This is a genomic window from Pararobbsia silviterrae (assembly GCF_003628125.1).
Taxonomy (GTDB): Bacteria; Pseudomonadota; Gammaproteobacteria; order Burkholderiales; family Burkholderiaceae; genus Pararobbsia; species Pararobbsia silviterrae.
Genome location: NZ_RBZU01000011.1, coordinates 1 through 57,671, shown reverse-complemented (window position 1 = coordinate 57,671; position 57,671 = coordinate 1). Strand labels below are relative to the sequence as shown.

At 64.8% G+C, this 57,671-nt stretch carries 47 protein-coding genes, 1 tRNA gene and 1 pseudogene (1 of these 49 running past the window's edge); 15 read left to right on the top strand and 34 right to left on the bottom strand.

What is annotated here, in order from left to right; genetic code table 11:
* The 3 genes in view from ampD to D7S86_RS21210 are tightly spaced (at most 9 nt apart) and all read right to left on the bottom strand, a layout consistent with a single transcriptional unit that may run on beyond the window.
* A protein-coding gene (ampD, locus tag D7S86_RS21220) for a 1,6-anhydro-N-acetylmuramyl-L-alanine amidase AmpD (protein WP_121089061.1) crosses the window boundary here: on the bottom strand, positions 1-148 show its 5' end (the start). It extends 446 nt beyond the left edge of the window; 148 of the gene's 594 nt are visible here — the first part of the coding sequence; it begins with the start codon at positions 146-148; its stop codon lies off the left edge, out of view.
* Entirely contained in the window at positions 145-483 is a 339-nt protein-coding gene (locus D7S86_RS21215; protein ID WP_121089059.1) for a PP0621 family protein, read from the bottom strand. Before D7S86_RS21215 ends, ampD begins: the two co-directional genes overlap by 4 nt.
* Before the next feature lie 9 nt (positions 484-492).
* Positions 493-1,419 (bottom strand): cytochrome C assembly family protein, encoded by a 927-nt coding sequence (locus tag D7S86_RS21210; protein WP_121089057.1) that lies wholly within the window; start codon positions 1,417-1,419, stop codon positions 493-495.
* A 137-nt stretch (positions 1,420-1,556) separates the two neighbouring features.
* Between D7S86_RS21210 and ffh the strand changes: the two genes are divergently transcribed.
* Both ffh and D7S86_RS21200 read left to right on the top strand, forming a co-directional pair.
* Positions 1,557-2,924, top strand: coding sequence for a signal recognition particle protein (ffh, locus tag D7S86_RS21205; RefSeq protein WP_121089055.1), 1,368 nt, complete (start codon positions 1,557-1,559; stop codon positions 2,922-2,924).
* Positions 2,925-3,077: 153 nt separating this feature from the next.
* Positions 3,078-3,626 (top strand): hypoxanthine-guanine phosphoribosyltransferase, encoded by a 549-nt coding sequence (locus D7S86_RS21200; protein ID WP_121089053.1) that lies wholly within the window; start codon positions 3,078-3,080, stop codon positions 3,624-3,626.
* Between the two features lie 22 nt (positions 3,627-3,648).
* Here the strand turns inward: D7S86_RS21200 and D7S86_RS21195 are convergent, their stop codons facing one another.
* Together D7S86_RS21195 and D7S86_RS21190 are read right to left on the bottom strand one after the other, a co-directional pair.
* A complete protein-coding gene (locus D7S86_RS21195) occupies positions 3,649-4,263 on the bottom strand; it encodes a MarC family protein (protein ID WP_121089051.1) in 615 nt (204 codons plus the stop codon).
* A gap of 74 nt (positions 4,264-4,337) precedes the next feature.
* Positions 4,338-6,077: a proline--tRNA ligase gene (locus D7S86_RS21190; RefSeq protein ID WP_121089049.1), complete on the bottom strand. Its 1,740-nt coding sequence runs from the start codon at positions 6,075-6,077 to the stop codon at positions 4,338-4,340.
* A 150-nt stretch (positions 6,078-6,227) separates the two neighbouring features.
* Here D7S86_RS21190 and D7S86_RS21185 point away from each other — a divergent pair, with 150 nt between their 5' ends.
* Positions 6,228-6,881, top strand: coding sequence for an RNA pyrophosphohydrolase (locus D7S86_RS21185; RefSeq protein WP_420813294.1), 654 nt, complete (start codon positions 6,228-6,230; stop codon positions 6,879-6,881).
* A 191-nt stretch (positions 6,882-7,072) separates the two neighbouring features.
* Positions 7,073-7,711, top strand: coding sequence for a CNP1-like family protein (locus D7S86_RS21180; RefSeq protein WP_240648327.1), 639 nt, complete (start codon positions 7,073-7,075; stop codon positions 7,709-7,711).
* Positions 7,712-7,771: 60 nt separating this feature from the next.
* On the opposite strand, the gene proB is transcribed toward D7S86_RS21180, so the two are convergent.
* From proB to rplU, 4 genes are all read right to left on the bottom strand, one after another.
* Complete coding sequence (gene proB / locus D7S86_RS21175) at positions 7,772-8,890, bottom strand: glutamate 5-kinase (RefSeq protein ID WP_121089047.1); 1,119 nt, start codon at positions 8,888-8,890, stop codon at positions 7,772-7,774.
* Between the two features lie 106 nt (positions 8,891-8,996).
* Positions 8,997-10,127 carry an Obg family GTPase CgtA gene (cgtA, locus tag D7S86_RS21170; RefSeq protein WP_121089045.1) on the bottom strand — a complete coding sequence of 377 codons (1,131 nt, stop codon included), beginning with the start codon at positions 10,125-10,127 and terminating at the stop codon, positions 8,997-8,999.
* A 258-nt stretch (positions 10,128-10,385) separates the two neighbouring features.
* Positions 10,386-10,652 (bottom strand): 50S ribosomal protein L27, encoded by a 267-nt coding sequence (gene rpmA, locus D7S86_RS21165; RefSeq protein ID WP_121089043.1) that lies wholly within the window; start codon positions 10,650-10,652, stop codon positions 10,386-10,388.
* A 21-nt stretch (positions 10,653-10,673) separates the two neighbouring features.
* Complete coding sequence (gene rplU / locus D7S86_RS21160; RefSeq protein WP_121089041.1) at positions 10,674-10,985, bottom strand: 50S ribosomal protein L21; 312 nt, start codon at positions 10,983-10,985, stop codon at positions 10,674-10,676.
* A gap of 216 nt (positions 10,986-11,201) precedes the next feature.
* Between rplU and D7S86_RS21155 the strand changes: the two genes are divergently transcribed.
* The 3 genes from D7S86_RS21155 to D7S86_RS21145 all read left to right on the top strand — a co-directional run bounded on the left by D7S86_RS21155 (position 11,202) and on the right by D7S86_RS21145 (position 13,469).
* Positions 11,202-12,131 (top strand): polyprenyl synthetase family protein, encoded by a 930-nt coding sequence (locus D7S86_RS21155; RefSeq protein WP_121089039.1) that lies wholly within the window; start codon positions 11,202-11,204, stop codon positions 12,129-12,131.
* Between the two features lie 34 nt (positions 12,132-12,165).
* Positions 12,166-12,242, top strand: a tRNA-Pro gene (locus tag D7S86_RS21150).
* A 594-nt stretch (positions 12,243-12,836) separates the two neighbouring features.
* The gene (locus tag D7S86_RS21145) at positions 12,837-13,469 is read left to right on the top strand and encodes a class I SAM-dependent methyltransferase (protein WP_158602046.1); all 633 of its coding nucleotides are present in this window, start codon (positions 12,837-12,839) and stop codon (positions 13,467-13,469) included.
* 158 nt (positions 13,470-13,627) lie between these two features.
* Here the strand turns inward: D7S86_RS21145 and D7S86_RS21140 are convergent, their stop codons facing one another.
* Together D7S86_RS21140 and D7S86_RS21135 are read right to left on the bottom strand one after the other, a co-directional pair.
* On the bottom strand, positions 13,628-15,046 hold the full coding sequence (locus D7S86_RS21140) for a cytochrome-c peroxidase (protein ID WP_240648326.1): 1,419 nt from the start codon (positions 15,044-15,046) through the stop codon (positions 13,628-13,630).
* 162 nt (positions 15,047-15,208) lie between these two features.
* Positions 15,209-16,972, bottom strand: coding sequence for a phospholipase C (locus D7S86_RS21135; protein WP_121089033.1), 1,764 nt, complete (start codon positions 16,970-16,972; stop codon positions 15,209-15,211).
* 595 nt (positions 16,973-17,567) lie between these two features.
* Here D7S86_RS21135 and D7S86_RS21130 point away from each other — a divergent pair.
* From D7S86_RS21130 to D7S86_RS21100, 7 genes are all read left to right on the top strand, one after another.
* Positions 17,568-18,857: an HlyC/CorC family transporter gene (locus tag D7S86_RS21130; RefSeq protein WP_121089031.1), complete on the top strand. Its 1,290-nt coding sequence runs from the start codon at positions 17,568-17,570 to the stop codon at positions 18,855-18,857.
* Between the two features lie 109 nt (positions 18,858-18,966).
* Positions 18,967-20,226 (top strand): GspE/PulE family protein, encoded by a 1,260-nt coding sequence (locus tag D7S86_RS21125; protein ID WP_121089029.1) that lies wholly within the window; start codon positions 18,967-18,969, stop codon positions 20,224-20,226.
* The gene (locus D7S86_RS21120; RefSeq protein ID WP_121089027.1) at positions 20,223-21,374 is read left to right on the top strand and encodes a type II secretion system F family protein; all 1,152 of its coding nucleotides are present in this window, start codon (positions 20,223-20,225) and stop codon (positions 21,372-21,374) included. The genes D7S86_RS21125 and D7S86_RS21120 overlap by 4 nt, the downstream gene beginning before the upstream one ends.
* A gap of 195 nt (positions 21,375-21,569) precedes the next feature.
* A complete protein-coding gene (locus D7S86_RS21115) occupies positions 21,570-22,508 on the top strand; it encodes a prepilin peptidase (RefSeq protein WP_121089025.1) in 939 nt (312 codons plus the stop codon).
* The gene (coaE, locus tag D7S86_RS21110; RefSeq protein WP_121089023.1) at positions 22,505-23,146 is read left to right on the top strand and encodes a dephospho-CoA kinase; all 642 of its coding nucleotides are present in this window, start codon (positions 22,505-22,507) and stop codon (positions 23,144-23,146) included. Before D7S86_RS21115 ends, coaE begins: the two co-directional genes overlap by 4 nt.
* Positions 23,147-23,261: 115 nt before the next feature.
* Positions 23,262-24,017 carry a cell division protein ZapD gene (gene zapD / locus D7S86_RS21105; protein ID WP_121089021.1) on the top strand — a complete coding sequence of 252 codons (756 nt, stop codon included), beginning with the start codon at positions 23,262-23,264 and terminating at the stop codon, positions 24,015-24,017.
* A gap of 61 nt (positions 24,018-24,078) precedes the next feature.
* On the top strand, positions 24,079-24,270 hold the full coding sequence (locus tag D7S86_RS21100; protein WP_121089019.1) for a DNA gyrase inhibitor YacG: 192 nt from the start codon (positions 24,079-24,081) through the stop codon (positions 24,268-24,270).
* 205 nt (positions 24,271-24,475) lie between these two features.
* Here D7S86_RS21100 and D7S86_RS21095 read toward each other — a convergent pair whose 3' ends face one another.
* The 4 genes from D7S86_RS21095 to secA form a co-directional block, all read right to left on the bottom strand.
* Complete coding sequence (locus D7S86_RS21095) at positions 24,476-24,919, bottom strand: NUDIX domain-containing protein (RefSeq protein WP_121089017.1); 444 nt, start codon at positions 24,917-24,919, stop codon at positions 24,476-24,478.
* A gap of 3 nt (positions 24,920-24,922) precedes the next feature.
* Complete coding sequence (locus D7S86_RS21090; protein ID WP_121089015.1) at positions 24,923-25,789, bottom strand: ATP-binding protein; 867 nt, start codon at positions 25,787-25,789, stop codon at positions 24,923-24,925.
* 49 nt (positions 25,790-25,838) lie between these two features.
* Positions 25,839-27,077, bottom strand: coding sequence for a bifunctional glutamate N-acetyltransferase/amino-acid acetyltransferase ArgJ (gene argJ, locus D7S86_RS21085; RefSeq protein WP_121089376.1), 1,239 nt, complete (start codon positions 27,075-27,077; stop codon positions 25,839-25,841).
* A gap of 189 nt (positions 27,078-27,266) precedes the next feature.
* Positions 27,267-30,083, bottom strand: coding sequence for a preprotein translocase subunit SecA (secA, locus tag D7S86_RS21080; protein ID WP_121089013.1), 2,817 nt, complete (start codon positions 30,081-30,083; stop codon positions 27,267-27,269).
* Between the two features lie 236 nt (positions 30,084-30,319).
* Between secA and D7S86_RS21075 the strand changes: the two genes are divergently transcribed.
* Positions 30,320-30,778, top strand: coding sequence for a DciA family protein (locus D7S86_RS21075; RefSeq protein WP_121089011.1), 459 nt, complete (start codon positions 30,320-30,322; stop codon positions 30,776-30,778).
* 115 nt (positions 30,779-30,893) lie between these two features.
* Here the strand turns inward: D7S86_RS21075 and lpxC are convergent, their stop codons facing one another.
* From lpxC to D7S86_RS20970, 19 genes and pseudogenes are all read right to left on the bottom strand, one after another.
* Positions 30,894-31,811, bottom strand: a complete 918-nt coding sequence (lpxC, locus tag D7S86_RS21070; RefSeq protein WP_121089009.1) for a UDP-3-O-acyl-N-acetylglucosamine deacetylase — start codon at positions 31,809-31,811, stop codon at positions 30,894-30,896.
* Positions 31,812-32,354: 543 nt separating this feature from the next.
* A complete protein-coding gene (gene ftsZ, locus D7S86_RS21065) occupies positions 32,355-33,542 on the bottom strand; it encodes a cell division protein FtsZ (RefSeq protein ID WP_121089007.1) in 1,188 nt (395 codons plus the stop codon).
* Positions 33,543-33,943: 401 nt separating this feature from the next.
* Positions 33,944-35,176 carry a cell division protein FtsA gene (gene ftsA, locus D7S86_RS21060; protein ID WP_121089005.1) on the bottom strand — a complete coding sequence of 411 codons (1,233 nt, stop codon included), beginning with the start codon at positions 35,174-35,176 and terminating at the stop codon, positions 33,944-33,946.
* Positions 35,177-35,234: 58 nt separating this feature from the next.
* Entirely contained in the window at positions 35,235-36,110 is an 876-nt protein-coding gene (locus D7S86_RS21055) for a cell division protein FtsQ/DivIB (protein ID WP_121089002.1), read from the bottom strand.
* 187 nt (positions 36,111-36,297) lie between these two features.
* A complete protein-coding gene (locus D7S86_RS21050) occupies positions 36,298-37,245 on the bottom strand; it encodes a D-alanine--D-alanine ligase (protein WP_121089000.1) in 948 nt (315 codons plus the stop codon).
* 136 nt (positions 37,246-37,381) lie between these two features.
* Positions 37,382-38,770: a UDP-N-acetylmuramate--L-alanine ligase gene (gene murC, locus D7S86_RS21045; protein ID WP_121088997.1), complete on the bottom strand. Its 1,389-nt coding sequence runs from the start codon at positions 38,768-38,770 to the stop codon at positions 37,382-37,384.
* Positions 38,767-39,861 (bottom strand): undecaprenyldiphospho-muramoylpentapeptide beta-N-acetylglucosaminyltransferase, encoded by a 1,095-nt coding sequence (murG, locus tag D7S86_RS21040; protein WP_121088995.1) that lies wholly within the window; start codon positions 39,859-39,861, stop codon positions 38,767-38,769. Before murG ends, murC begins: the two co-directional genes overlap by 4 nt.
* On the bottom strand, positions 39,858-41,069 hold the full coding sequence (gene ftsW, locus D7S86_RS21035) for a putative lipid II flippase FtsW (RefSeq protein ID WP_240648339.1): 1,212 nt from the start codon (positions 41,067-41,069) through the stop codon (positions 39,858-39,860). Before ftsW ends, murG begins: the two co-directional genes overlap by 4 nt.
* A 77-nt stretch (positions 41,070-41,146) precedes the next feature.
* The gene (gene murD, locus D7S86_RS21030; protein WP_121089372.1) at positions 41,147-42,673 is read right to left on the bottom strand and encodes a UDP-N-acetylmuramoyl-L-alanine--D-glutamate ligase; all 1,527 of its coding nucleotides are present in this window, start codon (positions 42,671-42,673) and stop codon (positions 41,147-41,149) included.
* 70 nt (positions 42,674-42,743) lie between these two features.
* Entirely contained in the window at positions 42,744-43,913 is a 1,170-nt protein-coding gene (gene mraY / locus D7S86_RS21025; protein ID WP_121088993.1) for a phospho-N-acetylmuramoyl-pentapeptide-transferase, read from the bottom strand.
* Between the two features lie 10 nt (positions 43,914-43,923).
* A complete protein-coding gene (locus D7S86_RS21020; RefSeq protein ID WP_121088991.1) occupies positions 43,924-45,333 on the bottom strand; it encodes a UDP-N-acetylmuramoyl-tripeptide--D-alanyl-D-alanine ligase in 1,410 nt (469 codons plus the stop codon).
* The gene (locus D7S86_RS21015) at positions 45,330-46,919 is read right to left on the bottom strand and encodes a UDP-N-acetylmuramoyl-L-alanyl-D-glutamate--2,6-diaminopimelate ligase (RefSeq protein WP_121088989.1); all 1,590 of its coding nucleotides are present in this window, start codon (positions 46,917-46,919) and stop codon (positions 45,330-45,332) included. Before D7S86_RS21015 ends, D7S86_RS21020 begins: the two co-directional genes overlap by 4 nt.
* Before the next feature lie 82 nt (positions 46,920-47,001).
* Positions 47,002-48,870, bottom strand: coding sequence for a peptidoglycan D,D-transpeptidase FtsI family protein (locus tag D7S86_RS21010; RefSeq protein WP_121088987.1), 1,869 nt, complete (start codon positions 48,868-48,870; stop codon positions 47,002-47,004).
* 242 nt (positions 48,871-49,112) lie between these two features.
* Positions 49,113-49,448: pseudogene (gene ftsL, locus D7S86_RS30295) on the bottom strand (cell division protein FtsL); the annotation flags it as partial.
* Positions 49,445-50,398 carry a 16S rRNA (cytosine(1402)-N(4))-methyltransferase RsmH gene (rsmH, locus tag D7S86_RS21000; protein WP_121088983.1) on the bottom strand — a complete coding sequence of 318 codons (954 nt, stop codon included), beginning with the start codon at positions 50,396-50,398 and terminating at the stop codon, positions 49,445-49,447. The gene rsmH and the pseudogene ftsL, both read right to left, overlap by 4 nt.
* 9 nt (positions 50,399-50,407) lie before the next feature.
* Positions 50,408-50,836 (bottom strand): division/cell wall cluster transcriptional repressor MraZ, encoded by a 429-nt coding sequence (gene mraZ, locus D7S86_RS20995; RefSeq protein ID WP_121088981.1) that lies wholly within the window; start codon positions 50,834-50,836, stop codon positions 50,408-50,410.
* 907 nt (positions 50,837-51,743) lie between these two features.
* A complete protein-coding gene (coq7, locus tag D7S86_RS20985) occupies positions 51,744-52,448 on the bottom strand; it encodes a 2-polyprenyl-3-methyl-6-methoxy-1,4-benzoquinone monooxygenase (protein ID WP_121088977.1) in 705 nt (234 codons plus the stop codon).
* 64 nt (positions 52,449-52,512) lie between these two features.
* Complete coding sequence (locus D7S86_RS20980; protein WP_121088974.1) at positions 52,513-54,186, bottom strand: long-chain fatty acid--CoA ligase; 1,674 nt, start codon at positions 54,184-54,186, stop codon at positions 52,513-52,515.
* Positions 54,187-54,927: 741 nt separating this feature from the next.
* Positions 54,928-57,030: a molybdopterin-containing oxidoreductase family protein gene (locus tag D7S86_RS20970; RefSeq protein WP_121088969.1), complete on the bottom strand. Its 2,103-nt coding sequence runs from the start codon at positions 57,028-57,030 to the stop codon at positions 54,928-54,930.
* Positions 57,031-57,671 lie beyond the last annotated feature (641 nt).

Sequence of the window (57,671 nt, the reverse complement as noted above, 5' to 3'; positions counted from 1 at the left end):
CCTGCCCGCTGAAGTGTCCGGGCGGCAGGCTGATGTTATGGAGCACGAGGACGCTCGGCGCCACGCCGCTCGGACGCGCATCGAAGTTCGGCGACGGCTCGCGGATCGCATGCGCGTACCAACCCGCGTCGTCGATCGACGACGTCACCGCGCGTCACTCGCGCGCGCGGCGCGCGACGCATCGTCGTGCGCGTGCCGCGGACTGCAGAAATACTTGCCCGCGGAAGCGACCGCTTCCGACTGGGGCACATGCGTATCGCAATAGGCGCACCGCACCATCGGCTCGGGCAAGGCGGCCTGCGTCGCGCGCGACGTGAACGGCGAGCGCGCTTGCGCACGGGCGCCCTCGGTACGCGATGCGCCGTCGGCTCGCGACGCATCGCCGGACGGCGCGCGCGACCCTGGCATACGTTGTCGTTGAAGGTTGCGCCACCACCAGTTGGCGAGGACGCCGATCAGAATCAGCAGAATGAATCTCGACATGCGGGGTCCCTAGACAACGGCACGATGTAACAGCACTTCGAGCACGAAGCGGCTGCCGACATAGGCGAGCAACAGCGAGACGAACGACGCGAGCACCCAGCGCAGCGCCGTGCGGCCGCGCCATCCATAGAAGGTTCGTCCCGCGAGCACGCCGCCGAACATGACCCACGACATCACGGCGAAGATCGTCTTGTGATCGAAGCGCAGCGGCTTATGGAACAGTTGTTCGCTGAACAGGATCCCCGAGCCGAGCGCGAGCGTCAGCACGATGAACCCGGCCCAGATCAGACGGAACAGCAGCTTCTCGAGCGTGAGCAGCGGCGGCAACGCATCGAGCCAGTTGCTGGCCCAATGATCGTCGGACGGATCGCGTGTGGCCGCGCGCAAGGCGGCGCGACTGTCGGGGCGCGCAAGGCTCACGCGCGCGCTGCGCGCGGCATGCAGCCGGCGCTCGACGAGCAGCATGAGCGCCGCGTGCGCGGCCGCGAGCGCGAGCAGGCCGTACGCCACGTTGGCGACCAGGAAATGCAGCTTGAACAACAAGTCGGCCGAGTACGGCAGGACTTTGACGCCGCCGAACATCAAGGGCAGCAGACTCGCGACGAACGCGACGGGCAGCGCGAGCATGCGCAGCCCGTCGAGCGGAAAGAACAGACTCTCGATCCAATAGATCAGCACACCGAGCCAAAGCATCGCCGAGAGCGCGAACGCGAACCCGTAAACCATTTCGCCTTCGGGGAAGATCGTGAGTTCGAGCAGGAGACCATGCGACACGAGGGCGGCGCCGAGCAAGGCGCGATCGCGCGGAGACAGGCTTTGCGGCGCGATGCCGAGCACGTCGCCCGGCACCTCGGCGAAGCGCAACCGCGAACGCCACGCCGACGCGGCGAGCGTGCCGTAAAGGAGCGCGGTCAGGGCATACAGTACAATGATCATGTTTGGAGTTTACACCAAGGTCCCGCCGCCCCGAGGGGTCCGTCCGGCAGCCATGCCGCACCCTCGCCGCATCGCGCTCGCTTGTCGGGCGCCTCGCGGACCCGGCGGTCCGACCGACCTCTACCCCTGCGCGGACTATGCTCGACAATCTGACCCAACGCATGGCGCGCGTCGTCAAGACGCTGCGCGGCGAAGCTCGCCTGACCGAGGCGAACACCCAGGACATGCTGCGCGAAGTGCGCCTCGCACTGCTCGAGGCCGACGTCGCGTTGCCCGTCGTGCGCGAGTTCATCGCGAAGGTCAAGGACAAGGCGCTCGGTGACGAAGTCATCACGAGCCTCACGCCGGGCCAGGCGCTCGTCGGCGTCGTCCAGCGCGAACTGACCGCCGTCATCGGCGGCGACTACGAAGGCAAGGCGGCCGAACTCAACTTCGCGGTCACGCCGCCCGCGATCATCCTCATGGCGGGCCTGCAGGGCGCGGGGAAAACCACGACCGTCGGCAAGCTCGCGAAACTGCTGCGTGAGAAGCAGAAGAAGAAAGTGCTGACCGTCTCGTGCGACGTCTATCGCCCCGCGGCGATCGCGCAGCTCAAGACCGTGACCGAACAGGTCGGCGCCGACTTCTTCCCGTCGCAGCCCGACCAGAAGCCCGTCGATATCGCGCTGGCCGCGCTCGACTGGGCCAAGAAGCACTATCACGACGTGCTGATCGTCGACACGGCCGGCCGCCTCGGCATCGACGAAGCGATGATGCAGGAGATCGCCGCGCTGCACGCGACGATCAAGCCGGCCGAAACGCTGTTCGTCGTCGACGCGATGCTCGGGCAGGACGCGGTCAACACGGCCAAGGCGTTCAACGATGCATTGCCGCTGACCGGCGTGGTCCTCACCAAGCTCGACGGCGACTCGCGCGGCGGCGCAGCGCTGTCGGTGCGCCACGTGACCGGCAAGCCGATCAAGTTCGTCGGTGTCGGCGAAAAGCTCGACGGACTCGAAGTCTTCTATCCGGATCGCATGGCGAACCGGATCCTCGGCATGGGCGACATCCTCGCGCTCGTCGAGGAAGCGCAACGCGGCGTCGATGTCGAAGCCGCGCAAAAGCTCGCGACGAAGGTCAAGAAAGGCGGCGATTTCGATCTCAACGATTTCCGCGCGCAACTCTCGCAGATGAAGAAGATGGGCGGCCTCGGCTCGCTGCTCGACAAACTGCCCGCGCAGTTTCAGCAGGCCGCGGGCAACGCCGACATGAATCAGGCCGAGAAACAGATGCGCCGCATGGAAGGCATCATCAACTCGATGACGCCCGCCGAGCGCGCGAAGCCCGAACTCATCAAGGCGAGCCGCAAGCGGCGTATCGCGACGGGCGCGGGCGTTCAGGTCCAGGAAGTCAATCGCATGCTCGCGCAGTTCGATCAGATGCGCGGCATGATGAAGAAGCTCAAGGGCGGCAATCTCGCGAAGATGATGCGCGGCATGAAGGGCATGATGCCGGGCATGCGCTGAGCGCGGCGGATCGGTCCCGGATCGCGCGATGCATGCCGTCGCGCGGACGGGGGGCCACGATGCATGTGCCCGGGCGAGCCGATCCATCATTCGAGCCACGCGTTTTCCGATCCCTACTAATATAGACACACCTTCGACCGACCACGAACGCAGATGAACCGCGAAGAAGCCCTCGAACTATTCAAGAACTCGGAAGAGATCGTTTCCGCCACCGACGTCGAGGCGTCGATTCGCACGATGGCGGCCGACATTCGCAATGAACTCGGCGATGCCTTCCCGCTGCTCCTCTCTGTCATGGGCGGCGCCGCGGTCTTCACGGGCATGCTGCTGCCGCACCTCGATTTCCCGCTCGAGTTCGACTACGTCCATCTCACGCGATATCACAACACGACGCGCGGCGGCGACATGCACTGGCGCGTCGCACCGGGCGAGTCGGTCAAGGACCGCACGGTCCTCGTGATCGACGACATTCTCGATGAAGGCCAGACGATGGCCGCGATTCGCGACCGGATCCTCGCGATGGGCGCGAAGACGTTCAAGTCGGCCGTGCTCTGCGAGAAGATGATCGCGCAGTCGAAACCGCTGCGCCCCGATTTCTGCGGCTTCACGGTGCCCGACCGTTACGTGTTCGGTTGCGGCATGGACGTCAAGGGCTACTGGCGCAATCTGCCGGCGATCCGTGCGCTGACCGTGCCGCGCTGACGCCTTCACGCATCGGGTGAATTCACGCGCCGGCCGAGAGCTGGTGCGCGAAAATCCGCACGCCTTCGAGCAGCATATCGACGGCGATCGCGACGAGCACGAGCCCCATGAGCCGTTCGAGCGCCGCCACGGCGCGCTCGCCGAGCCAGTGCTGAATCCGGTCCGACGCAAGCAGCACGATCGCGCAGATCAGCATCGTGACGGTCAGCGCCGCGAGCCATTCGACGCGCCGTTCAGGCGCCTGCGACGCGAGCAGCATCACGGTCGCGATCGCCGACGGCCCCGCGATCGCGGGAATCGCAAGCGGCACGATCAGCGGCTCGCCGAGCGCCGCGTCACCGCCTCCGAGCGCGCCGTCCGGGTGCGGAAACACCATGCGCAGCGCGATCAGGAACAGCACGATGCCGCCGCCGATACGCATCGACAGATCGCTGAGGTGCATGACCTCGAGAAACTGCCGGCCGCCGAGCATGAACGCGACGAGAATGCCGAACGCGATCGATACTTCACGCACGATGACCGTCGGGCGCCGTTTGACCGGCACCCGCTTGAGCGCGTTGATGAAAATCGGAATATTGCCGATCGGGTCCGTGATCAGGACCAGCAGGATGGTTGCGGACAGAAAGTTATATTCCACGACGCAAGCTCCGCGAAGACGAGCGCGACCTCACACGTGAGCGTGTCGACCGCGCTCGCATCGCGGCGCGCGCGTCAGCGGCCGAGCGCCGCGTTGACGCGACTCGCCACGTGCGCGACGGCCTCGCCGACCGGCAACAGCGTCGCTTCGGTATCGCGGCGGCCCTGATACTCGACCTTGCTTTCCTTAAGACCGCGATCGCCGATGACGAGCCGGTGCGGCACGCCGATGAGTTCCCAGTCGGCGAACATGACGCCCGGCCGTTCACCGCGGTCGTCGAGAATCACGTCGATGCCGGCCGCGACGAGTTCGCCGTAGATGCGGTCCGCTTCGGCGCGCACCGATTCGCTACGGTCATAGCCCATCGGGCAGACGACGACTTCGAACGGCGCGATGGCCTCGGGCCAGATGATCCCGCGCGCGTCGTAGTTCTGTTCGATCGCCGCGCCGAGCACGCGCGTGACGCCGATCCCGTAGCAGCCCATGACCATCGGTTGCGGCTTGCCCGATTCATCGAGGTAGGTCGCGTTCATCGCCTCGGAGTACTTCGTGCCGAGCTGGAACACCTGGCCGACTTCGATACCGCGGCAGATCTCGAGCACCCCCTTGCCGTCGGGCGACGCATCGCCCGCGACGACTTCGCGGATATCGGCGACCTGATCGGGTTCGGGCAGATCGCGGCCCCAGTTCACGCCCGTGATGTGATGGCCGGCCTCGTTCGCGCCGACCACGAAATCGGCCATATTGGCGACGGTCAGATCGGCGATGACGGTCACCGGCTGCTTCGTGCCGATCGGACCGAGATAGCCCGGCGGCGTGCCGAACGTCGCGATGATTTCGTGCTCCGTGGCCATACGCGCATCGCCGAGACCCGCCAGCTTCGTGACCTTGACTTCGTTGATCGAGTGATCGCCGCGCACCAGCAGCAGCACGATCTTCGTCGGACCTTCGGCGGCGTCGACGGCCATGACGACCGACTTGATCGTCGTTTCGAGCGGAATGCCGAGCAGTTCGGCGACGTCTTCGCACTTGGCCTTGCCCGGCGTCGGCGTCTTCGTCAGCGCTTGCGTCGCGGCGCCGCGCGTCGCGATCAACGCGGGCGCTTCGGCCGCTTCGATATTCGCCGCATAGTCCGATGTCGGGCAGTAGACGATCTCGTCCTCGCCCGTGTCGGCGATGACCTGGAACTCATGCGAACCCGTACCACCGATCGAACCGTTGTCGGCCGCGACCGCGCGGAACGTGAGCCCCATCCGATTGAAGACCGCGCTGTATGCGTCGTACATCTTCTGATAGGTGATCTTGAGTCCGTCGACGTCCTTATCGAACGAGTACGCGTCCTTCATGATGAATTCGCGGCCGCGCATGACGCCGAAGCGCGGACGAATCTCGTCGCGGAACTTCGTCTGGATTTGATAGAAGTTGATCGGCATCTGGCGATAGCTCTTGATCTCGCGCCGCGCGATGTCCGTGATGACTTCTTCATGCGTCGGCCCGATCACGAAATCGCGATCGTGACGGTCCTTGAGGCGCAGCAATTCGGGACCGTATTTGGCCCAGCGTCCCGACTCCTGCCAGAACTCGGCCGGCTGCACCGCCGGCATCAGCAATTCGATCGCCCCCGCGCGCTCCATCTCCTCGCGCACGATCTTCTCGACCTTGCGAATCGAACGCAGCCCCATGGGCATGTAGTCGTAAATCCCGCCCGCGACGCGACGGATCATGCCCGCGCGCACCATCAATTGATGACTGACGATTTCGGCGTCGGCAGGCGCTTCCTTGAGCGTGCCGATAAAAAAACGCGATGCTTTCATTCAGGGGGGTTTCCAAAAAGACGAGAGCGCCGCGCACCGCCGGTCGGCTGCGGTTCGCGCAGCTCGGCGGGGGGTCGTCCCTCAAACGGTGCGCGGCGCGCGGTATCTGTTTATAATCAAAGCAATTTTAAAGGATTCGAAGGTGGTTGTATGCTGGATCGTGAAGGCTTTCGCCCGAACGTCGGCATCATCCTCTTGAACGCGCGCAACGAAGTGTTTTGGGGCAAACGGCTACGCGAGCATTCGTGGCAGTTTCCGCAAGGGGGCATCAAATTCGGCGAGAACCCGATGCAGGCCATGTACCGGGAGTTGCACGAAGAAACCGGCTTGATGCCCCATCACGTCAAAGTGCTCGGTCGCACGCGCGACTGGCTGCGTTATGAGGTGCCCGACAAGTTTATCAAGCGCGAAGTCCGCGGCCATTACCGAGGGCAGAAACAGATCTGGTTTTTGCTTCGGATGATGGGCCGCGATTGCGATATCTGCCTGCGCGCGACGGACCATCCCGAGTTCGATGCATGGCGCTGGAACGAGTATTGGGTGCCGCTCGATGCGGTCATCGAGTTCAAGCGCGATGTGTATCAGCTGGCGCTCTCGGAGCTTTCGCGCTTCCTGAGGCGTCCGAACGGACCCGGTTGCGACGGACCACCGTCGCGGCGTCGCGATGGCGCGGCGTCGCAACGTGCCGCGCAGCGCGCGCAAGCCGAGTTTGCGGTGTCCGGCGAGACGCGCGGCAACGATACGCCGCGCGAGATCGAAGACGCGAACACGGGTCCCGGCGTCTCGGCGCCCCCTCGCGGCTGACGCGAGGCTTTCATCGGGTTCGGGCGTTCGCGACCGAACCCGTCGTCCACCCGCGTGTCAGAGCAACGTCGCGCATGATCGAGTCACAATGCATCGTCATGCGCGGTCGCGAAGCTTCCCTGCCATGCCCTTCCCGGTAATGAACGACTGACGGCACGCGCAACGTGCCGCCCGCCCTGGATTCGACGATCTTGAACTTCTCTTTCCTGCCTTATCAAGCGCGACGTGCGCTCCGCGCGAGCGTCATTGCATCGTGCGTGGCCGCCGTGGTCGCGCCCGCCGTCGTGTTCGCCGGCCCCAACGACGGAACGACGCCCGGCATGAACGGCCCCGCGAGCAACGCGAGCGGCGATCAAAGCACGTTCCAATACCTGTTCGATCGCAAATCGGTCTTCGTCGAACAAAAGGACGTGATGCCGCCGCCGCTGCCGAATTACGACGCGTTACTGCCGTTCGAAGTCTCGAAGAACACGTCGCTAACGTTCGCGATCGACCCGAAATCGGTGTCGATCGGCACGGACGATGTGATTCGCTATACGGTCGTCATCACGAGTCCGTCGGGTGTCCGTAACGTTCGCTACGAAGGGATGCGTTGCGGCGACGGCCAGATGTGGAAGATGTATGCCGCGATCGACGAAGACGGCACCGCTTGGGACACCGACACGTCGACGGATTGGGAAAAGGTCGTCTACAACTCGCTGAACGCGTACCACACGGCGCTCGCGCACGATTACTTCTGCAACTTCCAGACGCTCGCGGGCGACGCGAAGCAGATCGTCGAGAACATCCGCTACAAGCGCGCGCTCGACGATCAACGTCCGCGTAACTAAGCCGGGCGCGCGTCCTGCATGCGGGTCCCGCTCGGGGCTCGCATGCGCGGCCGCCGACGACTATACGACGACGAGATTGTCGCGGTGGATCAACTCGGGCTCGAGCATATAGCCGAGCACCGATTCGATCTCGGCGCTCGGGCGGCGCTGAATCATGCGCGCCTCGGTACTGCCGTAGTTCGTGAGTCCGCGCGCGATCTCGCGGCCCTGCGCATTGACGCACGCGATGACCTCGCCGCGCGCGAACACGCCCTGCACATCGACGACGCCGATCGGCAGCAGACTCTTGCCCTCCGACGTGACCTTCGCGGACGCGCCGTCGTCGACGACGACGCGGCCCCGCACCTGCAGATGATCGGCCATCCACTGCTTGCGCGCCGCGAGTCGCGCCATACGCGCGATAAGCTGCGTACCGATGCCCTCGCCCGACGCGAGACGCACGAGCACATCGGGCTCGCGCCCGCTCGCGATCACCGTATTCGCGCCGCTGTGCGCCGCGCGCTTGGCCGCGATGATCTTCGTGAGCATGCCGCCGCGGCCGAGACTCGACCCCGCGCCGCCTGCCATCGCTTCGAGCTCGGGATCGCCGGCGACGGCTTCGCTGACGAACGTCGCGGTCGGATCCTTGCGCGGGTCCGCCGTGTATAAGCCGCTCTGATCGGTCAGGATGATCAGCGCATCGCCTTCGATCAAGTTCGCAACGAGCGCGCCGAGCGTGTCGTTGTCGCCGAACTTGATTTCGTCGGTGATGACCGTGTCGTTCTCGTTGATGATCGGCACGACCGACAGACGCAGCAGCGTGAGCAAGGTCGAACGCGCATTCAGATAGCGTTCGCGATCGGCGAGGTCCGCATGCGTGAGCAGGATCTGCGCGGTCCGGATGCCGCGCTGCGCAAACTGCGTCTCATAGACCTGCGCGAGCCCCATCTGACCGACGGCCGCGGCGGCCTGAAGCTCGTCGATTTCACGCGGACGCTTGACCCAACCGAGCCGCTGCATGCCTTCCGCGATGGCCCCCGAACTCACGAGCACGACTTCCTTGCCGCGCGCGCGAAGTTCCGCGATTTGCTGCGCCCATCTGCCGATGGCTTCATGGTCGAGACCGCGACCGTCGTTGGTCACGAGACTCGATCCGACTTTGACGACGAGCCGTTTGGCATCGGCGATGACCGACCGCATGTGTGCCCCACTCCATGGCGAATGTTCTGAGATGCCCGGCCTAAGCGGCTGGCGCGCGCCGGCCGGGTGTCGCACGCGAAACGAAACCCGGCAAGGCGGTCGGATTTTACTGCGCTTCGCCGTCCGGAGCCGCCGACGGCAACGGCTGCGCAGGCGCGCCGGACGCACCTTCGCGGAAGCGCGGATCCGCCGCGAGCTCTTCGGCTTCGGCGGCTTGCCCCGCGGCGCCGTGCTTCGCGAGATAGTCGTAGATCGCGTAGGTCAGCGCTTCGCAGCCTTGCCCCGTGAGCGCCGAGATCTCGAAGATCGGGCCCTTCCACTTGAATCGCTTGACGAAGTCCGCGACGCGCTGCTTGCGCGCCGCGTCGTCGAGCATGTCGAGCTTGTTCAACACGAGCCAGCGCGGCTTGTCGTGGAGCGCCTCGTCATACTTCGCGAGTTCGTTGACGATGGCCTTCGCTTCGGCGACCGGGTCGGTCGACTCGTCAAACGGTGCGAGGTCGACAAGATGCAGCAGCAAACCCGTGCGCTGCAGATGACGCAGGAACTGATGGCCGAGCCCCGCGCCTTCGGCCGCGCCCTCGATGAGCCCCGGAATGTCGGCGATCACGAAACTCTGGCTCGGTCCGACGCGGACCACGCCGAGATTCGGCGCGAGCGTCGTGAACGGATAGTCGGCGATCTTCGGCTTCGCGTTCGAGACCGATGCGATGAACGTGGACTTGCCCGCGTTCGGCATGCCGAGCAGACCGACGTCCGCGAGCACCTTGAGTTCGAGCTTGACCATGCGGCGCTGGCCCGGTTTGCCGTCCGTCTTCTGGCGCGGCGCGCGGTTCGTGCTCGACTTGAAATGCAAATTGCCGAGGCCGCCTTGGCCACCTTCCGCCAGCGTCACGAGTTGGCCGTGCTCGGTCAGGTCGGCGATCAGTTCGCCCGTATCCATGTCCGTGACGATCGTGCCGACCGGCATGCGCAACGTGACGTCGTCGCCGCCCTTGCCGTAGCAGTCCGAACCGCGGCCGTTTTCGCCGTTTCGCGCGAGGTGTTTCTTCGCGTAGCGATAGTCGATCAACGTGTTGATATTGCGATCGGCGATCGCGAACACGCTGCCGCCGCGGCCGCCGTCGCCGCCGTCGGGGCCGCCGAACGGCACGAACTTCTCGCGGCGCATCGACGCGCTGCCGTTGCCGCCGTCGCCGGCGATCACTTCGATGCGGGCTTCGTCTATGAATTTCATGCTGCTTCTCTCAAAGCGCCTGGTGGAGCTGCCCACGACAAAAGGGACTCAGCTCTACCAGACGCTCAACATGGGGGGCGCGCGATACGACCGCACCCGGTGAACCGGACATCGAAACAAAAAGGCCCCGCTGGAAGGCGGGGCCTGCGTGGCCTGAGCGACGAAATCGCCGCACGGCCCGGGCGGCTAGGGGGTTGGCGAATCACGCATCACGCTGGCGCGCGCCGATGACTCGCTGCACCCTGTCCAGGACCCGTTTTACTCCGCAGCGACCGGAACGACGTTGACGAATTGCTTCTTCGCCGCGCCCTTGATCGTGAACTGCACGTGGCCGTCAGCCGTTGCGTACAACGTGTGATCCTTGCCGAGGCCGACATTGTTGCCCGCGTGCATGCGCGTGCCGCGTTGGCGAACGATGATGCCGCCAGCCAGGATCGCCTGACCGCCGTACACCTTCACGCCAAGGCGTTTGGACTCGGAGTCGCGGCCGTTACGGGACGAGCCGCCTGCTTTTTTGTGTGCCATGGATGTGCTCCTTCGCGGCCGTTAAGCGTTGATCGCTTCGATACGCACTTCAGTGTAGTTCTGGCGATGGCCAGCACGCTTCTGATAGTGCTTACGACGACGCATCTTGAAGATCTTCACTTTGTCGTGACGACCTTGGGAGATCACGGTAGCCTTGACCGAAGCCCCGCTGACCAGGGGTGCGCCGAACTTGATCGACTCACCTTCGCCGACTGCCAGCACCTGGTCGAGCGTGATTTCTGCGCCAATGTCTGCCGGTATCTGTTCTATTTTCAGTTTTTCGCCAGCTGCAACTTTGTATTGCTTGCCGCCGGTTTTTATGACCGCGTACATTGTTGAACCTCACTCGAATTCAATCTTTCCCCCGCACCACGCGGAGAAACGATTGATTATACAGAAGTTTTGCTCGCCGTCAAAGATTGTGAGCCGGGCCAGGCGGGAGGATCCGTCTTCAGTCTATAATCGCCCGGTTATTCAACAAGACTTTCGGTACCTGCGTTGACCGCCACGACCTCCGCCACAAGCCTCCTCGCACCCATCGCCGAAGATATGGAACAGGTCAACCGGGTGATCCGGAAGCGCCTGGCGTCCGAGGTCGTGCTGATCAATCAGATCTCCGAGTACATCATCGGCGCGGGCGGCAAGCGCCTGCGTCCGGCGTTGCTGCTCATGATCGCGCGCGCGCTCGGCGATACGGGGCCACATCGCCACGAACTCGCGGCCGTCATCGAATTCATCCACACCGCGACCTTGCTGCACGACGACGTCGTCGACGAGTCGGCGCTGCGGCGCGGCAAGCAGACGGCCAACGCGCTGTTCGGCAATGCGGCCAGCGTGCTCGTTGGCGATTTTCTGTATTCGCGCTCGTTCCAGATGATGGTCAGCGCCGACTCGATGCGCGTCATGCAGATCCTGTCCGACGCGACGAACGTGATCTCCGAAGGCGAAGTGCTGCAGTTGCTGAACATGCACGATCCCGACGTCGACGAAGCGCGCTATATGCAGGTGATCCGGTACAAGACGGCAAAGCTGTTCGAGGCCGCGGCCGAACTCGGCGCCGTGCTGGCCGGCGCGACGCCGGCCCAGGAAGCCGCGGCGGCCGAATACGGCCGTCATATCGGCGCGGCGTTCCAGATCATGGACGACTGGCTCGACTACACGGGCACGCCCGAGTCGATGGGCAAGAACGCGGGCGACGACCTGCGCGAAGGCAAGCCGACGCTGCCACTGATTTGGCTCATGCAACATGGCGACGCCGAAGAGCGCGCATTGGCGCGCGAAGCCATCGAACAAGGCGGCACTGATCGATTCGACACGATCTTCTCGGCGATCACGCGTTCAGGCGCGCTCGACTACACGCTTCGATGCGCCGAACACGAGGCGCAGATCGCCTTGAATGCGATTCTTCAATTTCCCGATTCCATTTATAAAGAAAGCCTGCTAGACTTATGTTCTTACTCGACGTCACGTCTCTCCTAGCAGTTCGGAAGACACAAGACGGCGATGTGAAATTCGGGGTGTAGCTTAGCCTGGTAGAGCGCTACGTTCGGGACGTAGAGGCCGGAGGTTCGAATCCTCTCACCCCGACCAGGAATTCCTTCGAAAAGCCGCGGATTAGTGAATGCTAATCCGCGGCTTTTCGTTAACGGTCCAAAACAATGGTCCGACATCGCGGTCCGAATTCGCAATCCGAGTAAGCGGTGAGCGGCTCGACATTTCGATCGCACGCCACACGCGAGCGCCCCGCGCGATCGACGTCATGTTCCGGACAACGTCTCGCACAGATAGCGCATCGATTCTCCCGCTCCATCGAAAGCCGTTCCGGCCGCCGCCGCAACCGACGCGTCAATCATCGAGCAGGCGCCTCGACAGACTTACGTTCGTGGCCAGAGCAGCAGATCACGCCGCACGGTCGCGACACCTCAGGACACTTACTCTCTCGCGGTATTTTTTGTCATAAAGCATTCCGCGCCCCCTGCCGATAACGACTCGTATCACGCGTTTCCATGTTGAGAGACATGGAAATTTCTCAAAACTCGATATCCGGCGGCGAATACCATGGGGACATTGACCGACATGCTCAGACCCTGCGTCTCGAGCGTTTCGCACTGCAAAGTATGCAGCGCTAAGGCCCCGCTTTACGGCGTGACGGACTTTAACAAGAATTGCGAAGAAGCCAAGGGCGTGTACCTACCGCTCACCGGCGTTCCGGTTCACTACTATCAATGCTCGCGCTGCGGACTCGTCTTCACGATCGCGTTCGATCACTGGAGCACGAGCGACTTTCGCGAACACATCTACAACGAGCGCTACGTCACCGTCGATCCCGATTACGTCGAGGCCCGACCCGCCGCGAATGCGGACATGATCGCGGACTTCATCAAGAAAAGTCAGAGCCTCGCCTGCCTCGACTACGGTGGGGGCAACGGCACGCTGACGACGCTCCTGCGCCATCGCGGCATCGATGCGCACAGTTGGGATCCGGTCGCGAACCACGAGGACGCATGCCCCACCGGTTCGTTTGATTTCGTCAGCGCCTTCGAGGTACTCGAACACACGCCCGAGCCCCTCGCGACCGTTGAGCAAGCCCTCGGCTTTCTCCGCGAGGGCGGCGTGATGCTCTTTTCGACAAACGTCTTCGATCATGTCCCGACGCGTTCGATGGACCACTGGTACATCGCGCCGCGCAACGGACACATCACGATCCATACGAAACCGTCGTTACAAGCCCTCTTCGCGCGATTCGGCTATCGGGTGCATCACTTCAACGACAACTTCCATCTCGCATTGAAAAGCGTACCCGCGTGGCTGTCGTAGCCCGCGATCCGTGAATCGATCGCGGGCGACCATACTTCGCGCGTCCCGCACACGTCGCGCCGCGTTCGCGAAGACCGCGCGCGAGCTCCGTGATGTCTCGTCACGCCACGTTTGCGCGCGGCACGCGCGACACACGCCACAAGGCGTTCAAAGCGCGCTCAAGGCTTGTAACCGTCGTTGAGCGTTTGAACGAACGCGATGATGTCCTTGACCTCGTCGTCGGTCATCGCGGGCGCGTCGCCGGCCTTGCGATCGAACGGCGCGTCGGCGACGTCGACGTTCGCGTGATACTTCGCGGGCAGATCGTCGTATTTCATGACCTTGCCCGACGCGTCCTTCGGATAGATCTTGTCAGGATTCGTATTCCGGAAGTTATAGAAGTCCATGACCTGCTGGAGGTCGTGATACACGCCGTTGTGGAAGAACGCATGGCGCGTGGCCGTGTTGCGCAGCGTCGGCGTCAGGAACATGCCGCAGTACTGCGTCTGCTCGGTCATATCGGTACGGAACGGACCGCACACGCCCATATCGTAGAACTTCGGATCCTTGTTGACGGCAAGGTGAGGATTGCGCGGCACGCCGAGCGCTTCATATTGCGTGTCGGTAAACAACGGCGGCAGACCGTCGGGCGACGGCTTGCTCAAGTGGCACCCCGCACAGTTGGCCTTATCGGGATCGTTGAACAGCCGCAGTCCGTGCAACTCCGCACGCGTCAGACGTGCCTTGCCCTGGAGCCACGCATCGTACTTGCTCGTGAACGGATGGAACGAGGGTTCCTCCAGTTCGAAACGCGTGACGGCGAACATGGCTTCGTCGAGCACGAGTTCTTCGTTCTGCATCACCGTCGGGCCGAACAGCTGCTTGATGCGATTGATATAGCTGGCCTTCTGCAGCTTCATAAACACGGCGTGCGTATTCGGATTCGCCATTTCCACGGGGTTCGTCAGCGGCGCGATCGCCTGCTCCTGCAAGCGCATCGCTCGGCCGTCCCAGAAGAAGCCGCCTTGCGGCACCATCGCGGGTGCGGCCGGTGCGACGCCCGCGGTCTTCTGCGCGCGTTGCACGGTAGATGCGGACGCGGCGAGCGCGGCGAGTGTCGGCGCCGGTGTGTCCATATCGCCCTGGTCCGGTCCGATACTGAACGACGCCTGACGATACAGATACGCCAGCGACTGCGGCGGACGATAGCCCTCGAGATTCATATGCTCGCCGCCGAGCTGCACCGCCAAGTCATTGGGTGGGCCGTATGCGTGGTCGGGACTGTGGCACGTCGCGCACGACTGCTTGCCCGACGCGGACAGCGACGCATCGAAAAAGATATCGCGACCCAACTGAGCCACCGCCGAGAGCGGCCGATTCTGAGGAAGCCGAAGCACGACCGGATGGGCATTGACGCCCGTCAGATCTTCGACCCAGTCGCCGATCGGCGCCGGCAGGCGCTCGGGATGCCAGACCGCAAAGCCCCCCAAAAGAATGCATGCGGCGAGCACGCCCGCCACCACTCGTAACACGAGCTTCGACGACACCCGCGATGCGGAGCGTGGCGTGGGATCTCCCCCGGGAATCGGAGAGGGCATAGCTGCATTCGTTTGGAGAGTCATGACGATAAAAGGGCAATCGAATAACGGAAAAAGCGCCGAGGCGCACGGAAGCGTCTCGACGCATGACTACACAGACCGGATCGAGCGCCGCGCGGGAGACGAGCGTATTGCCTCGGTCCCGCGCGTTCGTCAAACCGATCAGGAATCAGCCGGGTTCGGCGCGTCGCTGCCGGCCGGCGGCGACGACAGGACCGTGCCCGCATTCGGGTCGAGGTAGACGCGCGGCGTCGAACCGCCCGACGACGTGAAGTCGAACAAGTTCATCAGCGAGCCCGTCGTGGCGTCATGCGAACCGCCGCCGAGACGCGTCTTCTTGAGCCAGTTGTCTTCGATGAACTGGACCACCGACGCTTGCGTGATCAGCGTGCTGTCGATGTAGTTCTTCTTCGCGTACGGCGAGATCACGAGCAGCGGAATACGCGTGCCGGGACCGCAACGGCCGTTGACAACCGCAGCCGTCACGCCCACGCCCGGCACCGCACCGGTCGCGTTACACGTCGCCGTGCCGTTCAGCACGTCTTCGGTCGAGGACGACGAGGTCGTCGGTGCCGTGTACTGATGGTCGTACCAGCCGTCCGAGTCGTCATACGTGATGATGACCGCAGTGTTCTTCCAGTCAGGTTGCTGCTGGAGGAAGTTCAAGACCTTCGCAATGAACGCCTGCTCGTCGAGCGGATCCGAATTGCCCGGGTGCGCGTCTTGCACGTACGGCGCCTTCAGGTAGCTGACCGACGGGAAGTTGCCATGTTCGACTGCCGTGAAGAAGTCGTTGACGTCGTACTGGTGATGCACGGGCGTCGCCGTGCTGTCCAACGGATCCGTCTGGCCGATATAGGCCGTCGACGTCGGACGCGTATGCGCGAGGTTCTGCGTCGTTGCGTAGTACTGGAACCACGCATGGTGCGGCACGTAGTCGTTGCGCGTTGCGTTCTGGACCGACGAATACGTCGAACGCGTGCAACCCGTCGAGCCGTTGGCGTTGACAGCGGTCGTATCGAAGCCGCCCATGAAGCCGCCCCACGTGATATTCGCCGCGTTGAGCAGGTCGCCGATGTTCTGGTTGCTCGAGCTCAGCAACGCTTGACCCGTCGAGGTACTCGTGTCGCAGATGTCGCCCGTCGGATCCGAATCGCCGTTCATCGTGTAACCGCCGGCACCGTCGGCGATGACGTTGTCACCCTGCGCCGCGCCGTTCGCCGGCACCGCGCCGTTCGTCTGGCCCGAGACCACTTCGATCGCGCCCGGCGTCGACGGACCGTACGTGTCCGTGTACATGTTGTCGCTCATCGCGAAGCCTTGAGCGAGGTTCCACAGGCCGGTCACCGTGTTGCCGTCGTAATAGCCCATGACGAGGCCCGGCGTGCCGTATTCGAGGCCCGACGTCACGTTGACGTTACCCGTGGCGTACGGGAACTCGTCGGCCAAGCCGTTATCGTAGGCGGCTTCTTCGTTGTGGTAGTCGTGCGACTGGCTATACGTGAACGCTTGCGTACGATCGAGACGGAACGGATACACGTTGCTGTTCGCCTGCATCGCGACACCCGAGATATTGTCCGGGCCTTCGTTCAGCACGTTGGTGACGTTTCCGTTGGCCGACGACAGCAGCGTCGGTGTCTTCGTGTAGTTATTCGGAATCGTCGTGCCCGCTGCGGCGACGAATGCCGTTTCGCCGGCCGGGTTCGCTGCGTTCGGATACGTACCGAAGTAATGGTCGAACGACTCGTTCTCGCCGAAGATCACGACCAAGTGCTTGATCGGCGTTGCCGTGGCCAACGCGTCCTGCGCCGAGACCGAGGTCGAGGGCGAAGTCGACGCGCTCGGCGAGTTGCTGCTGCTCCCGCACGCGGCAAGTGCTAGCAGCACCGCGGCGCACGGAATGGGCAAAAAGGCTTTACGGAACATGTAACGGGCTCCAGATTCGCTGTTCAGCGCTTCCAACAAGTTGCGTGTGGAGGGTGCTGGGGAATGTTGTTAGAGATACGGCTACGGCCAGTGACCGCGTTTTGAAACCGGGCAAATTGGACCACCCGCCTGTTACTGCGCCGAGTACATAAAATTACTAAAATCTTTCAACTCACCTTTCATCGCGAAAATACAGGGCCTTGATCGATGAAACGATCTCAATGTGCGCGTTGTGGTTACACATCGACGATCCGATGCACATCGAATCGTCTTGATTACACCGTGTTAATTAAATGATTCGGACTAGAAAACAATCTGCACAAACGCCGCCATCTCGGCGATGGCCGACATCAATCAGATCGGCGAGCCATACGCGATCGAGTCGCGCATCGCTGCGGGGAGAGCGGTCGACGATGGACATCGACACGGTCTATGGTTTGCTTGAAGCGCGTTCGATCCAAACACAAACTGACGCGCGCACACATCGTAATCGCGCTATGTGACAGCCGTGCGATGGCGCGAAACGGTATCGGCGGATCGCCGAAATACCGTCTGCTATAGTGTTCCCAACTCCCTTTTTCGTAGACCCCGACGCGTGGAATCGCTTCCCTTATGGGCTCAGGCAGGGCTCGTCGCCGTCCTGCTCCTGCTCTCCGGTTTCTTTTCGATTTCCGAAACCGCGATGATGGCGCTCAACCGTCATCGCCTCAAACACCTCGCGCAAAAAGGGGTCGTCGGGGCGAAGAACACGCAAGGGCTGCTCGCGCGCACCGAAGACCTGCTCGGCGCCGTGCTGATCGGCAACAACCTGATCAACACGCTGATCCCGGTCCTCACGACCTCGCTCGCGGTGCACACGTTCGGCAGCAAGAACGTCGTGCTGACGGTCACGACGGGCATCGTCGCGTTTCTGATCATCGTCTTCGCGGAGATCACGCCGAAGATCGTCGGCGCGACCTACCCCGAGAAAATCGCGCTGCCCGCGAGCTTCATCCTCGCGCCGCTCATGCGCGTCATGCGCCCGATCATCTGGTTCGTCAACCTGTTCGCGACGACGATCCTGCGCGTGCTGCGCATCAATCTGCGCAACGCGAACAACGCGCGGCTCTCGACCGAGGAACTGCGCAGCATCGTGCTCGAATCGTCGGGCAGTTTTTTGCCGACCAAGCATCGAAGCATCCTGCTGAACCTGTTCGAACTCGAGAACATCACGGTCGACGACGTGATGGTGCCCCGCCCCCGGATCGAGGCGATCGACCTCACGGCGTCGCTCGACCAGATCCTGCGCCAGCTCGAGACCTGTTATCACAACAAGATCGTCGTCTACGAGCACGACATCGACCGCGTGCTCGGCGTGCTTCATGTCCGCAAAACGCTCGCGGCGCTTCACCATCACGAAGAACTCGATCGCGAAACCCTGCGCGAACTGCTCGCGGAACCGTACTTCGTGCCGTCCGGCACGCCCGTGTTCCAGCAGCTTCAGTTCTTCCAGGAGAACCGTCAGCGCATCGGGCTGATCGTCAACGAGTACGGTGAAGTTCAAGGACTCGTGACGCCCGAGGACATCATCGAGGAACTCATCGGCGAGTTCACGACGTCGATCCCGCGCTCGGCCGATGCGCGCGCGGGATGGAACGCCGACGGCGAATGCATCGTCGCGGGCGCGATGCCGCTGCGCGAGCTCAATCGCTGGCTCAATATCACGCTGCCCGTCGACGGGCCGAAGACGCTGAACGGGCTGATTCTCGAACGGCTCGAAGAAATCCCCGAAGGCGACGTCGCGATGCAGATCGGCGACTGCCGGCTCGAAGTCATGCAGATCGACAATCAGGCGATCAAGACAGTCAAACTGTTCAAGCCGCTCGCGCCGAAGGTGCGCGGCTAGAGGACCGCACGCGCCGAACGGCCCGGCATAGGCCTTCCGGCCGACTGTGCACGCGCGCGTCGCCGAGCGACGATGGGGTTCCGATCGCTTCCGAGCAAGGAGCCCCTTCATGGACTACGACCCATCCGGCGGCACACACGCGGAAATCGTGGACGGCCCTCGATCGGGCGCCGCGATCGCCCATGAAGACGTCGCCGACTCGCCGGCCGCGCGGCTGCTCGGCGAGATCCTGCGCATGGCGGCCGAACGCCGGGCGTCCGATATCCATGTCGAACCCGAAGCGCACGGCTGGCGCGTGCGCCTGCGCGTCGACGGCGTGCTGCACGCGATTCCGCGTCCGGCTCCCACCCTGCTCGACGCCGTCGCCACGCGGATCAAGGTCCTCTCGCGTATCGACATCGCCGAACGACGTATTCCACAGGACGGCCGCCTGCGCATCCGCACACGCGCGGACGCCGTCGACGAATTCCGCGTCAGCACACTGCCCACGCTGTACGGCGAGAAGATCGTCCTGCGCCGGCTCGATACGCTGCCCGACGATCTGAGCCTGCGCGCGCTCGGTTTCGACGCGGATCAGGCGCGGGTCGTCGTCAGGACACTCGACGCGCCGCACGGGCTCGTGCTCGTCACGGGGCCGACGGGAAGCGGCAAGACGATCTCGCTCTATGCGTTCATGCACACGCTCGATCGCGACGCCGCGAATATCTGCACGGTCGAAGATCCCGCCGAGCTCGAACTCAGCGGGATCAGTCAGGTGCCGATCCGCGAGAAAGCGGGCCTGACGTTCGCGGTCGCGTTGCGCGCGCTCCTCCGGCAGGATCCCGACGTGATCATGATCGGCGAGATCCGCGACCGCGATACGGCGGACGTCGCCGTCAAGGCCGCGCAAACCGGTCATCTCGTGCTCTCGACGCTCCATACGAACGACGCGCCGTCGACGCTCGCCAGGCTCGTCGACATCGGTATCGAGCCGCATCATCTCGCCGCGGCGATCCGGCTCGTGACCGCGCAGCGTCTGGTCCGACGCCTGTGCGACACGTGCAAGACGCCCTATCGCGCGGATCGCGACATCATGCGCGCCGCGGGCTACGCGGACGCGATCATCGAGTGCTCGACCTCGCTCTATCGCGCGAGCGGATGCGATGCGTGCCATCGAATCGGGTATCGCGGACGCATCGGCATCCATCAGGTCATGCCGGTCGGCGCCGCGCTCCGGCAGCGGATCGCGCACGGCGCGGGCGCACCCGATATCGCGGCGCACGCCGCCGCCGAGGGACTCGGCTCGTTGCGCGACGCGGCGCTCGTGAAAGTGCTGACCGGCGAGACGTCGCTCGATGCTGCCTTGCGCGCGACGGAGTTCGATCTATGAGCGCGTTCGATGCCGACCCCGTACGTCCTCCGAGCACCTCGGCTCACGGTGATCGGGTCCCGTACGCCCATCGCGTCCATCCCGTCCACGACGCGAAACGCGGCCGACGCGCGCGCATCACACCTGCGCACGTGACGGCCGCGCTGCGACAACTCGCGAGTCTGTTGCGCGTCGGACTGCCGCTGCTGGCCGCGCTCGACATCATGATCGCAAGCGCGACCCGTCCCGCGCTCAAGCGCCTGTTCGGAACGGTCCGCCACGACATGCTGCAAGGACTGACATTGAACGCGGCGCTCGCGCGTCATCCCCGTCATTTCGACGATCGGTGCCGTGCGCTGCTCGCGATCGGCGAAGCGTCGGGCGCGCTCGTCGACGTCCTAGATCAGATCGTCGCCGAACACCAGCGACAGCGCGTCCAGCGCGCGAAGCTGCGCGCCGCGATGACGTATCCGGCCTGCCTGCTCGTGTTCTGCGTCGCGATCGTCGTCGTGCTCACGCATTGGGTCATTCCCGCGTTCGAAGACATCTTCAAAAGCTTCGATGCCGCGTTGCCGCCCGCGACGCGCCTCGTGCTCGCGACCTCGCACCGCATCGCCACCGCCGCGCCGTATGTCACCGCCGGGTCGATCGCATGCGGCCTCGCGTGCGTCGTCGCATTCCGGCGTTCGACGACGCTGCGCCATGCCGCCGCGCGATATCTGCTCGCCGCGCCCGTGGCCGGCCCGCTGCTCAAGCGCGCGTTCGCGGCGCAGTGGTGCCGCGCGCTCGGCGTGCTGCTCCGCGCGGGCGTCCCGCTCGCCGACGCGCTCGACATCCTCGCCGCGACACGCGGCCACCCGGCCTACACGACCGCGACGGCCGATACGGTCACGCGCATCCGGCGCGGCGAGCGGCTGGGCCACGCGCTCGCTCGACACCGGCTGTTCCCCGATTCGATCACCGTCCCGATCGCGGTCGCCGAGCAGACCGGCGCGCTCGACACCCTGCTCATCGATCTCGCGACGCTCGTCGAACAGGAACTCGAATGGCGGATCGCGACGCTCTTGAACCTCGTCGAGCCCCTGCTCGTGGCGCTGCTCGGTCTGCTGATCGGCGGGCTCGTGATCACACTCTATCTGCCGATCATCGAGCTCGGCCGCGTCGTCTAGGTTCATGCACGGAGGCGCGCGCGACGCCCGCACCAAGCTCACACGACGCGCCGAGCCGAAGCCGATCCAAAGCCGGGGCCGAAGCCGCCCCCAGTGCCCACCATGTCCGCCCATCCGCGCCGCCACCCGGGCCGCTGGTGTAGCATGAGCGGCCTTCTCCGGCGATCGCCGGTTCGACACCCCTGCGCGACTACGATGCTGAACGGCCTGCTCCTCTTCTTCGACGATTTCGCGCGCTTGCCGCCCGCGGTGCAGTACGCGTTCGTCGTGGCGTTCGGTCTCGTCATCGGCAGCTTCGTGACAGTGGTCGTCCATCGTCTGCCGATCATGCTCGAGCGCGACTGGCAGGCCACCGTCGAAACGTATCTCGACGAAGCACAGAATCATCGTGCGCCGGATGCCGTACCGGCGCGCACGGCCGCCCCGCACGGATCGAGCTACAACCTCATGCGACCGGGATCGCGTTGCGATGCGTGCGGCCATGGGCTGCGCGCCTGGGAAAACATCCCCGTGCTCAGCTATCTGGTGCTGCGCGGACGATGCAGCGCGTGCCACGCGCCGATTTCCGCACGCTATCCGCTGATCGAGCTCTCGACCGGCCTGATCGCGGCGCTCGCGTGGTGGCGCTTCGGACCGGGCATGCTCGCCGTCGCGGCCTTCGCGTTCGGCGCCGTCTCGCTCACGCTGGCCTGCATCGATTGGGACACGCGTTTACTACCCGATTCGATCACCTTGCCCTTCCTCTGGGCCGGTCTGCTGGTCAATCTGAACCCGACGTTCGCGATGCTCGGCGATGCCGTCATCGGCGCGGCGGCCGGTTATCTGTTTCTTTGGGCCATTTATTGGGGCTTCTGGTGGTTGCGGGGCATCGAAGGCATCGGGCTCGGCGATCTCAAGCTGTTTGCGGCAATCGGCGCGTGGCTCGGCTGGGGAGCGCTCGTCCAGGTCCTCGTGCTCGCGTCGCTCGGCGGCGCGATCGTCGGCGTCGCCTTGCTCGCGACGCGGCGGCTGCGCCGCGACGAGCCGTTGCCGTTCGGCCCGTTTCTCGCGATCGCGGCCTGCGTCACGCTCTTCGTCGGCACGCCGCTTTGGCCGATGATGTCGTTGCATGGGCTTGGAGGACTCGGCGGTTGAACACGGTATCCGAACCCACACACGCGCGCGCCGCCTTCTCGGTCGGCTTGACCGGCGGCATCGGCAGCGGCAAGACGCTCGTCGCGAACCGGCTCGCGGAACTCGGCGCATCCGTCATCGATACCGACGTCCTGGCGCACGCGATTACGGCGCCGGGCGGGTCGGCGATGCCCGCGATCGAGGCCACCTTCGGTGCCGACTTCGTCACGGCCGAAGGTGCGCTCGATCGCGCGCGGATGCGCGCGCTCGTGTTCAGCGACGACAGCGCGCGGCGCAAGCTCGAAGCCATCACGCATCCGCTGATCCGCACGGCGTGCGAGTCCGCCGCGCATGCGGCAACGGGCCTCTATCGGGTGTTTGTCGTGCCCCTGCTCGTCGAATCGGGAAGCTGGCGCTCACGTGTGAACCGCATCCTCGTCGTCGACTGCGACGTCGAAACCCAGATCCGACGGGTCATGGCGCGCAATGGGTTTGCACGTGAACAGGTCCAGTCGATCATCGATCGTCAGGCGACGCGCGCACAGCGGCTCGCCGTCGCGGACGACGTCATCGAAAACGACCACGCGAGTCCCGGCGCGGTCCTTGAGGCAGTCGACGCGCTGCATACGCGCTATCTGGCGCTGAGCGCGGCCGCTTAGCGCAGGTTCGCCCGCGCGGCGCGGGGAGCCGCGCTGCGCGCCGTCGTTGCGACTCGGCCACTGGCGGCATTAGAATGACGAAACTTTTCAACCCCAGACCTGGCAAAGGCGAGCATTGATCCTTTACGAGTACCCGTTCAACGAGCGAATCCGAACGCTGTTGCGGCTCGAAGATCTGTTCGACCGCTTCGCATTCTTCCTCCATCAGGAAGACCCGCGCGAACATCACGTCGCGCTGACGACGCTATTTGAAATCTCGGAAGTGGCGGGACGCTCCGATCTCAAGTCGGATCTGCTCAAGGAACTCGAACGCCAGCGCGTCACGCTGACGCCGTATCGCGGCAATCCCGAGATCGAACAGACGACGCTCGAGGCCGTGCTGGGGGAAATCGAAGGCACACTCGCGAACCTGAACCAGATGCAGGGCAAATCGACCCAGCATCTCGCCGACAACGAGTGGCTCACGAGCATCCGGAGCCGCGCGATCATCCCGGGCGGCACCTGCCGCTTCGATCTGCCCTCGTACTACGCGTGGCAGCAATTGCCGGTCGAGCAGCGCCGCAACGATATCGCGAAATGGGTCATGCCGATGCTCGCTTTACGCGATGCGGCCGCGATCGTGCTGCGACTCGCACGCGAGTCGGGTCAGTCGGCCAAGGTCATGGCCGTCCAGGGCAGCTACCAGCAGATGCTGTCGGGCCGGACCTATCATCTGATGCAAGTCCGCGTCCCGTTCGAAGCGCGCGTGATTCCCGAGGCCAGCGCCAACAAATATATGCTTTGGGTAAGATTCACGACGCAGGGCGGCGATCTGAGACCGCGCGCCGTCGACCACGATATTCCGTTCGAACTGACGCTCTGCACCCTGTAAGCGCTCTACCCGCGACGCCCGACGCCCGCCGCGGCGCGGCCCGCGATCGGGAGACCCCATCATGACGACGTTTGTGAATTGCCCGACCTGCAGCAAGAGACTCGAATGGTCGCCGCTCAATGCGTTTCGGCCCTTCTGCTCGGAACGCTGCAAGCAGATCGACCTTGGCGCATGGGCCGCCGAGAAATACACGATTCCCGGCAAACCCGCGGACACGCTCCCGGAAGACACCGAACACAGCGATCTGAACTAAGACGGCGCGCGCCCACCGCCCGCGGGAATCGTGCGTTCGAATCCGGCCTGTCCGAGAACGGACCGGAGCACCGCCCGCGCCTGTCCTGGCGAACACCGAACGCCGCTGACGATGCCGACGCGCGATACGGCCTCTGGCGGCGTCCGCGACTGACTGCGCTGACGCCGGCCAGTCACCGACGTCCGCCCGCATCGCGCCCGCGTTCCTACCCCTGATCGAGCCAGTCGACGACCGGAATCGTCGCGGGCAGCAGCGGATCGACCGTGATCGGCTTGCGTTGCCAGGAAAACGCCTGGCCTTCGCGGCCGACGAGTTCGCCGTCCCACATCCTGACCTTGCAGAAGTGAAGTCGCACGTAGGCGTGCGGATAATCGTGTTCGAGCACGCGCCAGCGCTCGCAGTCGGCGATCGTGATGCCGAGTTCCTCGTGGAGTTCGCGTCCGAGCGCCGCTTCGACGGACTCGCCGGCTTCGAGCTTGCCGCCCGGAAACTCCCAATACCCTTCATACGGTTTGCCGGCCGGCCGCTGCGCAAGCAGAAACTGTCCGTCCGGCCGCACGAGGATGCCGACGGCGACCTCGGTCACCGGCCGGCCGTCGGCCGCACGTTCGGCCGCCGGCTTCGTGTCGTCTGCGTTCGCCTCACGCATCGCTCATCCCTGGGCCCGGCCCGACCAGTCGCGCGAGAATTGCCAGGCGACGCGTCCCGAGCGTGACCCCCGTTCGAGCGCCCAGATCAGCGCGTCGCCGCGCGCGGCTTCGACATCGGCATCGCTGCGACCGAAGTGCTTCATCCAGTGCGCGACGATCGCGAGGTAATCGTCTTGCTTGAACGGATAGAAGCTGACCCACAAGCCGAACCGCTCGGACAACGAGATCTTCTCCTCGATGACCTCGCCCGGATGAATTTCACCGTCGCTCGTGTGCTTGTACGTCTCGTTGTCGCTCATGTACTCGGGCAACAGGTGGCGCCGGTTCGACGTCGCATAGATCAGCACATTGTCCGACTGCGCGGCGACCGACCCGTCGAGCGCGACCTTGAGCGCCTTGTAGCCCGACTCGCCCTCTTCGAACGACAGGTCGTCGCAGAAGACGATGAAACGTTCGGGACGCGTCGCGATGAGGTCGACGATGTCGCCGAGATCGTGCAGATCGTCCTTGTCGACTTCGATCAGACGCAGCCCCTGGTCCTTGAACGCATTGAGGCAGGCCTTGATCAACGACGACTTGCCCGTGCCGCGTGCGCCCGTGAGCAGCACGTTGTTCGCCGGTTGGCCGTTGACGAACTGCCGCGTGTTCTGCTCGATCAGTTGCTTCTGACGATCGATGTTCTGCAAATCGCCGAGCGCGATCAGCGACGTATTGGGCACGGCTTGCAGATATCCGCGGCCCTGGCGCGTGCGCCAGCGGAATGCGACAGCCGAATCCCACGCGACATCAGGCGCGGCCGGCGGAAGCATCGCTTCGACGCGCGCGAGCAGTTGCTCGGCGCGCGTCAGAAATTGTTCAAGCTTGTCCATCGAGAAATCCCAACCCGGTATGCAGGGCCCGACGACGTCGGGCCGATCCTCAGGAGCGGTAATCGGCGTTGATGCTCACATAGTCGTGCGAGAGATCGCACGTCCAGATCGTCGCCTCCGCGTCGCCGCGCCCAAGGCGCAGACGCACGGTGATTTCCGCCTGCTTCATGACGCGCTGGCCATCTTCTTCGCGGTAGTCGGGGTTGCGTCCACCGTGTTTGGCGACGAGCACGTCGTCGAGGTACAGATCGATCCGGCTGACGTCGAGATCGTCGACGCCCGCGTAGCCGACCGCGGCCAGGATCCGGCCGAGATTCGGGTCCGATGCAAAGAAGGCGGTTTTGACGAGCGGCGAATGCGCGATCGAATACGCGATCTTGCGGCATTCGGCGACATCCTTGCCGCCTTCGACCTGAATGGCGATGAACTTGGTCGCGCCCTCGGCGTCACGCACGATCAGTTGCGACAGCGTCTGCGCGTGGGCCGTCACGGCGTCGCGCAGCGCCACGTACGCCGGATCGTCGGTCGACGTGATCGCGGGCAGCGACGCGCGGCCCGATGCGATCACGATGAACGAGTCGTTCGTCGACGTATCGCCGTCGACCGTCACGCAGTTGAACGAGCGATCGGCGACGTATTGAACGAGCGCGTCGAGCACGGGCTGCGCGATCTTCGCGTCGAGCGCGAGGAAGCCGAGCATCGTCGCCATATTCGGCTTGATCATGCCCGCGCCCTTGCTGATGCCCGTCATCGTGATCGTGTGGCCGTCGATCGTCACGCGCTTCGAGGCCGCCTTGGGTAGCGTATCGGTCGTCATGATCGATTCGGCAGCGACAAACCAGTTCGCCGCCTCGCGATGCGCGAGCGCGTCGGGCAGCGCGGCCTTGAGTCGATCGACGGGCAGCGGTTCGAGGATCACGCCCGTCGAGAACGGCAGGATCTGCTCGGGCTTGACGCCCGTGAGACGAGCGAGTTCGGCGCACGTCTCGCGCGCATGGGCCAGGCCCGGCTCGCCCGTGCCGGCATTCGCATTGCCCGTGTTGATGACGAGCGCGCGGATGCCGCCGAGCGCGGGCGCCTTCGCGAGATGCTCGCGGCACACGATGACAGGCGCCGCGCAAAACCGGTTCAGCGTGAATACGCCGGCGACGCTCGCGCCTTCCTCGACCGAGATCACGAGCACATCCTTGCGGTTCGGTTTGCGGATATGACCCTCAGCCCAGCCGAGCGTGACGCCGGCGACCGGGTGAAGTTGAGCGGGATCGATCGAGGGGAAATTGACGGGCATCGTTGTGCGCTTCGATTCGAGCGGACCGTGATCCGCCGAACGACGGCACGGCCCTGTGAAAAAAAACCGCAGCGTCGCTGCGGGGATGGTGTTGCCGCGCCTCGCGCCGTCAGGCAAGCGCCGCTCGCGCGAGGCAGCGCGGCGAATCGGTACGGCGCGCGCCCCGCCTCGGGCGGAGCGCGTTCAGCATCATGACAGCTTACCGTGACACTGCTTGTATTTCTTTCCGCTGCCGCACGGGCACGGATCGTTACGGCCGACCTTCGGCAACGCGACGTGCGAATCGGCGCCTGCCGCCGCACCGCCCGCCGCCTCGGCAGCCGCGACCGCTCCCGCGGACAGCGCGGCGACGGCAACCGCGTCGTCGGACTCGACGGCCGCGGTCGCTTCGTTGAAATCGGCGTGCTGGAACTGCACGTGTTCGAGACGACCGCCGTTTTCCTCGAGTTCGTCCGCCGCGTCCTCGAGCTGCTGCGCCGACTGGATCTGCACGTTCATCACGATCCGCGTGACTTCGAGCTTGATCGTGTCGAGCAGCGCCGCGAACAATTCGAACGCTTCGCGCTTGTATTCCTGCTTCGGATTCTTCTGCGCATAGCCGCGCAGATGGATGCCCTGACGCAGATGGTCGAGCGCGGCGAGATGTTCACGCCAGTTGCGATCGAGCGTCTGCAGCATGATCGAACGCTCGAAGTTGCTGAATCCTTCGCGCCCGATCAAGCCGACCTTCGCGTCGTACGCCTGCTCGGCCTGCGCCGTCACCAGCTCGACGATCTCGTCGTCGTCGATCGTGTCGGCGGACTGCACATGCTCGGCGAGCGCGAGATCGAGCTGCCATTCGTCGCGCAGCAGTTGTTCGAGACCCGGCAGATTCCACTGCTCCTCGATGCTGCCTTCGGGCACGTAGTTGCGCGTCATCTCGGTAAACACGGCCTGGCGCATCGCGAGGATCGTGTCGGAGATGTCGGTCGCTTCGAGCAACTCGTTGCGCTGCTGGTAAATCACCTTGCGCTGATCGTTCGAGACGTCGTCGTATTCGAGCAGTTGCTTGCGAATATCGAAGTTGCGCGCTTCGACCTTGCGCTGCGCCGATTCGATCGAGCGCGACACGATACCCGCCTCGATCGCCTCGCCGTCCGGCATCTTCAGACGATCCATGATCGCGCGCACGCGATCGCCCGCGAAGATGCGCAGCAGCGGATCTTCGAGCGACAGGTAGAAACGCGACGAGCCCGGATCGCCCTGACGGCCCGCGCGGCCGCGGAGCTGGTTGTCGATCCGGCGCGATTCATGGCGTTCGGTCCCGACGATATGCAGGCCGCCCGCGGCCTTGACCTGTTCGTGAAGCGTCTGCCATTCGTCGTGCAGCGTCTGGATCCGCTCGGCCTTCTCGGCGTCGGGGATCGTCGCGTCGGCCTCGATGAACGCGGCTTGTTTCTCGACATTGCCGCCGAGCACGATGTCGGTCCCGCGGCCCGCCATATTCGTGGCGATCGTGATCATCTTGGGCCGGCCGGCCTGCGCGATGATCTCGGCCTCGCGCTGGTGCTGCTTCGCGTTGAGCACCTGGTGCGGCAGCTTGGCCTGGTTCAGCAGATCGGACAGCAGCTCCGAGTTCTCGATCGACGTCGTGCCGACGAGCACGGGCTGGCCGCGCTCGTAGCAATCGCGGATATCGTTGATGACCGCGTTGTAGCGCTCGCGCGCCGACTTGTAGATCTGATCCTGCTTGTCGATCCGCTTGGGCGGGCGATTCGTCGGGATCACGACCGTCTCGAGGCCGTAGATCTCCTGGAATTCGTAGGCCTCGGTGTCGGCCGTCCCCGTCATGCCCGAAAGCTTGCCGTACATCCGGAAGTAGTTCTGGAACGTGATCGAGGCGAGCGTCTGGTTCTCGTGCTGGATCTTGACGTGTTCCTTGGCTTCGACGGCCTGATGCAGGCCTTCGGACCAACGGCGGCCCGACATCAGGCGGCCCGTGAACTCGTCGACGATGACGACCTCGCCGTTCTGCACGACGTAATGCTGGTCGCGATGGAACAACGTCTGCGCGCGCAGCGCCGCATAGACGTGGTGCATCAACGTGATGTTCTGCGGCGCGTAGAGGCTTTCGCCGGCGCCGATCAGCCCCCACTGGGCGAGCAGCGCTTCGGCCTTCTCGTGACCGCGTTCGGTCAGGAACACCTGGCGCGCCTTTTCGTCGAGCGTATAGTCGCCCGGCACTTCGACGCCCGTCCCGTCGGCCTTCTCCTCGCCGATCTGACGTTCGAGCAGCGGCGGCAGATCGTTCATCCGGACGTAGAGTTCGGTGTGATCCTCGGCCTGGCCGGAGATGATCAGCGGCGTGCGCGCTTCATCGATAAGGATCGAGTCCACTTCGTCGACGATCGCGAAGTTCAGCGCGCGCTGAACCCGTTGCGTCGTGTCGTAGACCATGTTGTCGCGCAGGTAATCGAAGCCGAACTCGTTGTTCGTACCGTACGTGATGTCGGCGCCGTAGGCCTGCTGCTTCTGGTCGTGCTCCATCTGCGACAGATTGATGCCGACGCTGAGCCCGAGGAAGTTGTAAAGGCGCGCCATCCATTCGGCGTCGCGCTGCGCGAGATAGTCGTTGACGGTCACGACGTGCACGCCATGGCCTGACAGCGCATTCAAATAAGCCGCCAGCGTCGCGACGAGCGTCTTGCCCTCGCCCGTGCGCATTTCGGCGATCTTGCCGTAGTGAAGCACCATGCCGCCGATGAGCTGCACGTCGAAGTGGCGCATCTTGAGCACGCGGCGGCTCGCTTCGCGGCAGACGGCGAACGCTTCGGGCAGCAGACGATCGAGCGTCTCGCCCGATGCGACGCGCTGGCGGAACTCGACCGTCTTCGCGCTCAGTTGCTCGTCGCTGAGTTGCTCCATCTGCGACTCGAGCGCATTGATCGCGACGACATTTTTCTGATATTGCTTGATCAGGCGCTGGTTGCGGCTGCCAAAGAGCTTTTTAAGAACACCGGAAATCATCGGATCGTCTGCGTCGTGGCGCGCCTTCGCGCCCCGCCGGCTTGGCCTCGGGGTTTGCAAAAGCGGGATTTTATCACGCCGTACTCACGAGGCTTTGCCTCAAACGGCCGAACCTGCGGGGTGTCGGGGAACTTTTACGCAGGTCGGCACGGCACTCGCGATTACAATGATTCCATCCCGTGAAAAATCAAGAATCGGTGGTCCGCGTCATGGTTGATTCGACGTTTCCGCGCTCCATGCGCACGCCGCGCGCCGGCATGCGCGCGAAACCGTCCGCGCGCGCTGTCGGCGACCTGCTCGGCGAGACCGAAGCGCTCGCGGCATTGCGCGCCGGCGTGCGCCAGGTCGCCGCGCTCGAACGCGACCTCGCCGCGATATTGCCTGACTATCTCGCACCGCATGTGACAGTCGGCACGATCAAGGGCGAGGTGTTGACGGTGTTTGCGGGACACAGCGCGCTCGCCGCCCGCTTGCGCCACCTCGAACGCGGGCTCGTCCAGTCGCTCCAGCAACGCGGCTGGCCGATCGGCGGGTTCAAGGTCAAGGTGAAGCCGACGGTGCCGCGCGAAGTCGCGGCCAAGCAGGCGAAGGTGTCGGCGGCCGGCGTCGCCTGCCTGAGCGCACTCGCCGCCGGACTCGAACCGTCTCCGCTGCGCGACGCGATCGAACGCATGGTGGCGCGGCACGCGCGGTAAAGCCGATCGTTCTGTGAGTTCTGTGGCCCCAAAAACAATGCCCCGCGATGCGGGGCATTGTTTTTGATGCTTTGCATCCGGTCCGCGCGGGACCGGCTTCGCTTAGGCGAAGACCTTAGGCGAAGACGGCCTGCGCGTCGTATTCGAAGCCGCGCGGGGCGCTCTGGGCGTCCTTGAACGTCACGATCTCGTACGCGTCTTCGCGCTTGAGCAATTCGCGCAGCAACGCATTGTTGAGGCCGTGACCCGACTTGTAGGCCGTGTACGAGGCGAGCAAGGGATGTCCGATCACGTACAGATCGCCGATCGCGTCGAGCATCTTGTGCTTCGCGAATTCGTCGTTGTAGCGCAGCCCGTCGCTATTCAGGATCCGGTACTCGTCGAGCACGATCGCGTTTTCCATGCTGCCGCCGCGCGCGAGCCCGATTTCGCGAAGTTGTTCGAACTCATGCGCGAAACCGAAGGTCCGTGCACGCGAAATCTCGCGCACATACGAGGTGTCGGCAAAATCGACCTCGCACTCTTGCCCCGTCCGATCGACAGCCGGATGACGGAAATCGATCCGGAACTTCAGATGGAAGCCGAAATACGGGTCGAGACGCGCGAATTTGTCGCCCTCGCGAATCTCGACCGGCTTCGTGACCTTGATGAACTTCTTCGCCGCATCCTGCTGCTCGATGCCCGCCGATTGGATCAGAAACACGAACGACGCTGCGCTGCCGTCCATGATCGGGATTTCCTCGGCCGTCACATCGACGTACAGATTGTCGATCCCGAGGCCGGCGCACGCCGACATCAGGTGTTCGACGGTCGACACGCGCGCGCCATCGCGCTGGAGCACCGACGCGAGACGCGTATCGCCGATGCTCTCAGCCCGAGCCGGAATCTCGACAGGCTGAGGCAGATCGACGCGTGTAAAGACGATGCCGGTATCCGGACCCGCGGGACGCAATGTCAATTCGACCTTGCGACCCGAGTGGATCCCGATGCCGACCGCCTTGACGATCGATTTGATGGTTCGCTGCTTCAGCATGTCAGACTCAATTGACTCTATAAATAATCGCAATCGCGATCGATTTCTTAATAGGCACTAGTATAACCGATTCAGGCACCGCTGCCGTTTCCAACTGTTTCCCGCGTTTACGACCGCGATGTGACCACGATATGACCGCGGTGCAACTGCGCTGCGATCCTTGCGCGGATGTCGGCGGCGACCGCCCGTTGCCTCGTCTGCCGGCCGGGCCCGTGAGCCTGGCATGTATTGCGCCGGTCGTCCGAACGGAGGCACGTCGGACGACCGGACACTTCTTCTGATGCACTTCTACTGCGCGTCACCGCGAGAGCAGCAAGCTCCATACCGCCTGGCCCTCATTCCGCGGCCGGCGAGTCTTACCCGCTCCTGCACCTTGCCCGAGGCGCACGAACGGTGCTGTTCACGATGCCCGGCGTGCGGCGTCCCCGGTGACTCCGCAACACCCCTCGTCGGGCGGCTCAGATCCGGACTGCACCCATCGGGTGCCGCCGCGCGCTGCGCCGACGCATCGATACCACCTGTCCTTCACCCTGCCGAACCGTCTCAGTCCGCCTGCTTGCGCAGGAACGCAGGGATATCGTACGTGTCGACACCCTTTTCCTGCAGTGCGGCGACGTGCGATGCGGCCGTTTCACGCGTGCTGCGCCAGACCGCAGGCGTTTCGAGCGCGCCGTAGTCCGTCGAAACCGCGGGTTGGTGGCTATGCATCATGGCGTTGACCGGCATATTGTCCGTACCGGTCTTGAGCAACGTCATCGGCGCGGCCATCGTCTTCTTCGCGGCGCGGCCAAGGCCCGTCGCGACAACCGTCACGCGCAGCGCATCGCCCATCGCGTCGTCATAGACCGTACCGAAGATCACCGTCGCGTCGTCCGCGGCGTAGCTCTTGATCGTGTTCATGACTTCGCGCGTTTCCGACAGACGCAGCGAACGGCTGGCCGTGATGTTCACGAGCACGCCGCGCGCACCCGAGAGATCGACGCCTTCGAGCAGCGGGCTTGCGACCGCCTGCTCGGCCGCGAGACGCGCGCGATCGACGCCGGCCACCGTCGCCGTGCCCATCATCGCCTTGCCTTGCTCGCCCATCACCGTCTTCACGTCTTCGAAGTCGACGTTCACGAGACCGTCGACGTTGATGATTTCGGCGATGCCGGCCACGGCGTTATGCAGCACGTCGTCGGCGCATTGGAAGCATTTGTCCATCTCGGCATCGTCGCCCATCACCTCGAAGAGCTTGTCGTTCAACACCACGATCAGTGAGTCGACATGCTCTTCGAGAAGCTGGGAACCGGCTTCCGCAACGCGCATACGCTTGCCGCCTTCGAATTCGAACGGCTTCGACACGACGCCGACCGTCAGAATCCCCATTTCCTTCGCGATCTGCGCGACGACCGGCGCCGCGCCCGTGCCCGTACCGCCGCCCATGCCCGCGGTGATGAACACCATATGCGCGCCGCGCAGCGAGTCGGCGATGCGCTCACGCGCTTCTTCGGCCGCGGCACGGCCCATATCGGGCTTTGCCCCCGCGCCGAGCCCCGTCTTGCCGAGCTGGATCGCGGTCTGCGACTTCGAGCGCGCGAGTGCCTGTGCGTCGGTGTTCATGCAGATGAACTCCACGCCTTGCACACCGCGGTTGATCATGTGCTGGACGGCATTGCCGCCCGCACCACCAACGCCGACGACCTTGATGATCGTGCCGTTGGTTTCCGTTTCCAGCATTTCGAAATCCATTGAGTGCCTCCGTCAGATTGAAAAATCCCGGCCGTTAGTCGAAAGGGAATCGGGCAATTCCCCCTCGCGCGCCGGTCGCCGCCCACCGGCGCTGCTATTCCAAAAAATGTGCGCGCATCCTCGCCGCACGCGTATTGCAACGTACGTCCCGCTTGCCTGTGCACCTGTACACCGCATACGGAACGACGGACGACAACTGCCGTGCTGCCCACTTCATGATGCGAACGGCCTCCTGCTCGCCGTCTGATGCACACCGCGCGAACCCCACGCGGTGTCCTGCCGAAACTGAGTGATGCCGGTCACGCCACCTGCCACTGCGACTGCGTCTCCAACCGCGACTCCCTGCCGCCTGCTGCCTGCCGTCGCTCGTCTTCCGTGCGATCGCGCGCACGGCGCGACGATCAGAAATTGCCGAGAAACCATTCCTTCATACGGGTCCAGACCTGATTCGCCGAACCGGACTGCACCGCGACCTTGCGCCCGCGCATGCGTTGCGAGCGCCCTTCGAGCAGCAGCCCCATCGCCGTCGAGTAGCGCGGATTGCGCACGACGTCGGCCAGGCCGCCTTCGTATTCGGGCACGCCGATCCGGACCGGCTTGAGGAAGATGTCCTCGCCGAGCTCGGCCATGCCGTCCATCGTCGCGGCGCCGCCCGTGAGCACGATCCCCGACGACAGCAGTTCCTCGTAGCCCGATTCGCGGACCACCTGATGCACGAGCGAGAACAACTCCTCGACGCGCGGCTCGATGACGGCTGCGAGCGCCTGGCGCGACAACACGCGCGGACCGCGCTCGCCGAGCCCCGGCACCTCGATCATTTCCTCGGGATCGGCAAGCGCCTGCTTCGCGATGCCGTGACTGACCTTGATGTCCTCGGCATCGGGCGTCGGCGTGCGCAACGCCATCGCGATGTCGTTCGTGATCTGATCGCCCGCGATCGGGATCACGGCCGTGTGCCGGATCGAACCCTCGCTATAGATCGCGATATCCGTCGTGCCGCCGCCGATATCGACGAGCACCACGCCGAGTTCCTTCTCGTCTTCGGTCAACACGGCCAGGCTCGACGCGAGCGGCTGCAGTATCAGGTCGTTGACCTCGAGGCCGCAGCGCCGCACGCACTTGACGATGTTCTGCGCGGCCGACACGGCGCCCGTCACGATATGGACCTTGACCTCGAGCCGGATGCCGCTCATGCCGATCGGCTCGCGCACATCCTCCTGACCGTCGATGATGAATTCCTGCGTGAGGATATGCAGCACTTGCTGGTCGGTCGGGATGTTGATCGCCTTCGCGGTCTCGATGACGCGCGCGACGTCGGCCTGCGTGACTTCCTTGTCCTTGATCGCGACCATGCCGCTCGAATTGAAGCTCCGGATATGGCTGCCCGCGATCCCCGTGAAAACGTTGGTGATCTTGCAGTCGGCCATCAGTTCGGCTTCTTCGAGCGCGCGCTGGATCGACTGGACCGTCGCCTCGATATTGACGACGACGCCCTTCTTGAGCCCCTTCGAGTCGCTCTGCCCGAGTCCGATGACCTCGTAGTGGCCCTCGCCCTTGAGCTCCGCCACGATGGCGACGACCTTCGAGGTCCCGATATCGAGGGAGACCAGCAGGTCCTTGTAGTCTTGTCTCATAGCGTATGACTCGTCGCGTGTGATGCGTGCGGCAAGCGCTTCACGGTCTGGATCGCGTTCATTGCCTCACCCCTTGTTGCTTCGGCGCCGCATGGGCCGGTTTGCCGATGGTTTTGACCGGATTTCCGGTATTGCCCGGCGGTTTCGCGGCAGGCTTCGCCGGCGCCGCGGCTTTCGCGGCCGCCGGCTTGGCCGCCGCGTCGTCGTCGGCGATCTGCATGCTCGCGCTGCGCACCGCGAATCCGTTCGGATAACGCAGGTCCGCGTACTCGATGTCCTTGCCCCACCGTTGCGTCGTCTGGTCCCACGACGACACGAACCGCTGCGCACGGCTCGCGAGCGTCTGCGCATTGCGCTCGCGACCGAACTCGACCTGCAGTCCGTTCGACAACTTGACCGTCCACGCATAGCGCGGCGACAGCGTGACCTCGACCGGCTTCGCGTGCAGCGGCGCGAACCACGTCGCGAAGTCGTGATACCGAGCAACGACGTCCTGCTCGCTGCCCTCGGGTCCGTCGAACGCGGGCAGCTCGCCGTCGGCCTCGGCCTGGTTCGCCGTGAACAACTCGCCGTCGACGCTGACCATCCGGTCGTCGCCCCAGGTCCCGAGCGGCTTGTATTCGTCGAGATCGACAGCCAGCGTGTCGGGCCAGACGCGCCGCACGCTCGCATGCCGGACCCACGGCATCGACTCGAACGCCGCGCGCGCCGTTTCGAGATTCACCGTGAAAAAGTTGCCCTTCAGATGATCGACGACCGTCTGCCGGACCGTCAGCGCATTGATGTGCGATGTGTCCCCGTCGATCTGGATCGCATGCAATGCAAACGTCGGCCGCTCGGACATCCAGCGCGCACCCGTGCCCAATACGGCGAGCACCACCAGCGCATAGAGCGCGGAGGCGATCATATTGAGTTGGCGGACGTTATGCCACATCGTTGCGTTGCTGTCGGTCAGGTTTCGTTACTTTATGTATCCGCGCCACATACGATTTGCATGTCGGCGTGCGGTCTTCATTCATTTCGACTTCGCTTGCTGCCCATTCGACTGCGCTTTCGATTGCACCTTCGACTGCCCGGCTCCGGCGGCGCGCTTGCGCGTGCCGCCGATGCCGTCTCATGCTTTACGCGGTCACATCGAGCGTCTGCGCGAGCACCTCGAGGACGAGATCCGGATAGCTGATGCCGACGGCCCGCGCGGCCTTCGGCGGCAGCGAGTGGTCCGTCATGCCCGGCGCCGTGTTGACTTCGAGGAAATACGGATTCCCGCTCGCATCGAGCATGAAGTCCGCACGCCCCCACCCGCTGCATCCGAGCACCTCGAACGCGCGGCGCGCCAGCGCCTTGAAGCGCGCCTCGTCGGCCTCGCCGACGCCGCTCGGAATCAGGTACTGCGTGTCGTTCGCGACGTACTTCGCGTGGTAGTCGTAGAACTCGCCCGCCGGCACGATCCGGATGATCGGCAGATCGAGATCGCCGGCGATCGAGACCGTGAATTCACCGCCGCCTTCGATGCTCTTCTCGACGAGCACGATCGTGTCGAAGCGCGCGGCCTCCTTGAGCGCATCGGCGAGCGCGTCGGCCGACTTGACCTTGATGACGGCCACGCTCGATCCCTCGCTCGCGGGCTTGACGAACAACGGCAGTCCGAGCTTCGCGACAAGACCGTCGACGCGCGACGCATAGTCCTCGCCGCGATGGACGACTTCGAACGGCGGCGTCGGAATACCCGTCTGTTGCCAGATCAGCTTGCTGCGGAACTTGTCCATGCCGAGCGCCGAACCGAGCACGCCGGTGCCGCTATATCGAATGCCGAGGAATTCGAGCGCGCCCTGCAGCGCGCCGTTCTCGCCATATCCGCCGTGCAAGGCGTTGAACACGCGCTCGAACCCTTCGCGCTGCAAGTCGAACAACGGCCGCTCGGCCGGATCGAACGCGTGCGCGTCGACGCCGCGCTCGCGCAGCGCGGAAAGCACCAGCCGGCCCGAGTTCAACGACACCTCGCGCTCCGCCGACTCGCCGCCCATCAGCACGGCCACTTTCCCAAAGAGTTTCGGATCCACTGCTTTCATCCCGATGTTCTATCCACTGACTGATCTGCTTGATTCCACACAGCACGGACGGAACGCACCGCGCGCCCCGCCATCCTGTCCCGCTTGTCCCAACGCGCGCGGCCGCGGTATGTCGACCGCGGCCACCCGTGCGTCCTCAGACTTTCTGTTCCTGCGCAAGCTTGCCCGGCACGGTGCCGATCGAGCCCGCGCCCATGGTGATCACGACATCGCCGTCCTGCACGAACGCAGCGAGCGCGTCCGGCACCTCATCGACGGTTTCGACGAACACCGGCTCGACCTTGCCCGCGACACGCAACGCGCGCGCGAGCGCGCGTCCGTCCGCCGCGACGATCGGCGCTTCGCCGGCCGCATAGACTTCGGTCAGCACGAGACCGTCGACGGTCGAGAGCACCTTGACGAAATCCTCGAAGCAATCACGCGTGCGCGTGAATCGGTGCGGCTGAAACGCGAGCACGAGGCGACGCCCCGGAAACGCGCCGCGCGCCGCGGCGACCGTCGCGGCCATCTCGACCGGGTGGTGCCCGTAATCGTCGATCAGCGTGTAGCTGCCCTGCGCCGTCGCGACTTCGCCATAGCGCTGGAAACGCCGGCCCACGCCGTTGAACTCAGCGAGCGCCTTCTGGATATCGGCATCCGCGACCTCAAGTTCAGTCGCGATCGCGATCGCGGCGAGCGCGTTCTGCACATTGTGTGTGCCCGGCAGATTCAATTCGACCTTGAGCGGCGCGGCTTCCTCGCGCAACACCGTGAAATGCATCTTGCCGTTGCGCGCCACGACGTCGGTCGCGCGAACCTGCGCATCCTGCGCGAAGCCGTAGCGAATGATCGGCTTCGAGACAAACGGCAGGATCTCGCGCACGCTCGGATCGTCGACGCAGAGCACGGCGATGCCGTAGAACGGCAAGCGATGCGTGAACTCGATGAACGCCTGCTTGAGACGCGCGAAGTCGTGACCATACGTATCCATATGATCCGCGTCGATGTTCGTGATGACCTCGATCACCGGAAACAGATTGAGGAACGACGCATCCGACTCGTCGGCCTCGGCGACGATGAAGTCGCCCGTGCCGAGCCGCGCGTTCGCGCCCGCGCTGTTGAGCCGGCCGCCGATCACGAACGTCGGATCGAGTCCGCCCGCGGCGAGCACGCTCGCCACGAGGCTCGTCGTCGTGGTCTTGCCGTGCGTGCCCGCGATCGCGATGCCCTGCTTGAGACGCATGAGCTCGGCGAGCATCACCGCGCGCGGCACGATCGGCACACGCCGCTGACGCGCGGCCAATACTTCGGGATTGTCCGAACGCACGGCCGTCGACACGACGACCGCGTTCGCGCCGTCGATATTCGCGGCATCGTGTCCGAACGCGACGCGCGCGCCGAGCGCGGCGAGGCGATCGGTCACCGCGCTGCGGCCGAGGTCCGATCCGCTGACCTGATAACCGAGATTCAACAGGACTTCGGCGATACCGCTCATGCCGGCGCCGCCGATCCCGACGAAGTGAATGTTCTTGACGATGTGCTTCATAGAGGTTCCTTGCGTTGCGCGACGGCGGCGCAGACGCCTGCGACCGCATCGGTCGCGTCGGGCTTCGCGCGCTCGCGCGCATGCCCGGCCATTTCCGCGAGACTGTCGCGCGTTTGCGCGCCGATCCAGTCCGCGAGACCGTCGACGGTCAGCTCGCGTTGCTGGATCAACAGCGCGCCGCCCGCGTCCGCGAGAAAACGGCCATTGCTTGTCTGGTGATCATCGACCGCATACGGGAACGGCACGAACAGCGCGGCCACGCCGACCGCGGCGATTTCGGCGACCGTCATCGCGCCCGAACGGCAGATGACGAGGTCCGCCTCTGCGTAGGCGCTGGCCATGTCGTCGATAAACGGCACGAGCTCGATGTTCGGATCGTCGCCGAGGCCCGCGTTGTCGTAGGCGGTCTTGAGCGCGCCGATATGACGCGCGCCCGCCTGATGCACGACGTGCGGCCGCGCCTGCGCGGGCAGCTTCGCGAGCGCGAGCGGCACGACTTCATTAAGCGCGGCGGCGCCGAGACTGCCGCCGACGACGAGCAGTTTCAAGGGGCCGCTGCGGCTCGCATACCGTTGCGCGGGCGCGGGCATCTCCGCGAGTTCGTCGCGAATCGGGTTGCCCGTCCACTCGGCATGCGGCAACGCGCCCGGAAACGCGACGAGTACGCGCTTGGCGAGTTTCGCGAGCACCTTGTTCGCGAGTCCCGCGATCGAGTTCTGTTCGTGCAGCACGAGCGGACGCCCCGTCAGCGCGGTCATGATGCCCGCCGGGAACGTGATGTAGCCGCCCATGCCGAGCACGACGTCGGGCTGGATCCGGCGCAATACGCCGAGACTCTGCCAGCACGCGCGCAGCAGATTGAGCGGCAGCTTGAGCTTCGTCACCGCGCCCTTGCCGCGCACGCCGCCGAAGCGCACGAACTCGATCGGAATCCCGTGCTTGGGCACGAGCGTCGCTTCCATGCCCGACGGATTGCCTAGCCAGACGACGCGCCAGCCCTGCGCCTGCATCCGGCGAGCGACCGCGAGCCCCGGGAACACATGTCCTCCGGTGCCGCCGGCCATCACCATCAGCGTGCGCGCGTGACTCATACCTGACCTCCGCGCATGAGCACCCGATTCTCGTAATCGACGCGCAGCAGCAGCGCGATCGAGACGCAATTGAGCACGAGCCCCGACCCGCCGAACGAGACGAGCGGCAAGGTGAGGCCCTTGGTCGGCAGCAGGCCGAGATTCACGCCCATGTTGATGAAGGTCTGCGCGCCGATCCAAAGGCCGATGCCTTTCGCGACGAGACCCGCGAACACGCGATCGAGCGCGAGCGCCTGACGGCCGATCTCGAACGCGCGCCGCACGATCCAGTAAAACAGCAGGATCACGATCATCACACCGACGAAGCCGAGTTCCTCGCCGATCACGGCGAGAATGAAGTCGGTGTGCGCCTCGGGCAGATAGTTGAGCTTCTCGACGCTGCCGCCGAGACCGACGCCGAACCATTCGCCGCGGCCGAACGCGATCAGCGAGTGCGTGAGCTGATAGGCCTTGCCTTGCGCGTACTGTTCTTCCCACGGATCGAGATACGCGAAGATCCGCGCGCGCCGCCACGGCGATGCCCAGACGAGCAGGCTGAACGTGCCGACCGCGGTCAGCACGAGACCGCCGAACAGCTTCGCGTTGACGCCGCCGAGAAACAGCAGGCCCATCGCGATCGCCGCGATGACCATGAACGCGCCCATATCGGGTTCGAGCAGCAACAGCGCGCCGACCGCGCCGACCGCGAAGGCCATCGGCAGGAAGCCCTTGCTGAAGCTGTGCATGAAGTCCTGCTTGCGCACCGTGTAGTTGGCCGCGTAGACCGTGACCGCGAGCTTCATGATTTCCGACGGCTGCATGTTCGTGATGCCGAGCGGAATCCAGCGGCGCGCGCCGTTCACGCCTTTGCCGATATGCGGCACGAGCACGATCACGAGCATCAGCAGCGAGACGACGAAGAGCCGCGGCGCCCATTTGTCCCACGTGTTGATCGGCGTGCGGAACGCGAAGACGGCCGCGCCGAGGCCGATCACGATCGACACGATATGCCGCAGCAGAAAGTGGTTCGTCGTATAGGTCGAATACTTCGGCGAATCGGGCATCGCGATCGACGCCGAATAGACCATCACGAGTCCGAGTCCGAGCAGCGCGATGACGACCCACATGAGCGTGTGGTCGTATTCGAGCATCGTCGAACGCGTGGGGCTGATCCGGTTCAGTCCGCTGCCGACATCGGCGCCGCGCCGCGCGGCCGCGCCCGCGCCCATACCCGACGACGACGACATGCCGCCGGTGCTGGTCTGCGCCGCCGTGCCCACGCGATCCATCACACGCTGAATGAAGCTCATAGGACCATCCCCTGATCCGCCGCGATCTCTTCGACCGTCGATTTGAATACCTGCGCGCGATGCGCGTAGTTCCGGAACATGTCGAGGCTCGCACACGCGGGTGACAACAGCACCGCGTCGCCGGCTTCGGCGATCGCGGCGGCCGCGCGCGTCGCGGCTTCGAGCGTCGCATGGTCGTGCAGCGCGACCCCCGTCTCGGCGAGCGCCGCGCGCAACGGCGGCGCGTCGCGGCCGATCAGCATGACGGCGCGGCACCAGCGCGCGACGGGCGCCGCAAGCGGCGCAAAGTCCTGGCCCTTGCCGTCGCCGCCGAGAATCAGCACGACACGTTGCGCGAGGCCGTCGAGCGCGGCGACCGTCGCGCCGACGTTGGTCCCCTTGCTGTCGTCGACGAAATCGACGCCGTTGAGCGTCGCGATCGCTTCGACGCGGTGCGGCTCGCCGCGATACTCGCGCAGCGCATGCAGCAGGGCGGCGAGCGGCAAATCGATGGCGCGCGCGAGCGCGAGCGCGGCCAACGCATTGGCCGCGTTGTGCAGGCCGCGGATGCGCAAGGCATCGGCGGGCATCAGGCGCTTGATCGCGATCTCGGGCGCGGGACCCGCGCCGCGGCGGCGGCGCGTCGACGTCGATTCGGGCGGTGCGTCGGCCTGATCGACCGCATGCACGAGCCAGGCGAGCGCCGACTCGCGCAGCAGACCGAAGTCGCCCGCATGCGCGGGTTCGTCCAGGCCGAACGTGACCGCGCGCGCGCCGTGTTCGGCGGCTTCCGCGTCGGTGAGACCCGCGTGTGCGAGCGCCATCACGCGCGCGTCGTCGCGATTGAGCACGCGGATCGTGCGCTTGCCGAAAATCCGGCCCTTCGCGGCCGCATAGGCATCAAGACCGCCATGCCAGTCGAGATGGTCCTGCGTGATATTGAGCACCGCGGCCGCATCGGGCTCGAACGTATGCGCGGTTTCGAGCTGGAAGCTCGACAGTTCGAGCACCCAGACCTCGGGCAGTGCGGTCGAATCGATCGCCTCGGTCAGCTTGTCGAGCGCGGCGGGACTGATATTGCCCGCGACCGCGACGGTCTTGCCCGCGCGCCGGCACAGCAGCCCCGTCAGCGAGGTGGTCGTCGTCTTGCCGTTCGTGCCCGTGATCGCGAGCACCTTCGGCGCGTAGCCGCTCTCGCCGAGCGCACGCAGCGCCTGCGCGAAGAATTCGAGTTCGCCCCAGACCGGAATGCCGCGCTCGCGCGCCGCGTCGAGCAGCGGACGCAGATCGTCGGCAAGCGGCGAAAGGCCCGGGCTGATCCCGACGAGTTCGATGCCGTCGTCGAGCAGCGCGGGCGTGAACGGTCCTCCGATGTAGTCGGCGCGCAGTCCTTCTTCGTCGAGCGCAGCGCGATTCGGCGGCGCCTCGCGCGTATCCGCAACGCGCAGCCGGCAGCCATGGCGCGCGCACCAGCGCGCCATCGCGAGGCCCGATTCCCCAAGGCCCAGCACCAGGACTGACGGTCGTTGCAAATGGCCGAACATCGTCAAACTTTTCCTCAGTTGCGCGTGCCGTTCGCGCGGCACGTCCGATCGATCATGTGGGTCGCGCGGTTCAGCGCAGCTTCAACGTCGAGAGCCCGATCAGCACCAGCATCAAGGTGACGATCCAGAAGCGCACGACGACCTGTGTTTCCTTCCAGCCCGACAATTCGAAGTGGTGATGCAGCGGCGCCATCTTGAAGATGCGCCGGCCTTCGCCGAAGCGCCGCTTCGTAAACTTGAACCACGAAACCTGGAGCATCACGGACAGCGTCTCGACGACAAAGATCCCGCCCATGACAAAAAGAACGATCTCCTGGCGGACAATCACGGCAATCGTGCCGAGTGCGCCGCCGAGCGCGAGCGCGCCGACGTCGCCCATGAAGACCTGCGCGGGGTGCGTGTTGTACCAAAGGAAAGCGAGTCCCGCGCCCGACATCGCGGTGCAGAAGATCAGCAGTTCGCCCGCGCCCGGAATGTGCGGGAACAGCAGATATTTCGAGTAGACGGCGCTCCCCATCACGTAGGCGAACACGCCAAGACCGCTGCCGACGAGCACGACGGGCATGATCACGAGACCGTCGAGACCGTCGGTCAGGTTCACGGCGTTGCTCGATCCGACGATCACGAAATAGGTCAGCGCGATAAAGCCGAGCGTGCCCAGCGGATAGCTGATCGATTTGAAGAACGGCAGCATGAGGTCGGTTCGCGCGGGCAGTTCGAGCGAGAACCCGCTGTGCACCCACGCCATGAACAGGTCGAACACGCGCGCGTTGTTCGCCTCGGACACGCTGAACGCGAGATACACGGCCGCGAACAGGCCGATGACCGACTGCCAGAAATACTTTTCGCGCGACGCCATGCCGCGCGGATCCTTGTGGACCACCTTGCGATAGTCGTCGACCCAGCCGATGAGGCCGAAGCCGAACGTCACGAGCAGCACGATCCAGATGAAGCGATTCGTCAGATCGGCCCAGAGCAGCGTCGCGACGGCGATCGCGATCAGCACGAGCACGCCGCCCATCGTCGGCGTACCCGACTTGATCAAATGCGTCTGCGGGCCGTCGGTCCGCACCGCTTGCCCGACCTTCATCGCGGTCAGCTTGCGGATGACCCACGGGCCGCAGACGAGACCGATCGCCAGCGCGGTGATGGCGGCCATCACCGCGCGGAACGTCAGGTAGTTGATCACGCGCAAGAAGCTTGCATCCGTCTGCAGCCATTGCGCCAGAGCCAATAACATCGCTGTCCTCTCAATGCGCGCCGGAATCCGGCGCTCCTTCCAATGTCAGGGCGCGCACGACACGCTCCATGCGCATGAAGCGCGAACCCTTGACGAGAATCGTGTCCTGCTCGTGTTGCCGGCCGGCGTCGACGCCCGGCCATGCCGACAGTGCGGCGATGAGACCGTCGACGGAATCGCAGTGCACCGCGTGTTCGCCGAAAGCCCGCACCGACTCGCGTGTTTCTTCACCCAGCGCGAAGAGCGCATCGATGCCGCGCTCACGCGCATACGCGCCGATCTCGCGATGGAACGCCGTCGCGTGATCGCCGACTTCGCCCATGTCGCCGATCACGATCGCGCGGCGTCCGGATTGCGCGGCCAGCACGTCGATCGCGGCGCGCATCGAATCGGGATTCGCGTTGTACGTATCGTCGATGACCGTCATGCCCGTGAACGGAGCGAGCGCCGCGCGCTTGCGCTGCAGGCGCCCCGTCACCGGTTCGAACGCTTCGAGCCCCGCGCGGATCGCGTCGAGCGCGACACCGGCCGCATAGGCGGCGGCCGTGGCCGCGAGCGCGTTGCGCAGGTTGTGGTCGCCGATCACGTTGAGCGCGACGTCGAGCGCGCCGGCGGGCGTATCGATATGAAGCCGTCCGTCGGACTGGCGCCGGCCGCGCACGGCCGCCGTGTCGTGATCGAGCGCGAAATCGACGATCTGCCGGTCCGTCGCGGCCACGCGCCAGATCCCCGCGTAGGCGTCGTCGGCGGGAAATACCGCGTGACCGCCGTCGGGCAGCGCGTGAATCACGCTCGCGTGTTCGAGCGCCACGGCCTCGACCGTCGCCATGAATTCCTGGTGTTCGCGCTGCGCGTTGTTGATCAGCGAAATCGTCGGCTGCGCGATGCGCGCGAGCACCTCGGTCTCGCCGGGATGATTCATGCCGAGTTCGATGACGGCGAGCCGGTGCGACGCCCGCATCCGCAACAGCGTCAGCGGCACGCCGATGTCGTTGTTCAGATTGCCCGCCGTCGCAAGCCGCGCGTCGTCGCCGACGGCCGCCGCGAAAATCGACGCGATCATGCCCTTGACCGTCGTCTTGCCGTTGCTTCCGGTGACCGCGACGACCGGCAAGGCGAACTTCGCGCGCCATCCGCGCGCGAGGTCTTGCAGCGCCACGCGCGTATCGCTGACGCGCAGCGCGGGAACGCGCCAGTCGGCGGGACTGCGCGAGACGAGCACGGCCGACGCGTGGCGCTCGGCCACCTGTCCGAGGAATTCGTGCGCGTCGAAGCGATCGCCCTTGAGCGCGACGAACAGATCGCCGGGGCCCGTCGTGCGGCTGTCCGTCGAAACACGATCGAGCGGCGTCGTTTCGTCGCCGAGTATCGTCGCGCCCGGAATCAGCGTCGCGGCTTCGCGCAAGGTCAGCATGCTCATGCGCCCTCCGCGTGAGGTTTGGTCGCGCGCGCGGATAGCGCGAGACGTGCATGATCGAGATCCGAGAACGCGCGCTTGCGGCCCATGATCTCTTGCGTCGCTTCATGACCCTTGCCGGCGATGACGACGACGTCTTCGCGCGCCGCCGCGCGGATCGCCTGCAGGATCGCGCTCGCGCGGTCCTCGATCTTGCGTGCGCGCGCCGGATCCGACATGCCGGCCGCAATCTGATCGATGATCGCTGCGGGGGCTTCGGAGCGCGGATTGTCGCTCGTGATGACGATCTGGTCGGCGCGTCGCTCGGCGATCGCGCCCATCTTCGGACGCTTGCCCGCATCGCGATCGCCGCCGCATCCGAACACGCAGACGAGGCGTCCGCCGCGGACCTGCGCGACGGGGCGCAACGCGTCGAGCGTCTTGTCGAGCGCATCGGGCGTGTGAGCGTAGTCGATCACGACGAGCGGCTCGTCGGCCGCCGTCTTGCCGCCGATGCGTTGCATGCGGCCCGGCACGGACTCGACCTTCGCGATCTGCGCGAGCGCGGCGTCGAACGGCACGTCGCTCGCCAGCAAGGCGCCGAGCACGGCGAGCAGATTGTCGACGTTGAATGCGCCGAGCGTCGCGACTTCGAGATCGGCCGCGCCCCAGTCGGACTCGAGATGAAACGCCGTGCCGCGCGCCGTGGCGCGAATATCGGTCGCGACGAGCGATGCGAACGCCGCGTCGCCGGCGCCCGTCGCGCGCACGACATCGTGCGCGTCCCATGAGCCGATACCGTAGGCAATGGCCCGCACACCGGCCGGCAACGACGCGAGCAGGCGCACGCCCGCCGGATCGTCGCGGTTGATCACGGCGGCCTTGAGCCCGGGCCAGTCGAACAGACGCGCTTTCGCGGCTTCGTAGGCGTCGAGCGTGCCGTGGTAGTCGAGATGATCCTGCGTGAGATTCGTGAAGACCGCGACGTCGAACGCGACGCCGTTCACACGGCCCTGATGAAGCGCGTGCGACGACACTTCCATCGCCACCGCCTTCGCGCCGTCGCCGCGGAGTCGCGCGACGACGCGCTGGAGTTGCGGCGCATCGGGTGTCGTGAATCCCGTCTCGACGAGATGCCCCGCGAGCCCGACGCCGAGCGTGCCGACGACGCCGCATGGAACGCCCGTGGCGCTCAACGCATGCGCGATCCAGTGGCTGCACGACGTCTTGCCGTTCGTGCCCGTGATGCCGATCACCTGCATCGCCTCGCTCGGTTCGCCGTACCAGACGCTCGCGATCGGACCGGCGAGCCGGTCGAGGTGATCGACGGGCAGCACGTGCTCGATCGACGCGGGCGGCTTGAGGCCGCCGGCCGTGTGCCAGAGTGTGCAGACCGCGCCGTGATGACTCGCGGCCGCGGCGTGCGCGCGATTGTCTGCGCCGTCGACCGCATACGCGACGAACACGTCGCCTGCGGCAAGCGAACGCGAATCGGCGTGCAGGTTCGCGCTGCTCGCGACATGCGTGCGCAGCCATGCGACCGCGTGCGCGACCGCTTCCGCGTCGCGCGACGCGTCGTACCGGATATCGTGCGGCGTACGGGCGCTCATGCCGTCACCTGCCGCGGCATGCAACGGGCGAACGGCCCGAGGGCCGTTTCCGATGTTTTCCGTGTTTCAAACATGATGCGTGTCATGGCGTCCTCTTCGCGGGCGCGGGCCCGCTCGTCGTGAACGCGACTTTCTGTTTCTGCACGCCGGCCGTCGGGGCCGGGGCGTGCGCCTTGATCGTATCGGTTGCCGAGGGCGTCGGATCCTGGACCGTGGTCACCGGCGTTGTCGATTTGATCGGCAGGTCGGGCGCGACGTTCAGCGCGCGCAGCGTATCGCCGGTGATCGACGAGAACGCCGGCCCCGCGACCTGGCCGCCGAAGTGCGAGCCGCCCGAAGGATCGTCGATCGACACCGCGACGACGACGCGCGGCGCCGACATCGGCGCGATACCGACGAACGAGGCGCGATAGTGCGCGTGGTCGTAGCCGTGCGGACCGTGCTTGTAGGCCGTGCCGGTCTTGCCGCCGACGCTGTAGCCGGGGACTTCGGCATCGGGCGCGGTGCCGCCGGCCGCGGTCACGTTCATCAGCATCTTGCGGACTTCGCGCGCGGTCGTCGGCGAAATGACCTGCGGGCCGTCGGTGGTCGCGTCGGTCGCGTTCTTGTAGATCGTCAGCGGGATGAATTCACCGTCGCGCGCGAACATCGTATAGGCGCGCGAGAGCTGGAACAGCGAGACCGAGATCCCGTAGCCGTACGCCATCGTCGCCTGTTCGATGCGACGCCAGCTCCGCCACGGGCGCAGACGCCCCGCGACGGCGCCGGGGAAGCCGATTTTCGGCGCCTGTCCGAAGCCGACGCTCGTGAACATGTTCCACATGTCCTCGGGCTTGAGCGTCATTGCGATCTTCGTCGTGCCGATATTGCTCGATTTCTGGATCACGCCCGCGACGGTCAGCACGCCGAAATTCGAATCGTCCGTGATCGGCGCGCCGTCGAGAATAAAGCGGCCCGGGCTCGTATTGACGATCGTGTCGGGCGTCACGTGGTGAAGATCGAGCGCCAGCGCGATCGTGAACGGCTTCATGATCGAGCCCGGCTCGAACATATCGGTCAACGCGCGATTGCGCAGTTGCTCGCCGGTCAGGTGCGAGCGGTCGTTCGGGTTGTAGGTCGGATAGTTGACGAGCGCGAGCACCTCGCCCGTGCGGACGTCGATGACGATCGCCGCGCCGGCCTTCGCGTTGTGCTTCTCGACGGCCGCCTTGAGGTCCGTGTAGGCGATGTACTGGATCTTGCTGTCGATCGAGAGCGTCAGATCCTTGCCGTTGCGCGGCACGGCGAGTTCGTCGACGTCCTCGACGATGCGTCCCATGCGGTCCTTGATCACGCGACGGCTGCCCGGCACGCCGTTGAGCAATTGCTGCATCGACAGCTCGACGCCCTCTTGCCCCTCGTCCTCGACGCTCGTGAAACCCACGAGGTGGGCCGTGATCTCGCCTTCGGGATAGAAGCGCTGATATTCGGTGCGCTGATAGATGCCGGGAATCTCGAGTTGGGAGATTTGCTGCGCGACGTCGATCGGCACCTGACGCTTCACGTAGACGAAATTCTTGCCGTCGGCGAGCTTCGCGTGCAGCTCCTTCTGCGACATGCCGAGCAGCTTGCCGAGGTCGGCGAGCTTGCCGGGCGCGAGATCGTCGGGCACGTCTTCGGGAATCGCCCAGATGGCGCGCACCGGCAGGCTCGTCGCCAGCACGAGTCCGTTGCGGTCCATGATGCGGCCGCGCGTCGCCGGGAGTTCGAGCGTGCGCTGATACCGGCTTTCGCCTTGCTTCTGATAGAACGCGTTACCGGGCCCCTGAATCCAGAACGCGCGGGCCGCGAGTGCGGCGAACGCGACGAACAGCAGAAACACGACGAGCTTCGAGCGCCACATCGGCAGCCGAAGCGTGAGGATCGGGTTCGGCGTGAAGCGAACGGACTTGTTGCCGGGCGTCTTCTTCATTTCGACGCTCCGTTCGGATGCTTGGCGTTCGCGGCGTGCTTCACGGCCTTCGTCGGCGCGCTCGCGGCGTGCGCGCGGCTGGCCGCGGACTTGTCGGCCGTCGCGCCGCTTGCCGCGACGCTGCTCGCGGCGGCCTTGCTTGCGGCCTGGCTGGCCGAACTCGCGCCGATGACCGCGCGCAGATCGCTGCTCGTCGCGGGATTCGGGTCATCGCCGACGCCCGAGGCGATCGCCATGCCGTTGGCGGCCCCGCCGGACGCAGCCGCCGCATCGGTGTCGGACGCCGCCGCTGCGGCACCAGGCACAGCCGACGCCGCATCGACCGTCAGATACTGGGTCCGGCCGGCCGTGACCGTTTCCATCTTGAGTTCGGACGTCGCGGTGTCTTCGACGCGCGACGTCTTCGAAAGCGAGCTCTGTTGATACTGGAGTTGGGCGAGATCCTGCTGGAGCTGACGCTCCTGCATCTGCGCGCGACCGAGCGAGATGAACAACTCGCGTTGGCGGTTGGTCGCATTGACGACGGACAGGGCGCAAATCACGACGACGAGCAGCAGGAGCGCATTGAGGCGGCTCACGGCGCCACCCGTTCGGCAACGCGCATGACCGCGGAACGCGCGCGAGGGTTCGCGGCGATTTCTGTTTCGCTCGGCATCACGCGGCCGAGCAGCTTCAACGGCGGGACGGGGAGTTCCGAAGCGCGCAGGGGTAGCCGGCGGTCGAGCGGAGGCACGCTCGCCTGCGATTGCATGAATCGCTTGACGATACGGTCTTCGAGCGAATGAAAGCTGATCACGACCAGCCGCCCCCCTTGCTCCAGTGATGCCAATGCCGCTTCAAGTGCTACTTGCAGATCCGCAAGCTCTTGATTGATGAAAATCCGTATAGCCTGAAAGGTCCGGGTAGCGGGGTCCTTACCCTTTTCGCGCGTCTTGACGGCGTGAGCCACGATCTCGGCAAGCTCGCGTGTGCGGGTGAGAGGACCGAGCCGGTCGGATGCTGACCGGCGAGCAACAATCGCCTTTGCAATCTGAAAAGCAAACCGTTCTTCCCCATAATCGCGAATCACCTCCGTCAGTTCTTGCTGCGTCGCGCGTGCGAGCCAATCCGCGGCCGACTCGCCGCGTGTCGTGTCCATTCGCATATCGAGCGGACCGTCGTGGCGGAAGCTGAACCCGCGAGCCGGATCGTCGAATTGCGGCGACGACACGCCAAGATCGAGCAGCACCCCAGACACCTTCTGAATCCCACGCTCCGCGAGCGCGTCGGACAGCGTCGCGAAGCTGTCGTGCACGATCTCGAAGCGCGCATCGCCGATCGCCTGCGCCGTTGCGATGGCCTGCGGATCCTTGTCGAATCCGACGAGCCGAGCGCCGTCGCCAAGCTTGCCGAGCACTGCGCGGCTATGCCCTCCCCTGCCGAACGTGCCGTCGACATAGATGCCGTCGGCGCGCCAGACGAGCGCATGGACCGCCTCCTCCAGCAGCACCGTCTGATGCTGCAGTTGCTGATTCGAAACGTCGGTCATCGCGGCACGTCAAAAAGTAAAGCTCTTGAGCGCATCGGGCATGCCCTGCGCCATCGCCGCTTGTTCCTTCGCGTCGTACGTCTGCTTGTCCCAGACTTCGAAGTGGCTGCCCATGCCGAGCAGCATCACTTCGCGTTCAAGATTCGCGGCCGCGCGCAATTCGGGCGACACGAGCACGCGTCCCGCGCCATCGACTTCGACATCCTGGGCATTGCCGAGGAAAATCCGTTTGGTCCAGGTCGCCTCATACGGCAATGCGGCGACGCGCGCGCGGAAAACTTCCCACGCGGGGCGCGGAAACAGCAACAGGCAGCCGTCCGGGTGCTTGGTCAGCGTAACCCGGCCTTCTGCCTGTTGTTGCAGCGCTTCGCGATGACGAGCCGGGACGGACATCCGCCCCTTCGCATCGAGAGTTAGCGCTGACGCCCCTTGGAACACGACTCTTTCCCCCTGATCTCACACAAAAATACACTTTGCGACACTGTTTCCCACTTTAGTGGAACGTCCAAGGCGGGTCAAGCAACTTTGCCGGACGAAGGCAGCGTTTTTGCGTGTTAGAACAACGACTTAGCGACGGTTGTTGAGGCAGGTTCAAATCGAAAAAGCTATAAAAATGAAGGCGCTAATTGCGCTAGTGAAAGTAATGCTTGAGAAACGGCCCGGTCGACATCGGCGCGCGAGGTTTTCTCGCGCGAAACCGAATAAACGCGGGTCAGACCGAAAACCGTAAGGGGCGGGAATGTTGCGCCGAATTTCGGGATGTTGCGACGAGCTCGGGTTGGCTCGGGTTGGCTCGGGTTGGCTCGGGTTGGCTCGGGTTGGCTCGGGTTGGCTCGGGTTGGCTCGGCTCGGCTCGGCTCGCGGTCCGGTCCGGTCCGGTCCAGTCCAGTCCAGTCCAGTCCAGTCCAGTCCAGTCGCGGTCGAGGATCGAGAATCGAGGTCGGAGGTCGGAGGTTGACGGTCGGGGGTCGGGGGTCGGGGGTCGGGGGTCGGGGGTCGGGGGTCGGGGGTCGGGGGTCGGGGTCGAAGTCGGAGGTTGACGGTCGAGGGTCGAGGGTCGAGGGTCGAGGGTCGGGGTCGGGGTCGGGGGCGCCGGCGCGCGGACTCGACCTGGTCGCGTCTCACGACATGCTTCACGAATCGCCACGACGACTCGGCACGCATATGCGCGAGACCTTGAGATCGACGCGGGCGAGACAATGCACGCAACTCGGGCGACCGGCCGCGAGCATCGCGCGCCCTCGATACCGGACACCCGTCTGAAAACACGGACCACGGCCGGATATCCGCTCGAACGAACGAACGCACGCGTCTCGTTCGCGGCACGGCGCCCCGCCAGCGCGCTTTAAATATAGTAAGCCGTGCGCGTCATGACCTTCGACGCCGCGCGCATCAACGACCTGACCGGCAGCGGGAGGTCGACGCCGCCGGCCGCGGTGGCGGCATGGGCGTGTGCGGCCTCGTCGTCACGCATCTGCGCGACGATCGCGCGCGACGCGACATCGCGTGCCGGCAACGTCTCCAAATGGCCGGCGAGGTGCTGCTCGACCTGGCGTTCGGTTTCGGCCATGAAGCCGAGGCTGATTTTGTCGCCGAGCAGGCCCGCGACGACACCGATCGCGAGCGAGCCCGTGTACCAGAACGGATTGAGCAGGCTTCGGCGCGCGTTGAGTTGCTCGATGCGCTCGGCGGTCCAGGCAAGGTGGTCCTCTTCTTCGCGCGCGGCATGCTCGAAGCCGCGCCGCAGCGTCTCGGAACGCGCCGTGAGTTTCTGGGCCTGGTAGAGCGCCTGCGCGCAGATCTCGCCGACATGATTGACGCGCATGAGTCCCGCCGCATGGCGCGCTTCGGCGGGCGTGAGGACACCGGCCGGCAAATCGGACGATACCTCGGGCTCGGCGGCGTCGGAACGCGCCGGGTCGGCGGATTCGACGACCGTGGGCACGGAAAGATCGAGGTGCGCGGCGGGCGACGGACGCGCGGCGCGAATGACACCGGTCAACGACCGCAGTCCGCGGTCGAATTCGGTGATAAGACTGTCAAAGTTCATGGCGGATCGGCTTACGTCTGCAAGCCGTCACCATACCACCGGTCGGCGTCCGGCACGCGCAAACTCAGGCCTTGCCGTCGCGCAACTCGCGGCGCAGGATTTTGCCGACGTTCGTCTTGGGCAGTTCCGTGCGGAACTCGACCGTCCGGGGACGCTTGTAGCCCGTCAGCCGTTCTTTGCAGAAATCGATCAAGTCCGATTCGGTCAACGCCGGATCTTTTTTGACGACGAACAGTTTGACGGCTTCGCCCGAGTTGCTGTCGGGCACGCCGACCGCGGCGACCTCGAAGACGCCCGGATGCTGCGCGACGACGTCCTCGACCTCGTTCGGGTAGACGTTGAATCCGGAGACGAGAATCATGTCCTTCTTGCGGTCGACGATCCGGATTTCGCCCGTATCGAGCACGCAGCCGATATCGCCCGTCTTCAGATAGCCGTCGTCCGTCATGACCTTGGCGGTCTCGTCGGGCCGGTTCCAATAACCCGCCATGACCTGCGGACCCTTGACGCAGATTTCGCCGGGCTGGCCGAGCGGCACTTCATGGCCGTCGTCATCGCGGATCGAAACGTCGGTCGAGGGCATCGGCAGGCCGATCGTGCCGGAGTAATGCGTCCAGTTGGACGGCGTGCACGAGACGACGGGCGAAGCCTCCGACAGACCATAGCCTTCGAGAATCGGCGCCCCGGTCGTGGCCATCCAGCGTGAGGCGACGGCCTCCTGGACCGCCATCCCGCCGCCGCTTGCCGCCACGAGATTCGAGAAATCGAGCGTCTTGAATTCGGGGTTGTTGAGCAGCGCGTTATAGAGCGTGTTGACGCCGGGGAACGTCGTGAATCGGATGCCGCGCAGCGATTTGATGAGTCCCGGGATATCGCGCGGATTCGGGATCAGCACGCCCATGCCGCCCGTGCGAATCGTCAGCAGGCCGCCCGAGTTCAGGGCGAACACGTGATAGAGCGGCAACGCGACGACGCAGATGAACTGTTCGATGTCGGGCTTCTTGAGTTTTGCGGGCTGGAGCCAGAGATCGGACTGGATCACGTTGGCGACGATGTTCCGATGCAGCAGGATCGCGCCTTTCGCGACGCCCGTCGTGCCGCCCGTGTACTGGAGGAACGCGATCGCGTCGGGGCCGACCGGCACGCGCTTGAACGCACGTGCGTCGCCGTGCGCGAGCGCGTGCTTGAAGCTCACGTGTCCGGGCAGATTCCACGCGGGGACCATCTTTTTGATGCTGCGTACGACGAAATTGACGATAGCGCCCTTCGGTCCGAGCATGTCGCCCATCGTCGCGACGACGATGTGTTTGATGGCCGTGTTCGCGACGACCTTCTGAAGCGTCGTCGCGAAGTTTTCGAGGATGATGATCGCTTCGGCGCCGCTGTCCTTGAGTTGGTGTTCGAGTTCGCGCGGCGTGTAGAGCGGATTGACGTTGACGACGGTATACCCCGCGCGCAGCACGGCCGCGAGCGCGATCGGGTATTGAAGCACGTTCGGCATCATCAGCGCGATGCGCGCGCCGGGCTGGAGTCCCTTGGACTGGAACCAGGCCGCGAGCCTGACCGAGTACTCGTCGAGTTCGCGATACGTTATCGCCTTGCCCATGCAACTGAAGACCTGGCGATCTCGGTATTGCTTGAAGCTTTCTTCGAAGAGTTCAACGAGCGACGGATAAATGGACGTATCGATTTCCGCCGGCACGCCGGGGGGGTACGACTTCAGCCAGATACGGTCCATGCATGTCTCCTCTTCTGTTTTCGAATGGTCGTGCTAAAACGCGATGCTATCCGGGCGCCGGCGAGCAGGCAACGGGTCGGACTAGACGCAGGCCTCCAGACGCGCGCGCCGAACCGGCGCTCGGGCCGCGGTGATCGGACGATATCGCGGGTTTCGCATGGCGTCGAGCGTCATGGTGTCCGGGGAATCACCATGAGGCGGAAACGGTTGCGGGTGGGAGGCGTGAGCTGGACGCGGTGGCCCATCCGCGTCGTACGGTGTCCGTCGTCGCGTATCGCCCTGACGTCCGAGACGCATCCCGGCATCGATCGGCCTGCCGCGGAACCGAGGATGCAATCGGCTCCGCGCTGAGCGAGCGCGCCGAGCCATTCGCGCCGAGCCGAACTCATCGCTTTCTTGCCCCCCTAGTGATTGCTCGTTTGTCGATTGCTCGATTCGTCGATTTCTCTATTGCGCAACCCCGCTAGCGCCTATGCGTTTTGGGCGTTTGGGCGTTTGGGCGTTTGGGCGTTTGGGCGTTTGGGCGCTTAGGCACTCGGGCACTCGGGCACTCGGGCACTCGGGCACTCGGGCACTTGGGCACTTGGGCACTTGGGCACTTGGGCACTTGGGCACTTGGGCACTTGGGCACTTGGGCACCGCATTACCTGACCACCTCTACACCCTGCCGCTTCAGCGCTTCGCCCCCGAGTAGTCGATCACGCTCCCGCGTCACAATGGCGCGCGCCGCCGATGTCGGCGTCAAGCCGCTTGACTCGCCATTCGATCGAGCGGCGCGATGTCGACGAGGCAGTCATAGAACGTCGCCCCGCCGCCGAGGTCCGTCAAGGCCTGACTCGTGAGCTGGTTCGTATTGCGGCCGTCCGCCGAGAGTTTCTTCCACCAGATCGAGAGCCCGACGACGACACCGGTGCGCGCACCGTCGGTGACGCGCGCGATCAGTTCGACTTCGCCGCGGTCGTTGAACACGCGCACTCGCGCACCGTCGACGATGCAGCGAGCGGCGGCGTCGTCCGGATGAATCTCGATGCGCGGCTCGCCGATCGGACGCCGCAGGCTTTCGACATTGACGAAGCTGCTGTTCAGAAAATGGCGGGCCGGCGGCGAAATGAACGTGAGCGGATAACGGCCGGCGAGCGCGGGATCCGATGCCTTGGATTCGTAAGGCGGCAGATAGTCGGGGAGCGGGTCGAGACCTTCGCGTTCAAGCCGCGCGGAATAGAACTCGCACTTGCCGGAGGGTGTCGGAAAGCCGCCCTCGGCAAACGGCGCGTCGGGAAGGGCGAGCTTGACCCAGCCGTCGCGAATCAAGGTGTCGTAATCGGCATGCGCAAGCGACGGGTGGCGCCAGTTGAATGCCTGCCGCGCAATCTGTTCGTCGGTTTCGTAGAGCGCGGGCGTCGCGAGGCCCATGGCGCGCGCCAGGCCTCGGAAGATTGCGGTGTTCGGGCGCGCCTGCCCAAGCGGCTCGATCGCCGGCTGGTTCACCATCAGATAGGTGTGCCCGTACGCCTTATGGACGTCGAAATGTTCGAGCTGTGTCGTGGCCGGCAAGAGGAGATCGGCGTAGTCCGCGGTATCGGTCTGAAAATGCTCGAGCACGATCGTGAACAGATCCTCTCGCGCGAATCCTTGCGCGACTTTCGCCGACTCGGGGGCAACCGCGACGGGATTCGAGTTGTAGACGATCAGGGCCTCGATCTTCGGTCCGAACGCGGGATCGCCCGGATGGCAGAGCGCGTCGCCGATCGCGCTCATATTGATCGAGCGAGGCAGGCGGCCCGGAGATCCGGGCAACAGGTCGGGCCGCGTGATCGCCGCGGCATTCACCGGGGCGAATCCCGACGACGAGAGAAGCAGCCCGCCGGCCGGATGTCGCCACGCGCCGGTCAGCGACGGCAAGCATGCGATGGCGCGAACGGCGTTTCCGCCGCCGCGTGCGCGCTGCATGCCGTAGTTGAGGCGAATCGACGCGGGGCGAATGGTTCCATAGTCGCGAGCCAGGCGAACGACAACATCCGCTTCGATTCCGCAAATATCGGCGACGCGTTGGGGGTCGTAGTCGGCCGCGCGGGCCCGGAGCGCGGCAAAGCCTTCCGTGTAACGCGCAATGTAGTCGTCGTCGATCAGGCCGTCGCGGATCAGGACATGCATCATGCCGAGCGCAAGCGCCGCATCCGTGCCGGGTTGCAACGCGATGTGCTCGTCGCATTTCTCGGCGGTCAACGATCGATAAGGGTCGATCGCAACGAGCTTCGCGCCGCGCCGACGCGCTTCCTGTGCTCGCATCCAAAAATGCACGCTCGATACGACCGGATTACTGCCCCAGATCAGGATCAGCTTGCTGTCGACGAAGTGCTCGAGATGCATGCCGACGCTTGCGCCATAGGTGTATTTCAGTCCGGTCGCACCGGCTGTCGCGCAGATCGTGCGTTCGAGCACCGACGCGCCGAGCACATGAAAAAAGCGCGCGGCAATGCTCTCGCCCTGCACGATGCCCATCGTGCCCGCATAGCTGTAGGGAAGAATGGCTTCGGGACAGCGTTCGGCGATCGGTTTGAGCTTTTGCGCTGCGAGTTCGAATGCGGCGTCCCAGCTGATCGGCTCAAAACGGCCTTCGCCTTTCTTGCCGACGCGACGCATCGGCTGAGTCAGACGGCCAGCGTGGTAGGTTCGCTCGGTGTATCGCGACACCTTCGTACAGAGCGCGCCGTTGGTCGGCGGATGATCCGGGTCACCGTACACCTTGACGGCTTTACCGTGTTCGACGGTAACGCGAAGTGCGCATGTATCGGGACAGTCGTGAGGGCAGACGGCATTCACGACGCCTGGGGTGAGGTTCATGCCACGTTCTCGAAAGCGATAAGGGAAGACTTGATGCTACGCCGATCGAGGCGCCGGACAGAAATGATCGCTGCCGTCACACGGACGTGGACGCGAATGGAATCGTGTTCTTGTACCGGTCTTCCGGCTTGCAAAGCGCTTAGGGACAAAGGCCGCGGCGCCGTCGATCTCTCCGGGCGTCCGCGTCAATGGTCGCGCCATGGGAAACGTGCGTGCATCGGGCGTGTCACTGGTTTGGTGATTTAGCGTGCGAGCGGTTTGTCGTGCAGTTGACGCGACGTAGGAACACTGAGGCTCACAAGGCGAAATGGCGAGCGCAAGTCACTGGCGCAAGTGAGGGGCACGAAAGCAAAAAACGCCCTGCCCGGATGACTAGCGCCGCTGAGGCAGACACGCCGCAACGCTTTGACGCCTTGGGGGCTAGCAGAAGCGCTCGCGCGGTTCTGGTGATGGCGCTTCGAACGTGAACGCCGCTACGTGGGCTCATGGGCGCGCGGGCGAACCCGGTGCAACGAACTGACGCGCGCGACTCAGGTGCGCAAAACGGCGCTTAAAAGCAAAAAGCCCTGCTCGGATGAGCAGGGCTTTCTGGTGTTAAACAGCCTGACGATTACCTACTTTCACACGGGAACCCGCACTAT

Bases quoted from the DNA above. Each gene is read 5' to 3' on its own strand.
- D7S86_RS21015 (WP_121088989.1), bottom strand. From the start codon at position 46,919: ATGAGCGCCCGTACGCCGCACGATATCCGGTACGACGCGTCGCGCGAC.
- D7S86_RS21055 (WP_121089002.1), bottom strand. From the start codon at position 36,110: ATGTGGCATAACGTCCGCCAACTCAATATGATCGCCTCCGCGCTCTAT.
- mraY (WP_121088993.1), bottom strand. From the start codon at position 43,913: ATGTTATTGGCTCTGGCGCAATGGCTGCAGACGGATGCAAGCTTCTTG.
- murD (WP_121089372.1), bottom strand. From the start codon at position 42,673: ATGTTCGGCCATTTGCAACGACCGTCAGTCCTGGTGCTGGGCCTTGGG.
- D7S86_RS21020 (WP_121088991.1), bottom strand. From the start codon at position 45,333: ATGAGCATGCTGACCTTGCGCGAAGCCGCGACGCTGATTCCGGGCGCG.
- ffh (WP_121089055.1), top strand. From the start codon at position 1,557: ATGCTCGACAATCTGACCCAACGCATGGCGCGCGTCGTCAAGACGCTG.
- D7S86_RS21010 (WP_121088987.1), bottom strand. From the start codon at position 48,870: ATGAAGAAGACGCCCGGCAACAAGTCCGTTCGCTTCACGCCGAACCCG.
- D7S86_RS21100 (WP_121089019.1), top strand. From the start codon at position 24,079: ATGACGACGTTTGTGAATTGCCCGACCTGCAGCAAGAGACTCGAATGG.
- D7S86_RS21140 (WP_240648326.1), bottom strand. From the start codon at position 15,046: ATGCCCTCTCCGATTCCCGGGGGAGATCCCACGCCACGCTCCGCATCG.
- D7S86_RS21115 (WP_121089025.1), top strand. From the start codon at position 21,570: ATGCTGAACGGCCTGCTCCTCTTCTTCGACGATTTCGCGCGCTTGCCG.
- murC (WP_121088997.1), bottom strand. From the start codon at position 38,770: ATGAAGCACATCGTCAAGAACATTCACTTCGTCGGGATCGGCGGCGCC.
- D7S86_RS21190 (WP_121089049.1), bottom strand. From the start codon at position 6,077: ATGAAAGCATCGCGTTTTTTTATCGGCACGCTCAAGGAAGCGCCTGCC.
- rsmH (WP_121088983.1), bottom strand. From the start codon at position 50,398: ATGACCGACGTTTCGAATCAGCAACTGCAGCATCAGACGGTGCTGCTG.
- proB (WP_121089047.1), bottom strand. From the start codon at position 8,890: ATGCGGTCGGTCATCGCCGATGCCAAACGGCTCGTCGTCAAAGTCGGA.
- D7S86_RS21095 (WP_121089017.1), bottom strand. From the start codon at position 24,919: ATGCGTGAGGCGAACGCAGACGACACGAAGCCGGCGGCCGAACGTGCG.
- D7S86_RS21120 (WP_121089027.1), top strand. From the start codon at position 20,223: ATGAGCGCGTTCGATGCCGACCCCGTACGTCCTCCGAGCACCTCGGCT.
- secA (WP_121089013.1), bottom strand. From the start codon at position 30,083: ATGATTTCCGGTGTTCTTAAAAAGCTCTTTGGCAGCCGCAACCAGCGC.
- argJ (WP_121089376.1), bottom strand. From the start codon at position 27,077: ATGCCCGTCAATTTCCCCTCGATCGATCCCGCTCAACTTCACCCGGTC.
- D7S86_RS21155 (WP_121089039.1), top strand. From the start codon at position 11,202: ATGGAACAGGTCAACCGGGTGATCCGGAAGCGCCTGGCGTCCGAGGTC.
- D7S86_RS21050 (WP_121089000.1), bottom strand. From the start codon at position 37,245: ATGAAAGCAGTGGATCCGAAACTCTTTGGGAAAGTGGCCGTGCTGATG.
- cgtA (WP_121089045.1), bottom strand. From the start codon at position 10,127: ATGAAATTCATAGACGAAGCCCGCATCGAAGTGATCGCCGGCGACGGC.
- D7S86_RS21185 (WP_420813294.1), top strand. From the start codon at position 6,228: ATGCTGGATCGTGAAGGCTTTCGCCCGAACGTCGGCATCATCCTCTTG.
- D7S86_RS21200 (WP_121089053.1), top strand. From the start codon at position 3,078: ATGAACCGCGAAGAAGCCCTCGAACTATTCAAGAACTCGGAAGAGATC.
- D7S86_RS21090 (WP_121089015.1), bottom strand. From the start codon at position 25,789: ATGGACAAGCTTGAACAATTTCTGACGCGCGCCGAGCAACTGCTCGCG.
- D7S86_RS21135 (WP_121089033.1), bottom strand. From the start codon at position 16,972: ATGTTCCGTAAAGCCTTTTTGCCCATTCCGTGCGCCGCGGTGCTGCTA.
- ftsZ (WP_121089007.1), bottom strand. From the start codon at position 33,542: ATGGATTTCGAAATGCTGGAAACGGAAACCAACGGCACGATCATCAAG.
- rplU (WP_121089041.1), bottom strand. From the start codon at position 10,985: ATGTACGCGGTCATAAAAACCGGCGGCAAGCAATACAAAGTTGCAGCT.
- D7S86_RS21075 (WP_121089011.1), top strand. From the start codon at position 30,320: ATGCGCACGCCGCGCGCCGGCATGCGCGCGAAACCGTCCGCGCGCGCT.
- D7S86_RS21125 (WP_121089029.1), top strand. From the start codon at position 18,967: ATGGACTACGACCCATCCGGCGGCACACACGCGGAAATCGTGGACGGC.
- D7S86_RS21210 (WP_121089057.1), bottom strand. From the start codon at position 1,419: ATGATCATTGTACTGTATGCCCTGACCGCGCTCCTTTACGGCACGCTC.
- ftsA (WP_121089005.1), bottom strand. From the start codon at position 35,176: ATGAGACAAGACTACAAGGACCTGCTGGTCTCCCTCGATATCGGGACC.
- coq7 (WP_121088977.1), bottom strand. From the start codon at position 52,448: ATGAACTTTGACAGTCTTATCACCGAATTCGACCGCGGACTGCGGTCG.
- D7S86_RS20980 (WP_121088974.1), bottom strand. From the start codon at position 54,186: ATGGACCGTATCTGGCTGAAGTCGTACCCCCCCGGCGTGCCGGCGGAA.
- lpxC (WP_121089009.1), bottom strand. From the start codon at position 31,811: ATGCTGAAGCAGCGAACCATCAAATCGATCGTCAAGGCGGTCGGCATC.
- D7S86_RS21215 (WP_121089059.1), bottom strand. From the start codon at position 483: ATGTCGAGATTCATTCTGCTGATTCTGATCGGCGTCCTCGCCAACTGG.
- murG (WP_121088995.1), bottom strand. From the start codon at position 39,861: ATGAGTCACGCGCGCACGCTGATGGTGATGGCCGGCGGCACCGGAGGA.
- rpmA (WP_121089043.1), bottom strand. From the start codon at position 10,652: ATGGCACACAAAAAAGCAGGCGGCTCGTCCCGTAACGGCCGCGACTCC.
- D7S86_RS20970 (WP_121088969.1), bottom strand. From the start codon at position 57,030: ATGAACCTCACCCCAGGCGTCGTGAATGCCGTCTGCCCTCACGACTGT.
- ftsW (WP_240648339.1), bottom strand. From the start codon at position 41,069: ATGGGCGCGGGCGCGGCCGCGCGGCGCGGCGCCGATGTCGGCAGCGGA.